The organism is Cryobacterium sp. 10I5, assembly GCF_035019865.1.
Lineage (GTDB): Bacteria > Actinomycetota > Actinomycetes > Actinomycetales > Microbacteriaceae > Cryobacterium > Cryobacterium breve_A.
Genome location: NZ_JASJVI010000009.1, coordinates 1 through 56491, shown reverse-complemented (window position 1 = coordinate 56491; position 56491 = coordinate 1). Strand labels below are relative to the sequence as shown.

Here is a 56491-nt window from a genome sequence, read left to right as displayed (position 1 = left end):
TGTTCCGTGACGTGAACCGGGTCCCATCGTTCGATTCCCGGGACTCGTGAACGCAGCACGAAGCCAGCTGCGTTCGATCTGCCGTAGCAGCGCCGCGGCAGCCCGCTGCGCGTCCGGCGTCGACCGTTCCAGACACCAGCACGTACTCCCCCCAGCAAAGTAGTTCGTCAGCCAGAAAGGCTCCTCACATGACTTCCGTCGCAACCACAACGGCCACCCCCGGCAAGATCCTCGGCATCGTCGGGTTCATCCTCGCCTTCATCCCCTACCTCCAGCTTCCCGGCCTCATCGTGAGCATTATCGGCTTCAACCAGGCCAAGAAGGCCGACGCGCCCAGGGGCCTCGCCAAGGCCGGCATCATCCTGAGCGCTGTCTTCCTCGTGCTCTTCGTGGTCATCCTTGTCGTCATCTTCTCGGTGGCGGCCGCCAACCCGACGCCCAGCGCCTAGGCACACGGCTCAACGCGTCCCGCTCCCCCTCAGGCCCCGGCCTCCAGGGGGAGCGGGACGTTTTCCATGTCCGGCGCCCGGGCCCCCGACGAGCGTCAGAAATCCTCCTTGCACTCTGAGCGTCCGCTGTGCAATGCTCAACCCAAGCCAGACAAGAACTACAGTTCCCGACGGCTGACCCAGCGAACCCTCCGGTGCATGAGTGCGCCAGAGCGCATTTTCTTGTCCAGCATCGACCTCTCGGCTCAGCGCGCACGACGCCTCCTGCTGCCGCTCGTTCTTCTGCTGCCGCACGTCACCCGAGCAGTGTTCAGCCGGATCGGCACCCGACCGCCGTCCGGTTCCATCAGCCGCCGGGATCTCCTCGTACCCATATGCCGCGCACCCGTCCGGGTTCCGGCGTCCTCAGAAAGGCCGTCCCATGACGACTCCCGTAGCTTCCGCAGTCAACCCAGGCAAGACCCTCGGAATTGTCGGTCTCGTGCTCTCCCTCATCTCGCTGCAGCCGTTCGGGCTCATCGTCAGCATCGTCGGACTCGTCAAATCCAAGAAGTCCGGGCTCGGCAACGGCTTCGCCCTGGCCGGAATCATCATCAGTGTCGTCGGCATCATCGTCGTCGGCATCGTGATCGCCGTCGCGGTCAGCGCGGGCGTCAACCTCGCGGCATTCTGCACCGAGCACGGCGCCGGCGTCTTCGACAACAACGGCGTCACCGTGACCTGCGGGGCGTAACACCGCCGGCAAGGCCCCGTCCCCCGAGCTCCTGCCGCGGGACGGGGCCTTTTTCCGGTCGGTGCACCGACGCATTCAGCGCACCTCCGTGAGCGTCGCGCCGATCAGGACGAGCGTGTTCGCGGCCGCGAGGAAGATGTTGAGATGGTCTCCTGGACCTTCTGGGACAGGAGATATCCCATCAGCTTGTCGGCGTTGTCCTTGTGCGGTGCTCCCGCCGCGAGACCCATCACGTACGGAACGGCGACCGTGGCCCTGGTGCCGACTGAGGCGGTCGGAGAGAAGATCTCGTAGGCGGACTTGTCGGCGCTGATCGACTGCAGGGCCATCTGCACATCACTGTTCGCCACGCTCAGTTCCCCCTTGGACACCTTCGGACCGAGCTTCCCGGTCGACGCGCTCGGTCCGACATCGTTCGCCTGCAGTGCCGTGAAGTAGTCCAGGGCACCCTGCTTGCCCAGCAGGTGCTCGAGGAGCACGAACAGTGCAGTGCCGTCACCGGCCTGGCCCGGCGTGGAGTACTGGATCTTGCCGGCATACTCGGCAGCCAGCAGGTCGGTCCAGGAATCGGGGCGGCCATGGAGAGGACCGGAGTCCTCGACGTGCGCCGCGTGCTCGCCGCAGGAGTCACGGTGGTCGACGTGGAGGCCGCCGTCAACTCCGGCGCCATCGCCGTCGGTGTGCTGACGGGCCAACTGGAGCGTGAGGGGTTCCTCGGGCACACCCACGACGACATTCTCGAGAGCGTTGTGGAGACCCTGGGGCTCGCAGAAACCCCGCCTGCCTGATCGGCGTGACCCGGCGTGCGGCCGGGACGGGTCGCGTTCTGGTGAGTGGCTAGTCTGGAACGATGGATTTCCTGCTCGTTCTGTGGGCCCGCCTGACCGAACGCCAGGACCCGCTGCCCCTGCCGATTGCGTGGCTGACGATCGCGGCCGCCGCGGCGATCGTCCTCGTCCCCGTGCTCTGGCATCCGTCCCGGAATGTCGTCACGATCGCGCACGAGGGCGGCCACGCTCTCGTCGCAACGCTCGGTGGCCGGCAGCTCGGCGGCATCCGCCTGCACTCCGACACCTCTGGCCTGACGGTCAGTCGCGGCAAACCGCGCGGCATCGGAATGGTCCTGACCCTCCTGGCCGGATACACGGCGCCGGCCGTACTCGGCCTCTGCGCCGCCTGGCTGCTGAGTCTCGGCTATTCCGCCGGGCTGCTCTGGCTGTTGCTCGCCGCACTCGCCCTTCTCCTTGTCCAGGTGCGGAACTGGTTCGGCCTGTGGTCAGTGCTCCTGACATCCGCTGTGATCTTCGTGATCACCTGGTACGGCTCTGCCCTCGTGCAGAGCGTCTTCGCCCTGCTCGTCACTGCTTTCCTCCTGCTCGGGGCCGTTCGCACGGTACTCGAGCTCCAGCAAAGCCGGGCCCGCCGCGCCGGCGCCGCTTCCGACGCCGACCAGCTCGCCCGACTCACCCACGTTCCCGGCCTGCTCTGGGTCGGTGTGTTCCTTGTCGTCACGGTCGGGTGCGCCGTCGTTGCGTTCGGGCTGCTCGGCCTGGCCGGCTGATCCTCCGCGACAGGCCGGTCGGTGGCGGCTCGTCGCCCCTGCCGCCACGCGAGCGGGGGCGCGCGGACGCGGCCGTCACGCCCCGGTGCCGAACCTCGTGGTGACTCCCGGTGAGAAGAGAACCGAATCCGGCGCGCGATCGGCGAGTCCGGGAAATCCACCCGCTTCGAGAAGCGTGTCGTCGAGACGAACGAGTTCGGCATCGAACAGGTCCCACGGCTCATGGTGGTTGCGGAGGTAGACGGTGCGTCCCCTGACCCTGGTGAAGAGCGCCCACCGCGCGGTGAGGAAATCGGCCAGTGGGTCGTCGAGCACCCGTCGGTCGACCGGGCGCACCACGATCTCAGAGCGCGCAGCCCGGTTGACATGGCGAACGGATGAGTAGCGGTACTCCCCCGCCGCGACGGTGAGGCGGGTCCTGGACCAGATGTACGGGAGGGCGAACAGGCCCCTGGCGACGAGCACGGCCGCGAGCCGCGACGCCTCGAGGGACACGAAGACCACACCGCGTCTGCCGAGCGCATCGACGGCGTACAGCCGCACGTTGACTTCGACGAAGTCTCCGAAATAGGGAATGGGCGGACTGCCCAGCACGGTGGCGCGGTCGAGGACGAACGGGATCAGCCCGACCCAGCTGCTCCCCTCGTATTCGTCGGGGACGAGTCCGGCAGGCAGGAGCGGCGCCACGACGGCCGCGTCCACGCGCCAGTGCAGGAAACACAATCCAGACCAGCGCTGGCTCGCCACCGAACGGCCGGTCAGCGCCGGCGCCACGCCTGAGATCGGGTCGAGCCGGGCATCCGTCATCGTTCGATTTCCTTCTCGGTGCTGGACTCGGTCATCAACGCCAGCCGTAACGCCCGCGGAGTGCGGATGCGATGCGTGCGTAACGCGCCGAATCGACCAGCGCGGCTTCCCGGCGCATGCCACTCGGTTGGACGGCGAAGATCCTGTCGATGTTGACCCAGCTTGATCGACCGGTCCTGTCCCAGTCGCCGACGCCGAGAGCGACGTAGTCGGGGTGACCTGTGCGGTCCTTGCTGGTCAGCTGGACGGCGAGGACTGCGCCCGCGCCGAGTGCGGCGACGACGACGACCGGGCGGTCCTTGCCTCGCCCGTCACGTTCCTCGAAAGGCACCCAGGTCCAGACGATTTCCCCGGGGTCCGGGCTGGCGTTTCGCGTCGGCCGGTAGTCGAGGCGCACATCCCGCAGGTTCCTCGGATCGACTTCGACGGTAGCCGAACGGCCGCTGCGGCCGGGGCTGGGTGTGGTCGACCGGTCAGGGGGCCGGCGTGCGGGCGCGAAGAGGCTGCGCAGGGCGTTGAAGAAACGACGGAAGCCGGACACAGGCACACTGTATCCCACCGAGATGCGCGGCCAGAGGACACGAGGACGCGTGCACAGGACTGGGCCGACACTACTCGGCAGACACGAAAGATGGGCGCATCCGCGGGAAGCGGATACGCCCATCATCACGCGACGCTGGGCCGCAGGGTAGAACGGGAATCGGGTGAAGCGTGTGCGACGTGCGTGTGCGACTTCTTAGACGGCGTCGAGCGCGTAGCCCTCTTCGCCGTGCACGATGGTGTCGACGCCGGCTACTTCGTCTTCGTTCGTGATGCGGAAGCCGATCGTCTTCTGGATGATCCAGCCGATGGCGTATGCCATCACGAAGGAGTAGATGCCGATGCCGAAGGCCGCGAGGGCCTGCACGCCGAGCTGGTTGAAGCTGCCCGTCTGGAGGAGGCCGATGTTGTTGCCGACGAGGCCGACGTAGAGCGTTCCGATGATGCCGCCGACGAGGTGGATGCCCACGACGTCGAGGGAGTCGTCGAAGCCGAGCTTGAACTTCAGGTCGATCGCGACGGCACAGACGGCGCCGACGATGAGCCCGAGGAGCATGCCCCACATCGGGGTGAGGATGTTACATGCGGGAGTGATCGCGACGAGGCCGGCGACGGCGCCCGATGCTGCACCGATCATGGTCGGCTTGCCGTCCTTGATCTTCTCGACGATCAGCCAGCCGAGGATACCGGCGGCAGGTGCGGCGAGGGTGTTGATCCAGGCGATGGCGGCGATACCGTCAACGGCGGCTTCGGAGCCGGCGTTGAAGCCGAACCAGCCGAACCACAGCAGTGCGGCGCCGAGGAGGGTCAGCGGCACGTTGTGCGGCTTGGAGATGCCCTTCTTGAAGCCGACGCGCTTGCCGAGGACGAGGGCGAGGGCGAGGCCCGCCGCACCGGCGTTGATGTGCACCGCGGTGCCGCCGGCGAAGTCGTTGACCTTGAGGAGGAAGGGAGCCCAGCCGTCGGTGAGGTTGAACACCCAGTACGCGACCGGGAAGTAGACCAGGGTGGCCCAGACGCCGGCGAAGATCATCCACGCGCCGAACTTGGCGCGGTCGGCGATCGCGCCGGAGATGAGGGCGACGGTGATGATCGCGAAGGTGGCCTGGAAGCCGGCGAACGCGAGGGCGTTCAGGTTTGGTCCGCCGTCGGCGCCGCTCGTGAGCAGCCCGTTCAGGCCGATCAGCTCGGACGGGTTTCCGAGCCAGCCGCCGATGAGGGGCGGGCCGAAGGACAGTCCGTAACCATAGAGGACCCACAGCACACCGATCAGGCCCATGGCGCCGAAGCTCATCATCATCATGGAGATGACGCTCTTCGCCTTGACCATGCCGCCGTAGAAGAAGGCCACGCCCGGAGTCATCAGGAGGACGAGGGCTGCCGCGACGAGGAGCCACAGGGAATTGATGTTTGTGGTAAGTGCATCAGTCGTATCGTCCAGCAGGACCGACAGTTCAACCATGGATATGGTTACCTCTCTCTAACTAACAGGGATGACCGCCGACGTGCACAGGGTGAGCGTGAAGCGTGTATCGGCAGGTACAGACACAGTGTGGAGTGCACACGTTTCCGCACACGCTCAGGGATGTTTCGACTGGGTTACGCGATTGTTGGAGGTGTTAACATCGTGTTTCCTAACGCCCGGTATCCCCCGACCGCGCGTTTCGGGGCTTGACCCTGACGCCGATTCACCCGGTCCGCGCCCGCGAACAGGCCCGTCAGAGGGGTATTCGGCCGCGAAAGATCCCGGATTCAGTCGTGCGGGGGGAGCTCACCCGTCGTCAGTGCGACCAACCGCGACTGGGAGCGCTGGTACTTCTTCCGGTAGCCGCCCGCGAGCATCTCCTCGTCGAAGACCTCGGCGAGGGGCAGCCCGCTCGCGACGATCGGGATTTCTGCGTCGTAGACGCGATCGATGAAGGCAACCAGGCGCAGGGCATCCGTCTGATCGGTCAGCAGGTAGCTGTCGGTCAGGGCGATGACCTCGATGCCGGCGATCAGCTTGATGTACTTCGACGGATGCACCGTGCTGAGGTGACGGATCAGGGAACCGAAGTCGTCTTCCGTCACGTTCGCTCCTCTCGCGACGAGGGCCGCGACGAGGCGGTCGAGTTCCGGCCCATCGACGGCGACGGAGTGGCCCTCGATGTCGCGCCGACGATAGTCGAGCCCGTCGATGCGGAGGATGTCGAAGTTCGCGGACATGGCGCGGATCTCACGGAGGAAATCGATGGCCGCGAACCGGCCCTCGCCGAGCGAATTCGGTGGCGTGTTGGAGGTCGCGGCGACGCGGGTGCCCGAGGCGACGAGTTCGCCGAGCAGACGGGTCATCAGCATGGTGTCGCCCGGGTCGTCGAGTTCGAACTCGTCGATGCAGATGAGCTTCGCCCCGGAGAGCTGCCTGACCGCAGCAGCATAGCCGAGCGCCCCGACGAGTGCGGTGTATTCGATGAAGGTACCGAAGTACTTGGGCCCTGGCGCGGAGTGCCACAGTGCGGCCAGGAGGTGGGTCTTCCCGACGCCGAACCCGCCGTCGAGGTAGATCCCCGGGAGTTGCGCAGGAGCCTTACGGGTACGCGAGAAGAATCCGCCTGGCCGCTGCGGCCGCCAGGCCTCGGCGAAGGCCGTGAGCCGGTCGACGGCCTCGAGCTGGGAGGGGAAGTTCACATCGGGCCGGTACGACTCGAATGAGGCGTGCTCGAACTGGGGAGGCGGCACGAGCTCGGCGACGATTTCGGCCCCCGTAATCTCGGGAGAACGTTCCGCCAGTCGGTGCAGCCGACTGGGAGCCCGGGGCGCCTCTGGAACCATCGTGGAATACCCGTGTTTCTGTCTCGGTTGGCCATGGGGACTGCTTTTCGGACATTCGTGTTGAAGTATTTCACCACGAATGCGCGACCCGGCCGGACCGCGTACATTCGAAGCGCGGGCCGGAAGACCAGCCTAAACCGCGCTCAAATGATCCCGGGGCACAGCCCGGCCCCACTGGAGGTTCCCATGCCCGTCGATCTCGATCCGGACGCCAAGTTCGCCGCATACGCCCATCCCGAACGGCTCGTCAGCACGGCCTGGCTGCACGAACACCAGCACGATGCCGGGCTCATTGTCCTCGAGTCCGACGAGGACGTGCTTCTCTACGAGAGCGGCCACATCCCCGGCGCCGTCAAGATCGACTGGCACACAGAACTCAACGACCAGGTGCAGCGCGACTTCGTCGACAGCGCGGCCTTCGCGGCCGTCCTGGGTTCGAAGGGCATCACGCGCGATTCCACCGTCGTGATCTATGGCGACAAGAACAACTGGTGGGCCGCGTACGCGCTCTGGGTGTTCAGCCTCTACGGGCACCCCGACGTGCGCCTGCTCGACGGCGGCAGGGACAAGTGGATCGCGGAGGGCGGAGCCCTCACCCGCGAGGCCACGGACGTCGCTGCCGCGGAGTACCCCATCGTCCCCCGCAACGACGCGCCGATCCGCGCCTTCAAGGAGGATGTGCTCGCACACTTCGGCCGCCCGCTCATCGACGTACGCTCCCCGGAGGAGTACACCGGGGAACGGACCACGATGCCCGCATACCCCGAGGAGGGCGCCCTGCGCGGCGGGCACATCCCCTCGGCGGCGTCCGTGCCCTGGGCACGCGCCGCGGCGGCGGATGCGACGTTCAAGACCCGTGAGGAGCTCGAGGCGATCTACCGGGGCGAGGCCGGACTTCGCGAGAACGACGCCGTGATCGCATACTGCCGGATCGGAGAGCGCTCGAGCCACACCTGGTTCGTGCTCACGCACCTGCTGGGCTTCGAGGATGTGCGCAACTACGACGGCTCGTGGACGGAATGGGGCAACGCCGTGCGGGTCCCGATCGTCACGGGCCCCGCTGCCGGCGAGGCCCCCGAACCGCGCTGAACCAGGACAGGAACCTGTTGATGACTACCACCGCACTGCCCGCGAAACTGGCCGAGATCCAGGAAGACTTCCTCGAACTCGAGCAGAAGGACCGTTTGCTCCTGCTGCTCGAGTTCGCCGATGAGCTCCCAGAGCTTCCGAGCCGGTACCGTGACCACCCTGACCTGCTCGAACGCGTCGTCGAGTGCCAGTCCCCCGTTTTCATCTTCGTCGACGTCGACGACCAGGACGCCGTGCACCTGCACGCGACGGCGCCCCGGGAGTCCCCGACGACGCGGGGATTCGCCTCGATCCTCGCGCAGGGGCTTGACGGCCTGTCGGTCGCCGAGGTGCTCGACGTTCCGGATGACTACCCGCAGACCATCGGCCTCACCCAGGCGGTGTCGCCGCTGCGTATCCGTGGCATGTCCGCGATGCTCGCCCGCACCAAGCGCAGGCTGCGCGAGCGTCCCTGAGCCCCGCTATCCGGCCGGATGGGCCGGATCATCAGGCTCGGCCGGCTCCGCCCCGGCTCGGAGCTCGCCGAGCCACGTCTCGATCGCCGCGTTCCAGCCTTCCCTGTCGTAGTTCCAGAGCTTGGTGTGCCGGGCGACGGTGAACGGGAGAAAGGTCACGATGTCTGGGCGGCGCACGGCGAGGGCACGCGACGGGCTCGACGGCACGTAACCGTCGTCGTCGCTGTGCATCAGGAGCACGGGGAGTTCGAGGTCGTCCGCGCGGGTCACGAAGTCGAGCCTGCGGAAGTCGATCGGACTCGACTGGCCGGTGAGACGACCGCCCCACCGCCGACCGAGGACCTGCATGGCCCCCGTGGCCACGAGGCCAGGCAGGCGAAGCGTGCTGCCCTGGTACGCGACGACATCCGCCCAGTCGATCACGGGCGAATCGAGCACGATGCCGGACACGAGCTGCGGGAATGCCGTGCGGGTCGCGGTCTGCAGCACGATCGCGCCGCCCATCGACCATCCCATCAGCACGACGCTCGTCGCGCCCCGCTCGGCGGCGAAACCGATCGCCGCATCGATATCGTGCCATTCGGTGTCCCCGAGCCCGTATCGTCCGTCGCCGCTTTCCGGTGCATCGCCGTCGTTGCGGTACGAGACGAGGAGGCAGGTGTATCCGCTGTTGTGGAACACCGGGACTGCCCGCAGGGTCTCCTGCCGCCGCACCCCGCGCCCGTGCACCTGGATCACCCAGCGACCGTCCGGCCGCTCGGCGGGGAGCATCCAGGCCGGAGCCGGACCGAGCTCCGTCTGCACCTGGACCTGCTCGAACGGAAGACCGAGATCCCAGGGACCCAGGTAGGAATACCCGCCGAGGCGGCCCCGGCGGGCCTCGCTGAGGTCCCCGTAGTCGACGCGGTCGATCCGGCGGGTGACGGCCGTCTTCGTCACGCGGAGGATCTCACCGAGCCGGGCGTGCCCGGACTCGCGCTCGAACCAGAAACTGTAGTCACCGGGCAGGACCGAGTCCGGAGTCACCGCGAGGGTGATCGTCGAGGCCTCGAGGTCGACGCCGAGAACATCGGTGTCGTCCGAGCGTGTCACGGCAGGGGTCACGATGCGGCGCGCCATCACGGCGGCCAGCACACTCACTCCCGCGACCACGACCGTGGCCGCACCGGCAACCAGGAGAGCGGTGACTGCGACCACCAGTCCGCCCGGTGTCCCTGACCTCGATTTTTCCCGCACGCGTACCTCCGGCTGCCCGGCGTGCCTCACCGACCCGCCCGGAAAAAACTCTAGTCTGCAGACGTGCCCGAAACACAAGAACCACTCCCCCCGGAGTTCGCCGCTGCGCTCGCGGCCATCCGCAGAGCGCACACCCGCACCGACCTCGTCCTCAGTGAAATCCCGGCTCCCGGGAAGCTCGCCCCGCACGCCGTCGCCCTCTCCGCGGATGTGGCCCCCTCACGCCACGGAGGTAACTCCGAACTGGGCACCGGACGTTTCATCCTGCTGTACGACCCCGATGAACCGGAGGCCTGGGGCGGGGCATTCCGGGTAGTCTGCTTCGCGCAGGCTCCCCTCGAAACGGAGATCGGTGTCGACCCGTTCCTCGCCGAGGTCGCCTGGGCCTGGCTGATCGATGCCCTCGACTCTCACGGAGCCCGATACACCGCGGCATCCGGAACCGCGACTAAGATTATTTCGTCGGGCTTCGGCGAACTCGCGAAGCAAGGCGACGGTGCGCAGATAGAGTTGCGTGCTTCGTGGACACCTGTGGACCACAATCTCACCGCTCACGTCGAAGGCTGGGGCGAATTGATCTGCATGCTCGCAGGTCTTCCCCCCATTGGCGAAGGAGTCAGCATGTTGTCCGCACGCCGAACCGGTCGTGGTTGATCACCACGTGATCGATACGCGGGACGCCTATCTGGCGGCTACCGCGGCCATCAGCGCGGGAACGGGACCGATCGGCATCGACGCCGAACGTGCATCCGGTTTCACATACTCGCAGCGCGCGTACCTGATCCAGATGTACCGGCGCGGAGCGGGCACCTTCCTGTTCGATCCGCCGGCGATCGGGGACTTCTCCGAACTCAACGCGGCGATCGCCGGGGACGAATGGATCTTCCACGCCGCGAGCCAGGATCTCGCCTGCCTCAGGGAGGTCGGCCTCGACCCGCACCTCATCTTCGACACCGAACTTGCCGCACGCCTCCTCGGGCTGCCGAGGGTCGGCCTCGGCACGGTCGTCGAGGAACTCCTCGGCATCCATCTCGCGAAGGAGCATTCCGCGGCGAACTGGTCGACCAGGCCTCTCCCCGAGAGCTGGCTCGTCTACGGCGCCCTTGATGTCGAACTCCTCCCCGACCTGCGCGACCGCATGGTCGAGATGCTCGCCGCCGATGAGAAGACCCAGATCGCCGCCCAGGAATTCCAGGCGACGCTCGACCACGAACCCAAGCCGGTCAGTGCAGAGCCGTGGCGAAGGCTGTCTGGGGTGCATTCGATCCGTTCCCAGCGCAACCTCGCCGTGGCGAGGGCCCTCTGGCTCGCTCGCGACGACCTCGCCAGGCACCTCGACGTGTCGCCGGGGCGCCTCGTCCCCGACGCATCCCTCGTCGCGGCCGCACGGGTATTGCCGGCCAGCAGGCAGGCGCTTGCCGACCTTCGCGAGTTCAGTGGACGGGCGAGCCGCAGCGAACTCGACCGCTGGTGGACCGCGATCCAGGACGGCGTCCAAGCGACGGACCTTCCTTCGCTGCGCGGGACCGGCGATGCACTCCCTCCTCCCCGGGCGTGGTCCGACCGGAACCCCGAGGCCGACCTGCGGTACAAGGCCGCGAGGCTCGCTCTCGGCCGGATCTCCGAGGCCTTCGCGATCCCGATCGAGAACCTCGTCACGCCGGACTTCGTGCGCCGGATCGCCTGGACTCCACCGGAGCCGATCGACGTGGAGTCCGTGAGCGAAGCCCTCGTCGCACTCGGCGCCCGCGACTGGCAGATTGACCTGACTGCACAACAGATCACGGATGCCTTTGTGGAAGCCAACCAAAACATCGCCGTGTCCGTCGAGGTCGATTCGTAGGATCCGTCCAAGGATTCGACCCGACAATCGTGCCACCCTAGGATCAACCGACACCTGATCTGATTGATGGAGGCACCGTGGCCGAAAGAGCAGAAGTCGTGTTTGTGGATGGGGTTCGCACCCCGTTCGGACGCGCCGGCGAAAAGGGCATGTACTGGAACACCCGGGCGGATGATCTCGTGGTGAAAGCCATGATCGGCCTGCTGGAACGGAACCCGGAGGTTCCCGGAGAACGCATCGACGAGGTCGCGATCGCCGCGACGACGCAGTCGGGAGACCAGGGGCTGACCCTCGGTCGCACCGCGGCCCTCCTGGCCGGGCTGCCGAAATCGGTGCCCGGATACGCGATCGACCGGATGTGCGCCGGAGCGATGACCGCCGTGACCACGGTCGGCGCCGCGATCGGCTTCGGTGCCTATGACCTCGCCATCGCCGGCGGCGTCGAGCACATGGGGCGGCACCCGATGGGCTCCGGCGTCGACCCGAACCCGAGGTTCCTCTCCGAGCGGCACGTGAGTGAGGACGCCCTCAACATGGGGTCGACCGCAGAGCGAATCCACGACCGCTTCCCCGAATACACCAAGGACAGGTCGGACCGGTACGCGCTGCGCAGCCAGCAGAAGGTCGCCGCTGCGTACGCGGCAGGCAAGATCCAGCCGGACCTGGTCTCCGTGGCCATCCGCAGCGACCAGGGCTGGGGACTCGCGACCCGCGACGAGGCGCCGCGACCCGAGACGACCCTCGAAGGCCTCGCGACGCTGAAGACCCCGTTCCGTCCCTTCGGCCGGATCACGGCCGGAAACGCATCCGGGCTCAACGACGGGGCGAGCGCGTGCCTGCTCGCGAGCGGCGCAGCCGCCAAGGAACTCGGTCTCGGCGTCAAGATGAAGCTCGTGAGCTTCGCCTTCGCCGGCGTCGAACCAGAGGTCATGGGGCTCGGACCGGTGCCTTCCACCGAGAAGGCGCTCCGCAAGGCGGGCCTCAGCATCACCGACATCGGGCTCTTCGAGCTCAATGAGGCGTTCGCGGTCCAGGTCATCTCGTTCCTCGACCACTTCGGCATCGACGACGACGACCCCCGGGTGAACGAGTACGGCGGCGCCATCGCGATCGGGCATCCCCTCGCTTCCTCTGGCGTACGCCTGATGAACCAACTCGCCCGCCAGTTCGTGGAGCACCCTGAGGTGCGCTACGGTCTCACCGCCATGTGCATCGGCCTCGGCCAGGGCGGCACCGTCATCTGGGAAAACCCGCACTTCAATCGGAAGGCAAAGTAAGCGATGACCGACTACTCCGCACTCGACTTCTCCGAACTCGTCGCTCTCTCCGGAGACGAGGTCGTCACGCATTCCTTCGTGCGCGACGTTCCCCTGTCCGGGGCGCGCACCCTCGCCCTGGTCACCCTCGACAATGGCAGGGACCACACCCGGCCGAACACCCTCGGTCCGGTCACCCTTCTCGAGTTCGCGGCGACCCTCGACGGCCTCGCCGAGCGCGCTTCGCGCGGGGAGATCCACGGCGTCGCGGTGACCGGCAAGCCATTCATCCTGGCCGCAGGCGCCGACCTCGGCAAGGTCAGCGAGATTCCGTCGCTCGCGACGGGCAAGCTGCTCGGCCAGCTCGGCCACCACGCCCTCGGGAAGCTCTCCACCCTCGGTGTGCCCTCCTTCGTCTTCATCAACGGGCTCGCGCTCGGCGGCGGTCTGGAGATCGCCCTGAACGCCGATTACCGCACCGTCGACGCATCCGTCGCCGCCGTCGCCCTGCCAGAGGTCTCCCTCGGGCTCATCCCGGGCTGGGGCGGCTCCTACCTGCTGCCGAACCTGATCGGCATCGAGAACGCCCTCACGGTGATCATCTCGAACCCGCTCAAGAACCGCGTGCTCAAGGCACCGGACACCGTCGAACTCGGCATCGCCGACGTGCTCTTCGGGTCTGCCGCGTTCCTCGAGCACTCCATCGCCTGGGCCGACGGCGTCATCGCCGGCAAGACGACGGTCGCACGACCGAACAAGCCGGGCAAGATCGAGCGTCTGGTGAAGTGGGACGCCGCAATCGGCATCGCCAGGCGGATGCTCGAGACCAGGATCGGCTCTGTCGCGCTCTCGCCGTACATCGCACTCGACCTGCTCAAGGCCGCGAAGAGCGGGACACGCGAGGAGGGCTTCGAACGGGAGGACGACTCCCTCGCGGCTCTCATCGCCGGCGACCAGCTCCAGGCCAGCATCTATGCGTTCAACCTCGTGCAGAAGCGGGCCAAGCGCCCGGCCGGTTCTCCGGACAAGAAGCTCGCCCGCCCGATCACGAAGGTCGGCGTCATCGGTGCCGGCCTGATGGCGAGCCAGTTCGCGCTCCTGTTCGTTCGCCGCCTGCAGGTGCCCGTCGTCATCACGGACCTCGACCAGGCCCGGGTCGACAAGGGTGTCGCATACATCCACGGCGAGATCGCGACCCTGCAGTCCAAGGGCCGCATCACCGCAGACGAGGGCAACCGGCTCAGGGCGCTCGTGACGGGCACGACGGACAAGTCACAGTTCTCCGACGCCGACTGGGTCATCGAGGCCGTGTTCGAAGAACTCGGAGTCAAGCAGGATGTCTTCGCCGAGATCGAGAAGTACGTGTCGCCTGAGGCGATCCTCGCGACGAACACCTCGTCGCTCTCCGTTGAGAAGATCGGCGCGAAGCTCGCCCACCCCGAGCGTCTCGTCGGCTTCCACTTCTTCAACCCGGTCGCCGTGATGCCGCTCATCGAGGTCGTCAACACGCCGCAGACGAACGAGACGACGCTCTCGACCGCGATGGTGATCGCGGGCAAGCTGCGGAAGAACGCCGTGATCACGCGCGACACCCCCGGTTTCGTGGTCAACCGGATCCTCGCGAAGCTCCTCGGTGAGGCCATGCACGCTGTCGACACCGGCACCCCCTTCGAGGTCGTCGACGGTGCCATCGCACCGTTCGGTCTCCCGATGACGCCGTTCGAGCTCCTCGAACTCGTCGGGCTCAAGGTCGGAGCCCACGTGCTCGACACGCACCACGCCGCGTTCCCGGACCGGTTCTTCGAAAGCGACAACCTGCACAGGCTCGCGGAGCACGGCAAAATCCTCGAGCGCGACGGCAAGGGCAAGGTCACGGGCTTCGACAAGACCGCGAAGAAGATCGTCGCCGGCGGCACGACGCCGATGACGGGCGAGGAGATCCTGCGGCGCATCGAGGACGGCCTCGCCGACGAGATCAAGCGGATGCTCGACGACGACGTCGTTCACGCTGCGGAGGACATCGACCTGTGCGTGATCCTCGGCGCGGGCTGGCCGTTCCAGATGGGCGGGGCAACCCCCTACCTCGACAGGGTCGGTGCGAGCGAGCGCGTCTTCGGCGGCACGTTCCACACGCCGATGATCCGCGGCGTCGCCTCGGAGGTCCCGGTCACGCTCTAGCGCCCCCTGCCAGCGGTGGGTTACGCAAAAAACACCCTCGTCGAGTCGGCGAGGGTGTTTTTTGCGTAACTCAGGCGGAGACGCGCCTGAGTTACCGGTTGACAGGGGACATGTCGGCGTAACGGTCGCCGACGGGGGCGTCGAGCGCGCCGAGGGTGGCGAGCTGCGCCTCCGTGAGGGTGAGGTCACCCGCTGCGACGTTCTCCTCGACCCTGGAGACCCGTTTGGTGCCGGGGATCGGCGCGATGTCGTCACCCTGGGCCAGCAGCCAGGCGAGCGCCACCTGGGCCGGGGTCGCGTCGAGTTCGGCGGCGACGGCATCCACCTGTTCGACGATGCGGATGTTGGCGGCCAGGTTCTCGCCCTCGAATCGGGGGTTCGACCGGCGGAAATCGCTCGCGTCGAGCTCATCGAGCGAGCGGATGGTCCCGGTCAGGAAGCCGCGGCCGAGCGGCGAGTACGGCACGAAGCCGATGCCGAGCTCGCGCAGGAGCGGGAGCAGCTCCTTCTCCGGGTCGCGGCTCCACAGCGAGTACTCGGTCTGCAGTGCCGTCACGGGGTGCACGGCGTGTGCGCGGCGGATGGTGTCCGGTGCGGCCTCCGAGAGCCCGTAGTGGCCGATGACGCCCTCTTCGATGAGTTCGGCGAGGGCGCCGACGGTCTCCTCGACCGGGACGCCCGGGTCCATCCGGTGCTGGTAGTAGAGGTCGATCCGGTCGGTGCCGAGCCGGGCGAGCGAGCCATGCACCGAAAGGCGCACGTTCTCCGGGCTGCCGTCGAGGCCGCGCCCGCCGTCGCCGCGGTGCAGGATGGTGCCGAACTTAGTCGCGACAACGACCTGGTCGCGCCGGTCGGCCAGTGCTTTTCCGAGCAGTTCCTCGTTGAGGTACGGGCCGTAGATCTCCGCGGTGTCGAAGAGCGTGACGCCGAGGTCGATCGCCCGGTGGATGGTGCGGATGGACTCCGCCTCATCCATTCCGGCTCCGGAATAGAACGCGGACATGCCCATGCAGCCGAGTCCGAGCCGGGAGACGATGAGGCCGGTGCTGCCGAGAGTGATGTTCTTCATGCTGGGGAGAGCCTTTCCGATTCTGAGTAGAGGGAGATCTTGTAGTCGATGGCGTCGAGGCTCGTGCGCATGGACTCGAGCTGGGCGGCGACCGTGATCCGGTGCCGCTGCAGGAGTTCGAGGCGGTCGGCGCGGGACGAATCGCCCTGCCTGGCGAGCTCCGCGTAGTCGCGGACCCGGGCGATCGGCAGTGCCGTCGACCGGAGCTTCGTGAGGAAGACGATCCACGCCACGTCCTCGGCAGAGTATTCGCGGTGCGTCGAGCTGCCCCGGTGGATCGGGGCGAGCATGAGCCCGGCCCGTTCGTAGTAGCGCAGGGTCGCGACGGTGAGGCCGGTGCGGTCCGCAACCTCTGAGATCGAGAGCGGGGTTGTCGGTGTGGGCATGGTGCAACCCTAAAACCTCGAGCGCGGTTCAGGTCAAGCCGGGACGGTCCTCGCACAGCAGGCACGCAGTTTCGGGCACCCGCGGCGGGGAGGCCACGGCGGGGACGTTCCCCGGTTCAGGGGTGACGGATGCCGACGCCGGCCAACAGGGACCGGTACCCCTCTCGATAGCTCGGGTAGGCGAAGCGGAACCCGCTCGCGAGAAGGAGGGCGTTGCGACAGCGCTTGTCGCCTCCGCGAGGTCCGGTCGAGGCCCCGCCCATCGGCCGTGCCGGATCGTCCGCGGACTCCCCCGCAACTGTCGACCGGCGGCTCGCGACCGGATCGGGCACGCCGAGTTCCGCGGCGAGGAAGGCGAGCACGTCCCCACGTCGCGCGGGGACGCTGTCCGCGCCGAGGTAGAGCGGCGCGGGCGGGGCGTCGCCGGTCACGAGGTGGACGATGGCCGCTGCCGCGTCGTCCCGATGGATGCGGTTGGTGTGGCTGGACAAGCCGACAGCGGAGGCCGTCCCCGAGCGGACCTGGCCGATCAGGCGCTCGCGTCCCGGACCATAGATCCCGGCGAGTCGGAGCACAGTGGCACCGGGGGCCCGGCGGCGCAGCAGGTCCTCGGCTTCGAGGAGCACCGCTCCGGTCGCGGACGAGGGCAGCGCGGGAGTTCCCTCGTCGATCCAGCTCCCGTCGTCGACGCCGTACACGGCGGTCGAGGACACGAGCAGGAAGCGGCTCGGTGAGACGCCTGCCGCATCGAGGGCGTCGAGGAGATTCCGCAGGCCGTCGACGTACGAGGCGCGGTAGGCATCCGCTGTCGGGCCTGCCGCGGCGATGGCGACGATCACGATGTCCGTGTCGGCAGGGACAGCGGGCCGTTCACGGGTGAGATCGACGGCCTGGCCCTCGATCGCGGCGGGGAGGACCCCCGGCGACCTGCGCAGCCCGACCACGCGGTGACCGAGGGACACGAGGCGTAGCCCGACCTCGGTGCCGAGGTCGCCGCAGCCGGCGATCAGGACTGTCACTCCGCGCGGCCGCCGCGCATCGTGATCGATCCCGTGTCCGTCCGATCGGCAGGCAGCGGCCGCGCGTGCGGGAGCTTGCTTCCGAGCACCATCGCCACGACGTCGCGCGCGATGTGCTGCGGCGTGAGGCCGACCCGTTCGAGGATCTCGGCGCGGGTGCCGTGGGCGAGGAATTCGTCGGGCAGCCCGAGTTCGGTGACGGCCGTGTCGACGCCGGCCTCGCGCAGGTCCTGGCGGATGCGCGTGCCGATTCCCCCGACCCGGATTCCGTCCTCGATGCTCACGACGAGGCGGTGTTCCGCGGCGAGCCCGATCAGGCTTCGGGGAACGGGCACGACCCAGCGCGGGTCGATGACGGTCGCGCCGATCCCCTGGGCAGACAGGCGCCTGGCGACGTCGAGGCCCATGGCCGCCATCGGGCCGACCGTGACGATGAGCACGTCCTTCTGGGCCGATTCGAGCAGAACGTCGACGCCGTCGTCGAGGCGCGCCACGGCGTCGAACTCGACCCCGGTGCTGCCCTTCGGGAAACGCAGCACGGTCGGTGCGTCCTCGACGGCGATGGCCTCGCCGAGCTCCTCGCGGAGCCTGGTCGAGTCGCGCGGGGCGGCGAGGCGGATGCCGGGAACGACCTGCAGGATCGCGAGGTCCCAGATGCCGTGGTGGCTCGGCCCGTCCGGGCCCGTCACACCTGCCCGGTCGAGGACGAAGGTCACCCCGGCCTTGTGCAGTGCGACGTCCATCAGGACCTGGTCGAAGGCACGGTTGATGAAGGTCGCGTACAGGGCGACGACGGGGTGCAGCCCGCCGAACGCGAGGCCCGCCGCGCTCGCCACGGCGTGCTGTTCGGCGATGCCGACGTCGTGCACCCGGTTCGGGAAGCGTTCCGCCATCCGGTGCAGCCCGGTCGGGCGCAGCATGGCCGCGGTGATCCCGACGATCCGCGGATTCTCGGTCGCGAGGTTCAGGAGCTCGTCGGAGAACACCGACGTCCACGACGGCGCGCCGGGGGTCTCCGTCGACTCCCCGGTCTCCGGGTCGATCTGCCCGACCGCGTGGAACTGGTCGGCTGTGTCCTGCATGGCGGGGTCGTAGCCCTTGCCCTTCTGGGTGATCGTGTGGACGATCACCGGCGCGCCGTAGTTCTTGGCCTGTTGGAGGGCTTCGAGCATCGCTTCCATGTCGTGCCCGTCGACCGGGCCGATGTACTTGATGTCGAGGTTCGAGTAGAGCGCCTCGTTGTTGGAGAACCGCGCGAGGAAGCCGTGCAGGCCGCCGCGTACGCCGCGGAAGAACGCCCGGGCCGGTGCTCCCATGTTGTCGAAGGCGCGACGGCTGCTCAGGTACGCCGCGTGGTAGCTGCTGCGGGTGCGCACCGTGTTGAGGAACCGGGCCATGCCGCCGATCGTCGGCGCATAGGAGCGGCCGTTGTCGTTCACCACGATGATCAGGCGGCGCGTGTTGTCGTCGCTGATGTTGTTGAGTGCTTCCCAGGTCATGCCGCCGGTGAGCGCGCCGTCTCCGACCACCGCGATCACGTGCCTGTCGCTCTGCCCGGTCATCTCGAACGCCCGGGAGATCCCGTCCGCCCAGGACAGCGAGCTCGAGGCGTGCGAGCTCTCGACGATGTCGTGCACCGACTCGGAGCGCTGGGGGTACCCGGCGAGGCCGTCCTGCTGGCGGAGTCCGCTGAAGTCCTGACGACCGGTCAGGAGCTTGTGCACGTACGACTGGTGCCCGGTGTCGAAGACGATCGCGTCGCGCGGGGACTCGAAGATCCGGTGGATGGCGATGGTCATCTCGACGACGCCGAGGTTGGGCCCGAGGTGCCCGCCGGTCTTGGAGACTTCGCTGACCAGGAAGCCGCGGATCTCCGCTGCGAGCAGGACGAGTTCGCCCGGCGAGAGGCGGTCGAGGTCACGCGGACCCGTGATGGTCTCCAGCAGGCTCATCGGTAACACCTTTCGAGTACGACGTCGCGGGTAGAAAGGAACCGGCGCGTAGCGTCAACAGGAGTTGAGTCTACGCGCCGGTCCCGAACGATAACCGTGACGGTTACGCGACCAGTGATCGAAGAACGTACTGCAGGATGCCGCCATTCCGGTAGTAGTCGGCCTCGCCGGGCGTGTCGATCCGGACAACGGCGTCGAATTCGATGGTCGCCTTGCCCGCTGCCGAGTTCTCACTCGGGGACGCGGTCACGTGCACCGTCTTCGGGGTGACGCCGGCGTTGAGTTCCGTCAGTCCGGCGATCGAGACGATCTCCGTGCCGTCCAGTCCCAGGGACGCCCAGCTCTCGCCGGCAGGGAACTGCAGGGGCACGACGCCCATTCCGATCAGGTTCGAGCGGTGGATCCGCTCGAAGCTCTCGGTGATGACCGCCTTGACGCCGAGGAGGCTGGTTCCCTTGGCCGCCCAGTCGCGTGAGGACCCGGAGCCGTACTCCTTGCCTCCGAAGATCACGAGCGGGATGCCGGCGGCCTGGTAGTTCTGGCTCGCGTCGTAGATGAACGACTGCGGGGCGCCCTCGATCGTGAAGTCGCGGGTGTAGCCGCCCTCGACGTCGTCCAGGAGCTGGTTGCGCAGCCGGATGTTGGCGAAGGTGCCGCGGATCATGACCTCGTGGTTTCCCCGGCGCGATCCGTAGGAGTTGAAGTCGCCGCGGGCGACGCCGTGCTCGACGAGGTAGGCGCCTGCGGGGCTGTCCGCCTTGATGTTGCCTGCCGGGCTGATGTGGTCGGTCGTGACGGAGTCCCCGAGCTTTGCGAGGACCCGGGCGGCGACGATGTCGCTCACCGGTGTGGTCTCGAGCGTCATTCCGTCGAAGTACGGGGGCTTCCGCACGTAGGTGGACTCGCTGTCCCACTCGAAGACCTCGCTGTCGGGTGTCGGCAGGGAGCGCCAGCGCTCGTCGCCCTCGAAGACGGCGCCGTATTCCTTCGTGAACATCCCGGTGTCGATCGAGCTGTCGATCGTCGACTGCACCTCCGCGGAGTCCGGCCAGATGTCCCTGAGGTACACCGGGTTGCCCTCGGTGTCGTCACCGAGAGCATCCGTCTCGAAGTCGAAGTTCATCGACCCGGCGAGGGCGTATGCGATCACGAGCGGGGGGCTCGCGAGGTAGTTCATCTTGACGTCGGGGCTGATCCGGCCCTCGAAGTTGCGGTTGCCCGAGAGCACGGCCGTGACGGCGAGGTCGTTCTCGTTGATCGCAGCGGACACCTCGTCGATGAGCGGGCCGGTGTTGCCGATGCACACGGTGCAGCCGTAGCCGACGGTGTAGAACCCGAGGGCTTCGAGGTCACCGGTGAGGCCGGCCTTCTCGTAGTAGTCCGTGACGACCTTGGAGCCCGGTGCGAGGGTGGTCTTGACCCACGGCTTGCTCGTGAGGCCCTTCTTGACGGCGTTGCGGGCGAGGAGCCCGGCCGCGAGCATGACGCTCGGGTTGGACGTGTTCGTGCACGAGGTGATCGCGGCGACGGCGACGGCGCCGTGGTCGAGGGTGTAGCTCGCCCCCGCAGCTGTCTCGATCGCGACCGGCGAGGAGATGGTCCGGGGCGGGTGGCTCACGTGGGTGTGCGAGATCGCGTGGGCGCTGCTCTCGTCCTGGGCGGTGAACCCGATCGGGTCTGAGGCGGGGAAGGTCGCCTCGACGGCGGCATCGACCTGGGACAGGTCATGCGTCGCGTAGCTCTGGAGGTCGGTCTCGAACTGGTCCTTGGCGCGGCTGAGCTCGACCCGGTCCTGCGGACGCTTGGGGCCGGCGATCGAGGGCACGACGGTGCCGAGGTCGATCTCGAGGTACTCGCTGAAGACGGGCTCGCGGGCCGGGTCGTGCCAGAGGCCCTGCAGCTTCGCGTATGCCTCGACGAGGGCGACCTGTTCCTCGCTGCGGCCGGTGAGGCGCAGGTAGCCGAGGGTGACGTCATCGATCGGGAACATGGCGGCGGTCGACCCGAACTCGGGGCTCATGTTGCCGATGGTCGCCCGGTTGGCGAGGGGAACCTCCGCGACGCCCTCCCCGTAGAATTCGACGAACTTGCCGACCACGCCGTGCTTGCGGAGCATCTGCGTGATGGTGAGGACGACATCCGTAGCGGTGACGCCGGTCGGGATGGAGCCGGTGAGCTTGAAGCCGACGACCTTGGGGATGAGCATGGAGACGGGCTGGCCGAGCATGGCCGCCTCGGCCTCGATGCCGCCGACGCCCCAGCCGAGCACGCCGAGGCCGTTGACCATGGTCGTGTGCGAGTCGGTGCCCACGCAGGTGTCCGGGTAGGCCTGCAGCACGCCGTCGACGACACGGGTCATCGTGACGCGGGCGAGGTATTCGATGTTGACCTGGTGCACGATGCCGGTTCCCGGCGGGACGACCTTGAAGTCGTCGAAGGCGGTCTGGCCCCAGCGGAGGAACTGGTACCGCTCGCCGTTGCGCTCGTATTCGATCTCGACGTTGCGCTCGAGGGCGTTCTCGCTGCCGAAGAGGTCGGCGATGACCGAGTGGTCGATGACGAGTTCGGCGGGGGCGAGCGGGTTGATCTTGTTCGGGTCGCCGCCGAGCTCCGCGACGGCCTCGCGCATCGTGGCGAGGTCGACGATGCAGGGCACGCCCGTGAAGTCCTGCATGATCACGCGGGCGGGCGTGAACTGGATCTCGGTGTCCGGTTCGCTCGTGGGAACCCAGGCGCCGAGGGCGCGGATGTGATCGGCCGTGATGTTTGCGCCGTCTTCGGTGCGGAGGAGGTTCTCCAGCAGCACCTTGAGACTGAACGGCAGCAATTCGTAACCCTGCACCGAGTCCAGGCGAAAGACCTCATAGTCTGTCGCTCCGACGCGGAGGGTGTCCTTGGCTCCAAAACTGTTTAACGCAGACACGATGCCCTCTCCTTTGTGGAAACTGACGGGAATCCGTCCGCAGTCCCCAATCCTGACGAACGGACCAGCGCAAGGCCAGCAAGGGTTACCTAACTGGCGGCGCTACCGAACGATGTCATCGTCAAACTATCTTGACGTAGAGATAACTCTAGCAGGGCGCGCCAGCCAGGTCCTCTCCGGTCCTGCCCTATTCGCGGTCGAAAACGAGGCCGGTGCGCCGCGCGTACCGGTACATGAGCTCGATTCCCGCTGCTCCGAGCGCCCCGACGCCGATCCCGACGAGCAACGGGAGATCGAGGCGCACGTCGATGACGAAGAACGCCCGGGAGAACGGGATCGTGCACGCGAGAAGCATGGCGGTCGCCATCCCCGCGACGAGCGCCAGGCGGGGCCCGGTGAGCGGCCGGGCGAGCACACACAGGATCCACAGCGACACGACGAAGAGGGAGACGGTGGTGACGCTCCTGGCCTCCGCGAGTGGGATCCTGTCGTGCAGGGCGACGAAGGTCACGAGGGCCGTCGCCGCGGCGATGGCCCCGGTCGGCACGGCATAGCGGACGATGCGGCGCAGGACCCCCGGGGTGTAGATCCGCCGGTTCGGGGCGAGCGCGAGGACGAACGCGGGGATGCCGATCGCGAGGCCGGAGACGAGGGTCAGCTGCCGCGGCAGGAAAGGGAACGGCAGGGCGAGCAGCGACGTCGTGAGCGCGATCAGGATGCCGTAGACGGTCTTGGAGAGAAACAGGTTGGCCACACGTTCGACGTTGGCGATGACCCGGCGACCGAGGCCGAGCACCTCGGGCAGGCGGTCGAAGCGATTGTCGAGCAGGACGAGGCGCGACGCGGCCTTCGTCGCCGGCGTCGCGGAGCCCATCGCGATGCCGAGATCGGCATCCTTGATCGCCATCGCGTCGTTGACGCCGTCTCCGGTCATGGCGACCGTACGCCCCTCTCCCTGCAACAGGGCGACGGCCGTCCGTTTCTGTTCCGGGCTCACGCGTCCGAACAGGCTCGCGGTCGTCAGCGCCGCCGCGAGGGCCTCATCGTCGGCGAGTTCCGCCGCGTTGACGGTCGCACCGCCGACACCGAGCTGGCGTGCGATCGCCGCGACCGTCACGGGGTTGTCCCCGCTCATCACGATCACGCGCACCCCCTGCGCCGCGAAGTACCGCAGGGTCTCCGCCGCGTGCGGTCGCACGGATTCCCGGAACACGACGAGGCAGACCGGGTCGAGGGCGCATTCCTCGGGGTCCACCGCGCCGTCCAGGGCCGCCGTGCCGGCCAGGCGCACGAGTGCGAGGGTACGGTGCCCCTCTGCGGCGATGACGGATGCCGCGGCGAGCGATTCGGGATGCGCCGCGAGCAGCCGCTCGGGAGCGCCGAGCAGCCAGGATGCGGCGGCACCGGGGCCGGCGAGGGTCAGGCCGCTGAACTTGCGGGCCGAGCTGAACGGAAGCCGGGCGCTCACGATGGCCGGGCCCGGGTCGAAGTGCGAGCCGAGCGCCCGCGCGGTGAGGTTGGCGGCGTCATCCGTGCCGAAGACGCCGAGCACGAGCCGCGCATCCGCTTCGTGGACAGCGGACTGCACGACGAGCCGGTCGAACTCGAGCCTGCCGCTCGTCAGGGTGCCGGTCTTGTCGAGGCAGAGCACGTCCACCCGCGCGAGCACCTCGACGGCGGCGAGCTCCTCGATGAGGACCTTGTGCCGGGCCAGCTGGACCGCTGCGAGGCCGAAGGCCAGGCTGATCAGCAGGACGAGCCCTTCGGGGATCATGCCGACGACGCCGGCGACCGAGTCCCGCAGGGCACTCCGCCACGGCCCGTCCATCCCGGTGAAGAGGGAGTCCAGACCGCCGTATGCCGCGATCCGGCCGATCAGTGTGAGCAGGATCACGGGGCCGAGCAGCCAGGACAGTACGACGAGGATGCGGTTGGTCGCCGCCCGCAGCTCGGAGTGCACGAGGGAGTGCCGCCGGATCTCGGCGGTGAGCCGGTTCGCGTACGACGCGGCGCCGACGTGCGTCAGCCGTGCGTACCCGGAGCCGCCCGAGACGTACGAGCCGGACAGGAGCTCGTCCCCGACGACCTTGACGACGGGATCCGACTCCCCGGTCAGCAGGGATTCGTCAGCGACGAGGTCGTCGCCCTGGAGCACCACGGCGTCCGCGGGGACCTGGTCGCCCGGCCGAAGGATGATCACGTCGTCCTGGACGACGAGTCCGAGCGGGACGATGTGCGCCAGGCCGTCACGCCTGACCGCGACTTCGGGGATCGCCAGGAGCGCGAGGCGGTCGAGCACGATCTTGGCCCGCACTTCCTGCACGATCCCGATCAGCGCGTTGGCGACGACGATGATGTAGAACAGGCCGTCCCGGTAGTCGCCGAGCACGGCGACCGCGATGAAGCAGACCGTGAGGATCGCGTTGAACAGGGTGAAGACGTTCTCGCGCAGGATGTCGGCGACGGTGCGCGAGGTGGGCTGGCCGGCATCGTTGCCCCTGCCGTCGGCAAGGCGCTCGGCGACCTCTGCGCTGCTCAGCCCGTCGTGCGGCAGTGTTTCGCTCATTGCTCGGAGCCGGTCACGACGCTGCGGCAGACACGGGTCAGAGCTCGGCTTCACCGACGGACGGCGTGCTCGGCCGGTAGACCGAACGCACCATGAGCCACGACACGATGAGGAGCGGCGCGTACAACGGGATACCCATCAGGAGCTTGGTCGCGCCGAGCCAGGCGACGTTGCCCGCGTAATAGAGCGGGAGTTCCACGGCGAGGCGCAGGAGGAACAGCCCGGCCCACAGGCCGGTCAGCAGGGAGAGCACCCGGCGCTTGGACGGGTCGGACCGCCAGTTCACGCCGTCGCCGACCAGGAAGCCGACGGCGAGGCCGATGAGCGGCCACCCCACGATGATCGAGATCACGAGGGCTCCCCCGTACACGCCGTTGATCCAGAACCCGGAGAGGTAGAAGTCCTCTGCCTTTCCGGAGAGCAGGGCGAGCACGGCGCTGATGCCGATGCCGACGAGGCCGCCGACGGCTTGGGTCACCGTCTGCCTGGCCGCGACGCGCAGCCCGGCCATCACGACGCCGATCACGATCGGGGCGACGAGGGAGGGAACAAGGTCGCGGGTCAGGGTGTACGTCACGAGGAAGACGAGTCCGGGCAACACGGCCTCGACCAGGCCGCGGATGCCGCCCATCGCTGCGAGCAGCGCGTGGCCGCTGATCGGCTCACCCTCCGCCGCCGGCGAGAAGCCGGCACGTCGGGCCGCAGCGGCCATGCTGTCGGCGAACACGCCCTTCGGGGTCGGCTCCGCCAGGTCGGGGGTCTCGGGCTCGTCGCGGGAGGCTGGGGTGTCCGTCATGTCGGGGCGATCTTCCTGGCGGTCGGGTCAGGCGTCGGAGGGTTCTGCGGGGCCGGCGGGCGTGACCGGCATCCGCAGCGGAATCAGGTCGCGCGGCGGCATCGGTGCAGACCCGCGCACGACGACGATACTGCGGAAGAGGTCCTCGATCTGGGCGGCGGCGTCCGGGTTGATGGCGCCTTCGCCCGCGATCACGCCGCGGAGGAACCAGCGGGGCCCGTCGACACCGATGAAGCGGGCCAGCCTGCTGGTTTCGGAGGCCTCCTGGCCGGTCGCGACGGGGATCTCCGCGACGAGCTCCGGGCCGAACGGGCCTTCGCGCAGGGTCGTCGTACCGCCCTGCTTGCTGATCTGGTCCGCGATCTGGTCGCGGATCTCGTGCCACAGACCACTGGACCGGGGCGCGGCGAACGGCTGGACCTGCAGCGTGGAGCCGGCGTAGTCCAGGCCGATGGCTACGACCCGCTTGCTGCCTTCTTCGATCTCGAGGCGCAGGTGCAGGCCCTCACGCGGCAGCACCTTGACGCCGCCGAGGTCGACGTACGGTCGTACCGGGTTCGCCTCGCTCTCGTCGAGGGGTCCCTCGGTCTCCCGATCCTCTGGCGCCGACTTGGGCAGTGGTTCCGGGAATTGGTCCGCATTCGCGACGTCGGTCACGGGGTGTCTCCTGACATTGGTGAGCCGGCGGTCTGCCGGCCGGTTCCCGTTTCACGCACGCCCGTCGAGCCGAAACCGCCCTCGCCGCGCTGGCTGTCCGGCAGCCGGTCGACGGGGATGAAGGCGGCCCGGGAAACCGGGGTGACGATGATCTGGGCAATGCGATCGCCCACGGCGATCGCGAAAGATTCGGTCTGGTCGGTGTTGAGCAGCGAGACCTTGATTTCGCCGCGGTAGCCGGCGTCCACGGTGCCCGGCGAGTTCACGATCGTGATGCCGTGCTTGGCAGCCAGGCCGCTGCGCGGCACGACGAACGCCGCATACCCGTCGGGAAGGGCGATCGACACACCGGTCCCGACCAGGGCGCGCTCACCGGGAGCAAGAACAAGCTCTTCGGCCGAGTGCAGATCTGCTCCGGCGTCGCCCGGATGCGCGTACCGCGGAACGATGGATGCGGTTATCAACACTTCGACGCTTTCTGCCACGTGTCGAGGGTAGTGCAGAAGTCTGATCGAATAGAGCCATGCCTGAATATCGTGAAAAACTCTGGGCCTCACCAGCCCCATTCCTCGCGAGCGCACTGCTGATGCCTGCGAGCATCCTCGTTTTCGCGCCGATCTCGATGCTCTGGGGAATCATCATCGCCGTCGTGCTCTACGGTGCCGCCGTGCTCACCCTGCTGCTGACAGCCCCGGTCGTCTCCGTCAAGGACGGCGTGTTCACCGCGGGTCGCGCGCGGATAGGTACGGAGTTGATCGGGGAGGCCGTTCCCTTCGAGGCCGCAGAAGCGACCCTCGAGCGCGGGCGCAGGCTCGATGCGCGGGCCTGGCTGTTGATCAGGGGCTGGATCCGTCCCGTCGTGCGGGTACCGATCGAGGATCCCCAGGATCCGGCGCCGTACTGGCTCGTTTCGACACGCCACCCAACGACGTTGGCCGCCGCGATCAATGGATCACGACGGCCGGCATCAAGTAACTAAAACGCGCTTTTAGGAGTCGCACTCCAGGCAGACCGGACCGAGCTTGGTCTCGTGCGACATCTGCGAGCGGTGTTTCACGAGGAAGCACTCTACGCAGGTGAATTCATCGGCCTGCGGGGGCAGGACGACGACATCGAGGTCGAGGTCGGACAGATCGGCACCGGGTAAATCGAACCCACCGGGGTTGTCTGAGTCGTCTACATCCACGACGCCAGACATCTTGTCCGGTACGCGCTCCTTGAGGGCCTCAATCGACTCAGAGTCGTCTTCGGACTTTCGGGGTGCGTCGTAATCGGTTGCCATGCCCATCCATTCATTTAATGCCGATTAACGAAATCAGCGGGCACAGTTTGCAACAATCCCGAAGGAATAGCAAACTCTCGCCGCTGAATACTTCGGCTGAGTGGTCAACTTACGGCACGCCCGGCGTATTCCCCGGAATGAGGGGCGTTTCATGACAGTGTTGGCGAATCAGTGATCGCGAGAGGGCTTTCGCCATGCAGGATTTGAAGGTAATCGGAGTAGAGAACGGCGCGCTGCTGGCAGCGAGCGAGGATGGTGACCGTTTTCGGATCCCCATCGACGAGGTTCTCCAGTCCCGGCTTCGCCAAACCCAGATAGAACACACCCCGAAAACGAAGCTGTCCCCGCGGGACGTGCAGGCGCACATCCGTGCGGGCATGTCTGCGGAAGATGTCGCAGCGGTGACGGGTGCCCCGATCGACTTCGTGCGCCGTTTCGAGGGGCCCGTCGTGGCCGAACGCGAGTACATCGTTTCGTGCGCCCTCGGCGTGCCCGTGCACACCGCGATCGAACCCGATCCAGGTGAGGGTTCCGCGACCTTCGGCGGCGTGATCCGCGAGCGTCTCGCGTCCCTCGGCGCGACGGATGAGCGTTGGGCCAGCTGGAAGGAACCCGGCGCCGGCTGGATCGTCAAGCTCGCGTTCACGGCCGACGACATCGACCACGACGCGCGTTGGTCCTTCGAACCGAAGAAGAACGCTCTCTCCCCGCTCGGCAACGAGGCCATCGCGCTGTCCCAGCAGGGCGAGCTCAAGGGCGCCCTCATCCCTCGCCTCCGGGCGGTCGGCGCGGAGACGAGCCCCGCCGACGTGTCCCGCTTCGACAGCGGCGCGTTCACGTTCAAGGAATCGCTTCCGGACGAGCTCATGAACGACACCGCGCCGCAGCTGGATCCGATTCCGTATTCCCGGTCCGCAGGGACGACGGAAGCGGTCTCCAAGGCCGCGATCAAGCGCGCCGCAGAACCGCCCAAGAGCCTCAGCGAGACCGCCGACCTGCTCGAGTCCCTGCGTCGCCGTCGCGGCGAACGTGAAGCCGCCATCCTCGGCTCGAGTGCGCAGACCCCGGATCCCCGTACCGAAACGCCGGCACCCGGCGGCCCGCGGCTCATCGACGACCCTGCCCAGGCATCCGTCGCCGACACCCCGGTCGAGGCCCCGCGTACGGACCCGACCCGCAACGCCTGGGCCTCCCAGGCGGCCACCGGGCAGCCGCGCAACACCGGCAACCTGGGCAAGCGCGGGCGCGCCTCGATGCCGAGCTGGGACGAGATCGTCTTCGGCGCCCGCACCGACGACGACCTCGCCTGAGCGGAACGCGCCCGTTTCGCCGTTTCGCGCCAGGCATGCCTGGCGCGAAACGGCGAAAGTGGTGCGCGCGGTCTGTGGGACTCCGCCGGGGAGCCCGCCGTGGAGCCCGTCTAGTATTCTGCCGACCCGCTTGTTATAGTTTTCTCGAACATACGTTCGAGAAAACTAGGCGAGGTGAGGTATGGTGCCGATCGACGGGCAACGCCCTGAGCCTGTCACGGTCCTGACGGACAGCACGGGAGAGCCCAGCCGGATCGTGTGGCGCTCGCGACGGTTCCGGGTGACGGACACGCCGACCGCCCTCGTCGGCACGGCGGACTGGTGGCGCCCCTTCGCTCCGCACACCTTCGGTGTCGGGCATCCGCCACTCTGCATCGCCGGCTGGCGGTTCCAGGCGACAGCGGAGGACGGCGAGACGCACGTCTTCGACGTGCAGCACGCGGCTGAGGACGACGACTGGGTGTTGCTCCGCACCTTCGACTGACCAGCGGCTTCGAGAGTGTCCCCGCTCCGCGTCATACTGGCCGCATGCCCCCGCACGCCTCCCGCTCCGACGTCCTCCGCCTCCGCCTGGTGAGCCACGGACTCTCCGCGCCCGCCGCAGAAAGCACTGCGCTCACCGGCCCACTCGCCGTGGTCGAGCGGATGCTCGCGGTCCAGGCCCAGGATCTCCCCGCGGCCACCTGGGCGCTCGGGGTGCGCTCCCCCGGTACCGTCGCCGCAGACGTCACAGCCGCCCTCGACGCCGGGTCGATCGTGCGCTCGTATCCGATGCGTGGCACCCTGCACCTGGTCCCCGCGACCGACGTTCGGTGGATGCTGGACCTCACCGCCACGAGGGCGGTCGCCTCGATGGCCACGCGGCAACGACAGCTCGGGCTCGACGACACCATCATCGCCGCCGCCGCGGAGACGGCCGCCGGCCTCCTCTCCGGCGGCAGGCACCTCAGCCGCACCCCGTTCCTCGCCGGGCTGCGGTCGGCCGGAATCGACCCGGACGGACAGCGCGGCTATCACCTGATCGTGTCCCTCGCGCTCGCGGGGCTCGTGGTGTGGGGTCCCAACCAGGACGGCCAGCCTGCCCTTGCCCTGCTCGACGAGTGGGCACCCGAGCAGCGCCGCCTGGACCGTGCAGAGGGCCTCGCGGAATTCCTGGTGCGCTACCTCGACGGCCACGGGCCCGCCTCCCTGCGTGACTTCGCCTCGTGGTCGCAGCTCCCGGTCACGGACGCCCGCGTTGCCCTCGCGGAGGCCGGCGACCGGCTGGAGGAACTCGAGGTGGACGGCGAGACCCTGCTCCTGCCCGCGGCGCTGGAACGAGGCACCCTCGGCTCACGGCCGGCACAGCGCACCCCCGTGCTGGCGCTGCCCGGGTTCGACGAGTACCTGCTCGGCTACCGCGACCGGTCGTACGTCGTGGACGACGCCGATTTCCCGCGGGTCGTCCCCGGTCTCAACGGGATCTTCCTGCCGCTCATCGTCGCGGACGGGCGCGTGATCGGGACCTGGCGGAAGGAAACGACGCACACGAGGGCGAATGGAACGACCGTGGCGGTCGAAGCCGCGCCGTTCGGGACCCTCACCGCACGGCGATCGACCGGCTTCGGCCGGGCGATCCGGGACTATTCCCGCTTCACCGGGATTCCCGCGACGATAAGAACCTCCCTTGCTCCGTCCGTCGAAGCGGGCACGATATCCTGAACGGGTGAGAATATCGGCCCGCGTTCGATCCTCGAGCCGGATTCCGTTGCTCCAGGCTGTGAAGACCTCACTCGCCGTCATGCTCGGCTGGGTGCTGTCCCAGGGCCTCCTGCACACGGAGCTCCCGATCTTCGCGGCGATCGCAGCGCTTCTCGTTGTGCAGCCGAACATCAACCAGACCCTCGGCCGGGCGATCGAGCGCAGCCTCGGCGTCGTCGGCGGGGTGCTCGTCGCCTACGGAGTCGGCGTCGCGTTCGGCAAGTCGAGTTGGATCGTGCTGCTCGCGATCGTGTTCTGCATCCTGCTCGCCTGGGCGCTCCGCCTGGCCCCGAGCTCGGCGAGCCAGATTCCGATCAGCGCCATGATGGTGCTCTCCATTGGGGCGACGACACCGGAATACGCCAGGGACCGCATCATCGAGACGATGATCGGCGCTGCGGCAGCGCTGTTCGTCAACGCGCTCATCGTGCCGCCGGTGTTGCTCGCGCCCGCGCACGACACGGTCATCCGCCTCGCCCGGGAGGTCGCAGACACCCTGGACCGCATCGTCGACGCGCTGCGCTTCCCGCAGACGCAGACCCAGATCGAGGAAATGATGATCAAGGCACGGCTGCTGCGGCCGATGCTGAACAAGGCGGAGAAGGCGCTCAAGTCCGCAGAGGAGAGCCTGACTCTGAATCCGCGCCATACGACGAACCGACGCCTGCTCGACGTCGACGAGGAGTTCTACAACCGGCTGACCTCTCTCGTGACCCGTACGATCGGCATGACCAGGTCGCTCAGGGACCACTACGACCATTCCCTGCACCTCGAGCCGACCGTGCTGGCGATCACCGTCGAGCTCAGCCGATCAGCACACGACCTCCGGCTCCTCGCCGCAGAGGCCGACTATCCCGACCGGGATCATCTGCCCGTCGCGGTGGAACCGCCGGCCCTCACCGAACCGCTCCTGATCATGACGCCGCATCCGCAGCACTGGATCCTGATCGGTTCGCTCATGGAGGACCTGCGCAGGGTTCGCGAAGAGATCAAGGGCGAGTAGCGGCTCAAAAAAAGGGGCCCCACCGAAGTGGGACCCCTTTTCACGAACCGGGAAGACTACGCCTGGTTGAGGACGGCCTGCAGTTCGATCGTGATGGTGACCTTGTCACCGAGGAGGAAGCCGCCGGTCTCAAGTGCCGCGTTGTAGTTGAGGCCGAAGTCGGCGCGGGTGATCTCGGCCTTGGCCGTTGCACCGGCCTTGTAGTTGCCGTACGGGTCGGTGCCGAAGCCGCCGAACTCGAAGTCGAAGGTGACGGGCTTGGTGACGCCCTTGATCGTGAGGTTGCCGTCGACGAGGAACTCGCCCTTGACTTCACGGACACCGGTGGAGACGAAGTCGATCGTCGGGTAGGTCTCGGCCTCGAAGAAGTCGCCGGTACGGAGGTGGCCGTCGCGGTTGGCTTCGTTGGTGTTGATCGAAGCGACGTCTGCCGAGGCGGTGACGACGGAGTCGAGGGGGTTCTCGCCGGTGACGAAGGTCGCTGCGAAGCTGTCGAACGTGCCCTTGACCTTGCTGATCATGATGTGGCGGATGCTGAAGCCGACCTCGGAGTGGGTCGGGTCGATGGTCCAGGTTCCGGCCTTGTAGCCCGGGATGGTCGTCGCGGTGGTTTCGGTCATGATGCTCCTCAAGTCTGCGTGACGGATGGATCGCCGCCCTCGGATACATGCAAGCGCATAGAGAGCGGGTTTATTCCGGATCGGGGAGAAACTTCCGAAATACTTTCGCCGGACTACACTCGGCCTTCACAGGGGAGGCCGGTCATGCTGCAGCTTCGGGACATCGCGGGCGAGGCCGTCATGCTGCTCGCGGGCGGCCGCTCCATCCTGCTCCAGCTCGCGGATCCGGCGATCGGGCACGGCGTCGCCCACCACAGCGATTTCGAGAACCGGCCCCTCGACCGGCTGGCCGGAACCCTGAGCTACGCCTATGCCGTGACCTGCGGCACTCCCGACCAGGCCAGGGCGGCCGTTCGGCGAGTGAACCGGGCCCACGTTCCCGTCGTCGGCGCGGCGGCGGGCGGAGCGCCCGCATACAACGCCTTCACGCCCGAGCTGCAGCTCTGGGTCGCTGCGACGCTCTACGACTCGGCGATCGGCATGTACGAGCGGGTGTTCGGAGCCCTCGACGAGACCACCGCCGAGTCCCTGTACCGGGAGTACGCGGTGCTCGGCACGGCGCTCCAGGTCCCCGAAGCGCTCTGGCCACACGATCGGGCGGCCTTCGCGGTGTACTGGCAGCAGAGGATCGAGGGACTCCGGACGGACGAGACCACGCGAGAGGTCGCGAGGCGGCTCCTGTACCCCAGCGGTGGGCCGCTCCTGCTGCGCCTGGTGATGCCCCTGGCCCGGCTGGTCACTGTGGGACTGCTGCCTCCCTCCGTGCGCGACCTGTTCGGGCTGTCCTGGTCCCCCCGCAGGCAGCGTCGCTTCGACCGGATGCTGCGCCTCACGACCCGGCTCTACCCGCTGCTCCCCCGGCGCGTCCGGCACTGGCCGCGCGACCACTACCTCGGCTCCCCCGGCGCGTCGTCCGTCCCGGTTCGCGTTCGCTGAACCGGACCCCGCGTCCCCCGTGCCGAGCGATACACTCTCGCCATGGACAGCATGACGGACACCGTTCGCCCCACCACAGTGCAGCACGAAGAGCTCGGCCGTGCCGCGCGGCGGCGGCTGCCGCGGTCGTCGCTCGCCGCCTGGGAGGCCCCGGCCGATCGCGCGGATCCGGTCGGCCTGCTGCTGGGCCAGGCTGAGACGAGGGACCCGTCCCTGATCCCGCTGCGCCACGCGCGGATGGGCGTTTCGCCGTTCACGTTCTTTCGGGGAACCGCCCTCGTGATGGCGCGGGACCTCGCCGCACTGCCAGACACCGGCCTCGAAACCCAGCTGTGCGGCGACGCGCACCTGTCCAACTTCGGTCTGTTCGCGAGCGAGGACCGCCGTGTCGTCTTCGACGTCAACGATTTCGACGAGACCTGGCGCGGACCCTTCGAGTGGGACGTGAAGCGCCTGGCAACCTCGTTCGTACTCGCGGCGGCGGATGCCGGACTACCGGCCGACGTCGGCAGGGCGGCTGCCCTCGAGGCCGCGCGCAGCTATCGCAGCACGATCGAGGACTATGCAAGCATGCCCATCATGCGGGTCTGGTACGACCGGATGGAGTCGAGCCACGTCGAGGCCATCATCTCCGCGTCGACGGGCAAGACCGGTCGCCGAGCGGTCAGGGACAGCGTCGCCAAGGCGGAGACCCGCGACACGTGGTCCGTCGTCCGCAAGCTCACCCGCGTGGTGGACGGGCACCGGCAGTTCCTCGACCAGCCACCCCTGCTGACGAGGATCCCGCTCGCCGGCTCGACGGCCGAAATCGTCGAGACGACCTTCGCCGCCTATCGCGAGTCGCTCAACGACAGCCGCAGGCGCCTGCTCGACCGATTCCACATCATCGACTTCGCCCACAAGGTCGTCGGGGTCGGCAGCGTCGGCCTGTATTCCTGGGTCGCCCTCCTCGAAGGGATCGGACCTGACGATGTGCTCGTGCTCCAGCTCAAGGAAGCCCAGCGGTCCGTGATCGATCGGAGCGACACCGAGCCAGGGTCACCCGGTGGGCCCTCCCACGCCGGCCAGCGCGTCGTCGAGGGCCAGCGGCTGATGCAGGCCTCCGGAGACGTGTTCCTCGGCTGGGCGACGACCCCGCTCGGCGGGCAGTACTACGGGCGTCAGCTGCGGGACATGAAGTGGTCGCCGGACCCTGCGACGTTCACCGCGGCCGGGCTCCTCGCCTATGCCCGGCTGACCGGAACGACGCTCGCCCGGGCCCACGCACGCTCGGGCGACCCGGTGCCCATCGCCGCATACCTGGGCCTGAGCGGCAAAGCCGACCGGGCGTTGGCCGACTTCGCGGTCGCATACGCCGAGCAGGCGACGAGGGACTATTCCGGTTTTGTCGCAGCGATCAGGTCTGGGCGCCTCGTCAGCGCCTAGTAGACCGTGCAGCTTGCAAGACCGTGCAGCCTGGAATACAGTGCAGCCTGGAAGACAGTGCAGCCTAGAAGAAGCCGTCCGGCGTGCCCGCTGCCTTGGTGACCTCGTCGGTGCCGATGTGTGCGGCGGTGAGCTTGGCCATCGCCACGCGGAGTCCCGATTCCATCTGGGCCGCCCAGACCTCGGTCTCCCGGCTTGAAGCATCCGCGACGTCGGCCCGCTTGATCGCGGTTTCCTTCTCGGCGCGCTCGTTCTTGACCTGCTGGATGCTCAGGGTGATTCCGTAGTACGCCGCGACCATCGACGCGATCGGGGTCGCGAAGACGGCGAGGGCGTTGATGCTCTCGCTCGAGACGCCGACGAGGATCATCACGACGAACGCGAGTCCGAGCATCCCGATGGCGGCCAGCACGACGAGCGCCGTGCGGGACGCGCCGCTGCCGCTTGCCGAGACGGCGGGGGCCGGCCGCGGCTGCTTCTCCGGCGGGGCCGAGATGGCCCGGGACCCGGTCTCCGTCCCGACGACCGGCGTCACGGCCGTGTTGTCCCCCGTGTTGTACGGTGTGGTGCGGTTGAAGTTCTCTGTCGGAAAGTCAGTCATGGTGGTACTCCGTCATCCCTGTGGTTTCGGCACGTGTGTGGTTTCGGCGCGTCTGTGTTTTTCTGAAGCGCCGTGTGGGTCTGAAGCTGCGGGCAGCCGCCCGATCCGGCTCAGTCGGCCTGGCCGGACGCGTCCTGCGGGCCAGGCACCTCGTCCGCTGCATCGAGGAAGACCCTTTTGTACGAGCGGCCGTCAGGCAGCTCGATGGTCTGGCTGGCCAGTTTACCCCGGCTCACCCGGAGGTAGACGGCCTGGACGGTGAGACCGAGTCTCGTCGCCGCCTCGGCGACCGAGTATCCGGGCAGTTCGGTCGGCACGGAACTCGGACGGGCCGATCGCTTCCGGCCGGCCTCGAGGCGGGCTGCGATCTCGGAGTCCGACCCGCTCCAGCGCCACCTGGCCGCCGGTGGCTTCAGCCCGGCAGCCTCCGCGATGGCCTCCCAGCCCGTACCGGCGGCGAGGGCGTCCCGCACCGCTGCGAGGGTCGCCGGGTCGGCGTCGAGAGCGAGCAGCAGCCGCCGGATGCCGCGCACGCGGTCGAGCGGGTCCGCTGCGGAGTCAAGGGCCGCGAGTGCGTCCACGGCCGTTCCGGTCTCCTCGGACAGGAAGCGGTCAGCACCGCTCACGAGGACGCCTCGGCGAGGACGAGGACGGAGTGCGGCGCCAGCATGACGGACCCGTCGTCCTCGCGGGAGAGGAGCGCAGGCCCGTCGGTCCCGAAGTCGAGCAGCACGGCGCCGGTCCCGGCCGGCATGCGCCGGGCATCCGCTGCGAGGTTCACGAGGATCTCCGTGGAACCACGGACGAGGCGCAGCCAGGACCCTGCCGCGTCGAAGTCGACGCCGACCCGGTCGAGGCGCGGTTCGGTGAAGGACGGCACGTCGCGGCGCAGTTCTGCGAGCCGTCGATAGAGGCCGAGCATTCGCGCGGGCCCAGGCCGCTCCGCCTCGTCCCAGTCGAGCCGGGACCTCGTGAACGTCTCCGGGTCCTGCGGGTCGGGCACGAGTGCGGGATCCCAGCCCATCCGGGCGAATTCGCTGATCCGCCCGGTCGCGGTCGCCGCTCCGAGTTCCGGTTCCGGGTGCGAGGTGAAGAACTGCCAGGGCGTGGTCGCGCCCCATTCCTCTCCCATGAACAACATCGGGGTGAAGGGCCCGAGGAGGGTCAGGGTCGCGGCGATGGCGAGCTGGCCCGCGTCGAGCGTGCCGGTCAGGCGGTCGCCGATGGCGCGGTTTCCGATCTGATCGTGGTTCTGGCTGCCGACGACGAGACGCCAGGCCGGCATCCGCTGCCTGTCGATCGGACGGCCGTGGCTGCGGCCTCGGAAGCTCGAGAACGTGCCGTCGTGGAAGTAGCCGTGCGTGAGCACCTTGGCGAGGGCCCCGAGCGGGGCGAAGTCGGCGTAGTAGCCGGTCGTCTCCCCGGTCAGGGCGACGTGCACTGCATGGTGGAAGTCGTCGCTCCACTGCGCGTCGAGGCCGTAGCCGCCCGCCTCCGCCGGCGTGATCAGGCGAGGATCGTTGAGGTCGGACTCGGCGATCAGGGTCAGCGGACGACCGGAGAATGCGCTGAGCGCGGCGACCTCCCCGGCCATTTCCTCGAGCAGGTGGGTGGCCCGGTCGTCGCGGAGGGCGTGCACGGCGTCGAGGCGCAGCCCGTCGACGTGGTACTCGTCGAGCCACATCAGGGCGTTGTCGATGATGTGTCGCCTGACCGGATCGGAGTCCGGTCCGTCGAGGTTCAGCGAGGAACCCCAGGTGTTCCCGGCCGCCTCACTGAGGTACGGTCCGAACTCGGGCAGGTAGTTTCCGCTCGGTCCGAGATGGTTGTAGACGACGTCCTGGATCACTCCGATGCCGGCCTGGTGGCAGGCATCGACGAAGCGCTGGTAGGCGGCGGGTCCGCCATAGCCCTCGTGCACGGCGTACCAGAGCACGCCGTCGTAGCCCCAGTTGTGGGTTCCGTTGAAGGCGTTGACCGGCAGGAGCTCGACGAAGTCGACCCCGAGGGACACCAGATGGCCGAGGCGGGCCGCCGCGGCGTCGAGGGTGCCCTCCGGGGTGAAGGTTCCGAGATGCAGCTCGTAGATCGTGCCGCCCGCGAGCTGGCGACCGGTCCACCGCGAGTCCTGCCAGGCGTGCGCGCCAGGGTCGAAGCTGCGGGACAGGGCGTGCACGCCGTCGGGCTGGCGGCGGGAGCGCGGATCGGGGAACGGGCCGGCGCCGTCGATCACGAATCCGTAGTCGCGAGGCTCCGCCCCGGCGTCGGGCGCGCGCAGGCGCCACCAGCCACCGTCCGCCCGGTCCATGGGCCGGATGACCGGTTCCCCGGTGGAGCCGGGGACGGTGGAGCGCAGGAACAGGTCGACCGCCTGGGCGTGCGGCGCCCAGACCTCGACGTCCCCGGCGTCGTGAGTGGGCTCTGCTGAGCTCATCGGTCGGCCTTCCCCGTGACGATCGGTGATTCGATTCCCTGGGCCTGATCCGGGACGAGGAGGGCCACCGGGTAGCGGCGCAGCAGGTCGCTCACGAGGAGGGTGCCGCCGGAGAACCGCTGCCCGGTGAGGACATCGGTCACCGGGATGGCGGCGAGAACGATCGTGGTGTCCCGCCAGCCTCCCGCCGCTGCGAGGCCGAGAGGAAGCCGGGTGGCGACCGTGACGGCGTCGCCGCGGTCGAAGGCGAGCAGGTGTTCTGCGGCGGCGCCGAATGTCGGAACGGGCGCATGGCGGAAGAACCGTTCGGGGGCGTCCCGGCGCTGGCGCAGGGCCCGACTCGTGACGAGCAACTTCGCGGCGCCGCTCTCGTCGACGGGCGGCAGCCATCCGTCGTCGATGCGGGCGAGGATGCCGCGACGCACGGCATAGTCGACGGGGCGCCGGTTGTCCGGGTCGACCAGGGACGTCTCCCAGAGTTCGCTGCCCTGGTAGACGTCCGGTGCGCCCGGCATGGTGAGCTGCACGAGTTTGGCCGAGAGGGAGTTGCTCCAGCCGGCCTCCCGCACCCGTTCGACGAAATCCGTGAGGGCGGCCGTGACAGCGGGGTCGTCGAAGGCCGCCGCGACGAGGTCGTCGAGCTTCGACTCGAAGACGGCGTCTGGGGCGTTCCAGGTCGTGGACGTTCCGGATTCGCGGGCGGCCTTGAGTGCGTATGCGCCGAGGCGTTCGCGGCTGGCGGGCCAGGAGCCGACGACCGCCTGCCAGAGCAGGTTCTCGAGCGGGCCATCGCCGAGTGGCACGTTCGCGCGCAGTGTGTCCAGTGTCGCCTCCCACTCCGCGGGGATCTCGGCGATGACGGTGATGCGGGCGCGGACGTCCTCTCCCCGTTTCGTGTCGTGGGTGGAGAGCGTCGTCATCGAGTCCGGGTAGGTCGCCGCCCTGGCCTGCTGGCGCGTGTGGAAGGTCTCCGCATCGATCGAGAACTCCGAGGGGTCTGCTCCGACCTCGTTGAGCGAGGTGAGCCGGCTGTAGCGGTAGTACGCGGTGTCCTCGACGCCCTTGGCCATCACCATGCCGGAGGTCTGCTGGAAGCGGACGGCGGCGGGGTTCCGCGGATCGGCCAGAACGGCCAGCAGCCTGCCGATCGTTCCGGCGAGGTCGGGCCTGCGGGCGGAGGCGCGCCGGGCGGCCTCGTCGAGCAGCTCGAAGCCGAGCGGAAGGTACGAGCGGTACACCGGCATGGCGGTCAGCAGCTCTGCAAGGCCGTCGATGGCCTCCGGCCCGGGGATCTCGGGGATGAGGCGGGCGATCCGGCGCACCTCCGAGTTCAGGATGCCGTCGGCGATGCCGCGCTTCCGCTCGGAGACGAGCTCGGCCCAGGTGGAGGGACGTCCGTCCTCCCCCGGAGCCGGGGAGTCGTCCTGCAGGCGTTTCTCGAGCGCGTCGAGGGCAGTCCGGCCGGCCGGGTCGACGAAGATCCGGTCGACGTCTGCGAGGGCGTCGTAGCCCGTCGTGCCCCGTGTCGACCAGCTCGTGGGGATGGTCTCGTCGCCCTCGAGGATCTTCTCGACGAGCACGTAGGTTCCGTCTGTCGCCAGGCGCAGCCGGTCGAGGTATCCGCCCGGGTCGGCGAGGCCGTCGGGGTGGTCGACGCGGATGCCCTGGACGAGGCCGTCCCGCACCCAGCGCACGATCTCGCGGTGCGACTCCTCGAAGACCCAGGGGACCTCGACGCGGATGCCGGCGAGGCTGTTCACGGCGAAGAAGCGTCGGTAGTTGAGGTCCCGGTCTGCGCGGCGCCAGTTGACCAGCGTGTAGTGCTGCCTCGAGTGCACCGTCCGGGCGTCGGCGCCGTCGTCTGCCGTGCCGGGGAGGATCGGGAACCGGTGGTCGTAGTAGTGCAGCTCGTCGCCGACGACCTCGAGCCGGTCGAGTTCGCTGCCCTCTCCCGGGGCGTCGTCGCCGAGGGCGGGCAACAGGATCTTCCCGTCGCCCGCTGCCCAGTCGACGTCGAACGCGTCCGCGTAGCGGGAGTCCTGCCCGAAGCGGAGCAGGTCCCACCACCAGGCATTGCGGTGCGGGTCGTCGACGCCCATGTGGTTGGGCACGATGTCGACGAGGATGCCGCGCCCGGCATTCGCCACCGCTGCCGCGAGCCGGCGGAGCCCTTCGGGCCCGCCCCTGGCGGGGTCGATGGCGGCGTGGTCGACGACGTCGTAACCGTGGTCTGACCCGTCGGCGGACGTGAGAAGCGGCGAGAGGTAGATCCAGTCCGCGCCGAGGCCCACGACGTAGTCGAGGATCGCCTCTGCTGCGGCCAGGTCGAAGGCCGCCGTGATCTGCAGCCGGTAGGTCGAGTGCGGGATCCTCATGGTTCGACCGGGTGGTCCGGGTTGAGCGCGAGTGCCGTGGGCGTTCCGGCGAGCCCGGCGAGGGAGGCCGCGACGGAATGGTCGGGGACGACCTCTGGGGCCTCGTATGCACGCAGCACGACCACGGACCGGGACTTGACGGTCTGGATCGCGCCCGCCGGGCGCGGGATCGCATCGGCGCCTTCTCCGGCGGTGTCGACCACGATTTCCCACTGCGGGGCGTAGATCGCCGGGGGCAGCCGGAATTCGACGTCCTCGGCATCCGTGTTGAAGCACACGAGGAAGTTGACGTCGATGACGGGCTGGCCGCGGGAGTCGCGTTCGCGGATGCCGTCGCCGTTGAGGTACATGGCGACCGTGCCCGCCCGGCCCTCGTCCCAGTCCTCCGTGCGCATCTCCGCGCCGTCGCTGTTCAGCCAGACGATGTCGCTCAGTGTGTCGCCATCGGCGGCGAGGGCATTGGGGTGCCCGTCGAAGAATCGGCTGCGGCGGAAGGTCGGGTGGTCCTTGCGCAGCCGGGAGATCGCCGCGGTGAATTCGATGAGCGGCTGGTCTGCCGTGTCCCAGTGGATCCAGCTGAGTTCGGAGTCCTGGGCGTATGTGTTGTTGTTGCCCTGCTGGGTGCGGCCGAGTTCGTCGCCGTGCAGGAGCATCGGCACGCCCTGGGACAGGAGCAGGGTGGTCAGGAAGTTGCGGTGCTGCCTGGCGCGCAGGGCGAGGACGGCAGCGTCGTCCGTCGGCCCCTCCGCACCGGAGTTCCAGGACCGGTTGTGGGACTCGCCGTCGTTGTTGCCCTCGCCGTTCGCGTCGTTGTGTTTCTCGTTGTAGGAGACGAGGTCGGAGAGCGTGAAGCCGTCGTGGGCCGTGACGAAGTTGATCGAGGCCACCGGGCGTCGGCCGGAGTGCTCGTAGAGATCGGCGGAGCCGGTGATCCGCGAGGCGAACTCGCCGAGCGTCGATGGCTCGCCGCGCCAGAAGTCGCGGACGGTGTCCCGGTACTTCCCGTTCCACTCCGTCCATTGGGCGGGGAAGTTCCCGACCTGGTAGCCGCCAGGGCCGACGTCCCACGGCTCGGCGATGAGCTTCACCTGGGACACGATCGGATCCTGCTGGACGAGTTCGAAGAAGGTCGAGAGCTTGTCGACGTCGTAGAGGTCCCGGGCGAGGGCCGAGGCGAGGTCGAACCGGAAACCGTCAACGTGCATCTCGATGGCCCAGTACCGCAGCGAGTCCATGATCAGCTGGAGGACGTGGGGGTGGCGCACGTTGAGGGTGTTCCCTGTCCCCGTGTAATCCATGTAGTACCGCTTGTCGTCGTCCATCAACCGGTAATAGGCCTCGTTGTCGATGCCCTTGAACGAGATGGTCGGGCCGAGGTGGTTGCCCTCTGCGGTGTGGTTGTAGACGACGTCGAGGATGACCTCGATGCCGGCGTCGTGCAGGCTGCGCACCATGCCTTTGAACTCCTGCACCTGCTGGCCGCGATCGCCCGTCGAGGAGTACGCGTTGTGCGGGGCGAAGAAGCCGATGGTGTTGTAACCCCAGTAGTTGCGGAGGCCCTTCTCCTCGAGCGTGCCGTCGTTGACGAACTGGTGAACCGGCATCAGCTCGATGGCGGTGACTCCGAGTTTCTGCAGGTGGTCGATGACCGCCGGGTGCGCAACCCCGGCGTACGTGCCGCGCTGGGACTCGGGGACGAGCTCCATGAGCTCGGTCAGGCCCTTCACGTGGGCCTCATAGATGAAGGATTCGCTGTACGGAGTGCGGGGCGGTCGGTCGCCGAGCCAGTCGAAGAACGGGTTGACCACGACGCCGAGCATCATGTGCGGTGCCGAGTCGTCGTCGTTCCGGGAATCGGGATCGCCGAAGTTGTAGGAGAACAGGGACGGGTCCCAGTCGATCGTCCCGGAGGTGGCCTTGGCGTACGGATCGAGCAGGAGCTTGTTCTCGTTCAGCCGGTGGCCTTCTGCGGGGTTGGAGTCCCCGTGCACCCGGTAGCCGTAGCGTTGCCCCGGCTGGACGAGCGGCAGGTAGCAGTGCCAGATGAACGCACTCGACTCGATGACCTCCACCCGGGTCTCGGTGCCGTCATCGTCGAAGAGACACAGTTCGACGCGTTCAGCCGCTTCGCTGTAGATCGCGAAATTCGTTCCGGTTCCGTCGAACGTCGCTCCGAGGGGGTACGCGGTGCCTGGCCAGGTTTCCAAGGGACTCCTTATGCTGTATTCCGGTGGATGCGCTCACCCCATCGGGCGGGCGACACCCCTTGTACGCTACCGCGTCACGAACCGCCCTGGCTGGAAGATCAGCGCAGCGCGTCCCGAACCAGCGGTGCGACCCGGGTGCCGTACAGCTCGATGCTCGTCATGAGTTTCTCGTGGCTGAGGGTGCCGAGGCTGTACTTCAGGTCGAAACGGGAGAGGCCGAGTCCCTGTGCGGTGACGACGATCTTCGCCGCGACGGTTTCCGGTGAGCCGACGAACAGGGCGCCGTCCGGTCCGGCGTCGTGTTCGAACTGCTCGCGGCTCACGGGACCCCAGCCCCGTTCGCGCCCGATACGTTCCTGCATCGCGGCATAGTGCGGCCACATCTCTTCGCGCGCCTGGGCATCCGTTGCGGCGATGTACCCCGGGGAGTGCTCGCCGATGGGCTGGGTCGGGCGCTTGAATTCACCGAGCGCGCGATGGTAGAGCTCGACGAGGGGCGCGAAGGCGAGCGGCGAGCCGCCGATGATCGCGAGCATGAGCGGGAGGCCGTAGTGGGCGGCCCGGACAACGGACTGCGGGCTGCCGCCGACGCCGATCCAGGTGCGGATGGACCCGGACTCGGTCGGCGGGTACACAGTCTGGTCGCTGAGCGGCGCGCGGGTCTCCCCCGCCCAGGTCACCGGTTCTTCCTTGAGGAGCTCGGCGAAAAGGTGGAGTTTCTCCTCGAAGAGCCGTTCGTAGTCGCCGAGGTCGAGGCCGAAGAGCGGGAAGGATTCGGTGAAGGAGCCGCGGCCGAGAATGACCTCGGCGCGGCCGTTCGACACACCGTCGAGGGTCGCGAACCGCTGGTACACCCGGACCGGGTCGTCGGAGCTGAGCACGGTCACGGCCGAACCGAGGCGGATGCGACTGGTCTGGCCCGCGATCGCCGCAAGCACGACCTCGGGTGCCGACACCGCGAAGTCCGTGCGGTGATGCTCTCCCACGCCGAAGAAGTCGAGGCCGACCTGCTCGGCGAGGACGCCTTCCGCCACGACGTTCCGGAGCACCTCTGCATGGTGCAGGGGTGCGCCGTCGGCGTCCCAGGTCACGTCTCCGAAGGTGTCGAGTCCGAGTTGAATCTCCTGTGCCATGCCATGCTCCTCTGTTGCCGGTCCTGGGGGTGCCGGGTCTGGTCCTGCCGCGCATTCCTGCACGCGCCAACCGGGTACGTATCTATCCTGCACGTGTCTATGCAAATGCATTCACTACCGGAACCCGGCGCACCACGCTGGTATTCCGCCCGGATCGGATTATCGTGTCAGCATCCGTCGTTCACCGCCACGTCGCGACTGATCGCTCCAGGAGCTTCCGCCGCGCAACTCCTGACGAATCGCCCCCGCCCGGCAGAGACCGGGACGGGCTGGTCACCCCTCGGCGTCGAGGTAGTACCACCGCCGGGCGACGCGGGTGAAGCGGCTCGCCTCGTGCTGGGTGCTCCGCACCCCGCCCTGGCGGCAGTGTGCGGTGAATTCGACCACTCCGGCCGAATCGAATGGTCCGCCCTTGTCCGTTCGCTCAATGTCGAGGCGAATCCAGCGCAGGGTCTCGTCCAGTTCGAAGTGCGCGGGCCGGGTACTCGGATGCCAGGTGTCGAGCAGGTAGTCAACGTCGCCGATCGCGAAGGCGGAATACCGCGATCGCATCAGGCGTTCCGCCGTCGGCGCCGGGGTGACGCCGGCGTGCAGCGGACCGCAGCACGCGGAATAGCGTTCGCCGCTCAGGCAGGGGCAGCGTTCAGGGCGTTGCGCGGCCGGATCGGCGCTGAGGTCACGGGGATTCGGCACAGCACCATTATCGCCGCTCCCCGATGACGAGAATCCCGGCAGCTCGATCAGGGCCGCCGGTCAGTGCTGGACGTCCGACTCCGGTTGGGCGCGCAGTTCGGTGGCGTCGTCTCCCCCGGCGACGCCGACCAGCCCAGCGGACTCTCCGGTCTCACTGGAATCCGGCGCGGCCAGCAGGTAGGACACGAACCAGTCGCTCGCGAGGTTCGCCGCTGTGGCCAGGGCCCCCGGTTCCTCGAAGAGATGGGTCGCCCCCTCGATGACGGCGAGCCGGTTGCGGCACCGCATCCGGGTCCTGGCCCGGCGATTGAGGTCGAGCACTCCCGGGTCGGCTCCGCCGACGATCAGGAGCGTCGGGGCCGTGACCTCCGGGAGCCGGTCTCCGGCGAGGTCGGGGCGGCCGCCGCGACTCACGATGGCCGCGAGGCGGTCGTCGGCGTCGGCCGCGGCCCAGAGCGCCGCACCCGCACCGGTGCTCGCCCCGAAATAGCCGATCCGGCATGACCGGGTGTCCGGCCGGTCGAGGAGCCACTCGGTGGCCGCCGCCAGTCTCCCGGCGAGGAGCCCGACGTCGAAGACGTTGGCCCGGTCCGATTCCTCCCCGGGCGTGAGCAGGTCGAGGAGGAGGGTGCCGAGGCCGGCGCGATGCAGCACGTCGGCGACGAACTGGTTGCGGGGGCTGTGCCGGCTGCTGCCGCTTCCGTGGGCGAACACCACGACCGCGGGGGCATTCTCCGGGAGGTACAGGTGTCCCTCGAGGACGACGCTGCCGACCGGGATCTCGACGTCCCGGTCCAGGCCCGACCCACCGGCGTGGCGACCGGTACGGATCCGCCGTGCGGCGGCATCCAGCAGGGCGGTAACTTCGTCGTCGGTCGTGGCCGCGAAGTCGATGTAGTGGTTGCCGACGGCCACGAGCCGCCGCGGGACATGGACGCAGACGAGTTCGTCGAAGCCGCTGAGGTCGAACAGCGATTCCGCCGAGGCCACGGGGACGGCGAGGATCACCCGCTCGGCGCCGTGCAGCCGGGCGACGTCTCCGGCCGCCCTGGCCGTCGCTCCGGTCGCGATGCCGTCGTCGACGATGACAACGGTGCGACCGCGCACGTCGATCCGTTCCCTGCCCTTGCGCAGCTCGGCAACGCGGGCGTCGAGAATGCCCCGTTCGCGGCGTTCGACGGTCGCGAGTTCGTCTTCGCTGATGCTGGCCATCGTGAGGATGTCCGGGTTGAGTTCCCGGACGCCGCCCTCGCCGATCGCCCCCATCGCGAGCTCCGGCTGGAACGGGACCCCGAGCTTGCGGACCACGATCACGTCGAGCGGCGCGCCCAGCACCCGCGCGACCTCTGCGGCGACGGGCACCCCGCCCCTCGGCAGTCCGAGAACGATCGTGTCGGTACCCCGAAGATACTCGAGCCGCTCGGCCAGCTGCCGGCCGGCATCCACCCGATCACTGAACAGGACCATCGCCCCCACCTCCTCTGGACTGCAGAATCGTTCACCATCATGGTCCGGTGCGGCGGATCGCAACAGGGCCGATCCGGGCCGGGCCCGGCCGGACGCCGACTCATACCGCAGCGGGAATGGACCGGGCGAACGGGCAGCCCCGGAGGAACACGGGTGCGACGGCGGAGAATGCCTGTTCAGACCGCGACGAGTGCGCGCAAACCCGGGTGCAGGTCACGCAGGGCGCGCTCGACGCGAGCGTGCAGGGTGAACCCGACGGCGGGGCATCCACTGCAGGAACCGGTGAGACGCACCGTGACGACATCGTCATGCGCCGAGACGAACTCGACGACGCCGCCGTGGGAGCGAATGAAGTCGCCGACCCGCCCGGTGAGCACGGTCAGGGCGGCGGCGGCGAGGTCGGCGTCACGCGTGCCGGGCGTTGTTGGACGGACGGGAACCCACCCCGCGGGATTCGCGAGGGCGGCGTGAAGGGCGCTTCTCACGAAAGCTCCCTGGGACGCCCAGCTGCCGGTCGCGGAGAGGCACGTCGTGACGGCCGCGACCTCGACAGTGAGTGCGGTGAGCACCCCGGTCTCGACCAGGCGACCGAGCTCACCCGGTGCCGACCGGACCTTCCCGGTGAACGCGAGCGTACCGGCCGGCATCACCCAGCGGAGCGCCTCGGGGCGGGAGTCAACGGCTTCCGGGTGCAGCGGGATCATGTCAGGCCGTCCCGGTCGCGAGTGCGACGACGCCGTGGACGACCCACGCCGAGCCCCAGGCCAGCACGAACATGTATCCGAAGGCGATGGCCGGCCACTTCCAGGTGCCCGTTTCCCGCTTCATCACGCTCACCGTGGACATACACTGCAGCGCATAGACGAAGAACACCAGCAGCGCGGCGATCGTCGGGGCGGTGAAGACCCGTTGCCCCGCATGAGCGCCGTCCGTGTACGTCATGGCGGCGAGATCCCCGGAGGGGTTGTCCGGGTCGTCCGCTGCCGCGATCTGGCCGAGCGTGGCCACGAACGTCTCCCGCGCCGAGAGAGAGGCGACAACGCCGATGTTGACGCGCCAGTCGAAGCCGAGCGGCGCGAAGACCGGCTCGACGGCCCGGCCGATCGACGCCGCGGCGCTGTGGTCCATCACGAAGGACGTCACCGCGCCCTCGTCCGTGACATCGACACCGGATGCCGTCAGCTCAGCGGTCGAGTGCAGCGGGAAGTTCAGGAGGAGCCAGAGCACGATCGTCGTCAGCATCACGATCGTTCCGCACTTGCGGAGGAACGCCCGGGAAGAGTCCCACATGGTGAGGCAGATGGACCGCAGCGTCGGGACCCGGTACGGCGGCATCTCCATGTAGAACGGCATCAGGAGGCCGTTCCTGTCCTGCACGGTCTTCACGATCCAGGCAGCGAGCATGGCCGAAACGGCCCCGAGGAAGTACAGGCAGAACATGATGACGCCCTGGGTCTGCAGCGGGCCGATGCGGGACTCCGGGCTCACGAGCATCCCGATCAGGAGGATGTAGACCGGCAGCCGTGCCGAGCACGTCATCAGGGGCGCGCCCATCATCGTCGCGATGCGGTCCTTGGCGGAGGGCAGCGTGCGGGTCGCCGTAATGCCGGGGACCGCGCACGCGAAGGAACTCATCAGCGCCACGAACGCCCGGCCCTCGAGCCCGGCCCTCGACATGATCCGGTCCATCAGGAACGCGGCCCTGCACATGTAGCCGACGCCCTCGAGCAGGGAGATCAGCAGGAACATCAGCATGATCTGCGGGATGAAGACGACGACGGCGCCGACCCCGCCGATGATCGCGTCGCCGAGCAGGCCCGCGAGCCAGGGCACCGGCACGAAGACGTCGACCAGGTCGGCGAGCCAGCCGAAGAAGGTCTCCACGAGTCCCTGCAGGGGCGCCGCGAAGGAGAAGATGATCTGGAAGAAGGCGACCATGACCGCGACGAAGATCGCGGTGCCCCACACGGGGTGCAGCAGCACCGCGTCGATCCGCTGGGTGGTCTTGTCCGGCTGCGCCGGGCGGTACTCGCTCGCCAGGAGGATGGATTCGGTCCAGGCTTCGAGCTCGGCAGGGTCCGTCGGTGGATCGAGCACGGGCCGGGACCAGCTCCGCCAGCCCGCGATCTTCGTGCGGAGTTCGGGGATGCCCACGCGCCGGTTGCCGATGACCCGGACGACCGGCACACCGAGAGCGCGTTCGAGACCGGGAATGTCGAGGCGACCGCCGCGGGTGATGAGTTCGTCGGTGAGGGTCACGGCGATGCACACCGGCCGGCGCAGGCGCAGCACCTGCGACACGAGCCGCAGCGATCGCCAGAGGGTCGTCGCGTCGATCACGACGACCAGGGCGTCGGGCGATTCGACGCCGGTGAGCCTGCCCTGGAGCAGGTCGGTGACGATCTGCTCGTCCGGGCTCACCGGTTCGAGGCCATAGGTACCCGGGAGGTCCTCGACGACGAAGTCCTGGCCGGCAGCGCGGAAGACGCCGACGGACCGGCCCACGGTCACGCCGGGATAGTTGCCGGTCTTCGCCCGGAGACCCGTCAGTGCGTTGAAGATGCTCGTCTTTCCTGCGTTCGGGCTGCCGACGAGTGCCGTGCGGGGAGCGTCGGTGACGACGGTGCCCCCGGTCGGACCGCCGTGGCAGTCCGCCCCGCTCGATGTGTCCGTCACAGTGTCGTGGTCACACGGATACCGCGAGCCTGGGCCAGGCGGAGGCAGATGTCATAGCCACGCACCCGGTACACGGCCGGGTCGCCGAGCGGCGCCCGACGGAGGAGTTCGATCCTGGCGCCGGTGACGAAGCCGAGGTCGCCGAGGCGGCCGGAATACGGGGCTGTCCCCCTGTCCCCCACGTCGACGATGCGGGCAGGCACTCCGATCGGGAGTGCCTCCAGCCCGCAGGGATCCGGCAACGGGAGTGTCGCAGCTGCACGCGATCCATCAACCCGGCTGGTCACTCTCACCGCAGGTACTCCTCAGCGTCGTCCGGCCTCCCCGCAGGGTGCGGAGCGCTTACCCTCAGCCTAGCCGAAGTTAGGAAAGCCTAACCTATGGCTATCGTGCGGCCGGGTGAGGTCGCCTGCTCCCGGAATGCCGGATACTGGGTGCAGAAAGCAGGAGCGAAAATGACAGGGATCACACCCGGGCACTACCGGCACTACAAGGGCAATCTGTACGACGTGATCGGCGTCGCCCGCCACTCGGAGACCGAGGAGGAGCTTGTCGTCTACACGACCCTCTACGGTGATCACGGACTGTGGGTGCGCCCCCTGGCGATGTTCCTGGAATCCGTCACCGTCGACGGCCAGACGGTGCCCCGGTTCGCCCCGATCGACGCCGTCGACAGACCGGAGTGATGTGCGGGGCACCGGCGGCCGAAAGTCAGCGACTCACGTCGCGCGAATAACGGAACTGAGACAGGAAAAGCCCCGACCGAAGTCGGGGCTTTTCCTGTTTTGGTGGATCCGAGGGGATTCGAACCCCTGACCCCCTGCATGCCATGCAGGTGCGCTACCAGCTGCGCCACGGACCCAGATTGTGTTTCAGGTTTTCCCCCGAAACAACTTCTCTAGGCTACTACACGCGGAAGCCTGTTGTGACCACTGTCAGTCCTGGACCTTGTGGACGGGCAGTTCGATCGGGATGACGGGGCAGTCTTTCCAGAGCCGCTCGAGGGAATAGTACACGCGCTCCTCTTCGTGGAAGACGTGCACGACGAGGTCGCCGAAGTCGACGAGAACCCAGCGGCCCTCGGCACGGCCTTCGCGGCGCAGCGGCTTGTGGCCTGCTGCGGTGAGCTGGTCCTCGATCTCGCCTGCGATGGCGACGACGTTGCGTTCGGAGCGGCCGGTGACGATGAGGAAGATGTCGGTCAGTGGGAGAGGGCTGGAAACGTCGATCGCGACGAGGTCCTCCCCCGCTTTCGAGTCTGCGGCGGCGGCGGCCAGCTTGAGGAGCTCGAGAGCGTGGGCAGAAGCGGTCATCGAATGAATCCCTGTGTTAGTGAAAGCGAGTGAAATGGCATTAGAAGAGGTGGAGGAAGTAGCCGACCGCGAACAGGGCCAGCACGCCGACGGCGAGTACGCCGACGGTCACGGTGAGAACGGTGGGCAGGGAGAGTCCGCGCTGTTTCGGCGGGGCCATGACGCCACGGGTCGAGGCGTGGGTGCTCACGGCGCGGCTCGCGCTGACCGGGGCGATCCCGCTGCGGTGACCGCCCTCGTCGAGCTGGTCGAGCATGCGGTCCATCTCGGACGAGTCGTACACGTCGGGGTGCACCCCGGTTTCGCCGAGGCTGCGCGGCAGGTCGATCGAGCCCGTGATCATGATTTCGCCGGTGCTCGTGAGCGGCCCTGAGGTGGTGCCCTGGTGCGGGATCGACGGGAGGATCAGCGCGTTCGTCGTGGTCGGGATGCCGCCGGCGCTCACGCCCTGGTTCATCAATTGATCGAACGGGGCAAGCGCCTCGAACCCGGGCAGCAGGTCGTTCTCTTCACCGCGGTCGAGCGACCAATGACCGACGGGAGGGTGCAGGACGCCGGGACGGGTCTCGCCGAGCGGGCTCGGCACGGCGTCGACCATGAAGGCGATGGGCTTCGGCTCGGCGGGGCGTTCCGGCTGGCGGATGCCGTCAGGAACCTCGGTGCGGACGGCCGGTGCAACGACGGGGCGGGAAGCGGTGAGCGTCGCGACGGCCGCAAGCAGGGAATCCTCTGCCGGAGGCGCACCGGCGGCCTGCAGGGCGCGGAGTTCGCGACGGGTCAGGGTGTGCTCGCGGACCGGAACGTCGCCGGGAGTCTCGGTGCGGGTTTCTCCGGGAGTCTCGACGGCATCTGTCGTAGCGCCGGATTCCGGCGCGGCCGGGGATGCGGTTGCGGTCTCGGCTTCGGCTTCCGCTTCCGCTTCGACTTCCGCTTCCGGGAGGAGCTCAGCGACAATGACGGGTCCGGATTCGGCCGCGGGTCCACCGGTTGACGGCAGGACCAGAAGGGACTCCGGCTCGACGGTGGAGGCATCCGCCGACGGGGCCGCCGGGGCGCCCGATTGCACGGGCTGCGGGTGGTTCGGGGAGTGTTTCTGCGCAGCGGAGGGCGCGTCGGGCTGGTGCCCGTTTGCCAACTCGCGCGCTTGACGACGCGTCAGTGGCGGTGGGTTGGTACCCAACGTCATGCCACACTCCGATACAGATGATGCTTTGAGATGTACTGGACGACCCCGTCGGGAACCAGATACCAGACCGGGAAACCCCGGTTCACGCGTGCACGGCAGTCGGTGGACGATATCGACAATGCCGGAACTTCCAGCAAGCTTACGTCCTGGTTCGGCAATCCCGAAATGGTGAGCTCATGTCCCGGTCGACTCACAGCGACGAAATGGGCGAGATCCCAGAGTTCCTGGACGTCTTTCCAGCTCAGAATCTGGCGGATGGCGTCGGCGCCGGTGATGAAGAACAGTTCGGCATCCGGACGCTGCGCGTGCAGGTCGCGCAGGGTGTCGATCGTGTAAGTCGGACCCACCCTGTCGATGTCGACCCGGCTCACCGTGAAGCGGGGGTTCGACGCCGTCGCGATCACGGTCATCAGGTACCGGTGTTCGGTTTCCGTCACGTCGTTCTTCTGCCATGGCTGCCCGGTCGGCACGAAGACGACCTCGTCGAGGTGGAAGCTCTGAGCCACCTCACTCGCGGCGACGAGGTGGCCGTGGTGGATGGGATCGAAGGTGCCGCCCATGACGCCGATGCGGGGGCGGCGCGCAGTCACGGAGACGGTGTCCCTAGTGCTGGTCGACGCGGCCGTGGGCTGCGGCGTACGCGCGCGCCTTTTCGGCGTGGCGGTTGGCGACATCGCGGTAGGACCAGACGACCCCGCCCAGGGCGCCGAAGGTGGCCAGGGCAATCAGGCCATAGACGAACGTCGGCATATACACTCCATTTCTGCGGGACGGCACGCGTGACGTGCAGTACCGCACCATTCTAGTGGGGCCGTTCGGACTAGGCCCGCACCTGCCCGCTGCCGCGCACGATCCACTTCGTGCTCGTGAGTTCCTGGAGACCCATCGGGCCCCGCGCGTGCAGCTTCTGGGTGGAGATGCCCACCTCGGCGCCGAAGCCGAATTCGCCGCCGTCGGTGAACCGGGTCGACGCGTTCACCATCACGGCCGCCGAATCCACCTCGTTCAGGAATCGTTCGGAGTTGACGATGTCGTTGGTGATGATCGACTCGGTGTGTCCGGTCGAATACCGGCGGATGTGCGCGAGCGCGTCGTCGAGCCCTCCAACGACGGCGACGGCGAGGTCGAGGCTCATGTATTCCGTTTCCCAGTCGAATTCGGTCGCGGGGACGGCGTCGGGGAAGAGCGCCTGCACGCGCGCGTCTCCGTGGATGGTGACTCCTGAGGCGGCGAGGCGGCCGAGGACGGCAGGCAGGAGGCGATCGGCGGCGCCCTCGTGCACGAGCACGGTCTCGACGGCGTTGCAGACGCTCGGGCGTTGCACCTTGGAGTTGTGCACGATCTCGACGGCCCAGTCCCGGTCGGCGCTCTCGTCAAGGAAGATGTGCACGACACCGGCGCCGGTCTCGATGACGGGGACCGTGGACTGGGTGACGACGGCAGCGATCAGGCCGGCGCTTCCGCGCGGGATGAGCACGTCCACCTGGCCGCGGGCCTGCATGAGTTCGGTGGCTCCCTCTCGCCCGAAGGGATCGATGGTCTGCACCAGTTCCCCCGGCAGGCCGACGGATTCGATGGCCGTCTGGAGGAGGGCGACGAGGACCCGGTTCGTGTTCTCGGCAGCGGATCCCCCGCGGAGGACGACGGCGTTGCCGCTCTTGAGCGCCAGGGCGGCGATGTCGACGGTCACGTTGGGCCTCGCCTCATAGATGACACCGACGACGCCGAAAGGCACCCGAATCTGGCTGATCTTCACGCCGTTGGGCAGGCTGCTGCCGCGGACGACCTCGCCGACGGGGTCGGTCAGGAGAGCGATCTGGAGCACGGCGTCCGCGAGGGCGGCCACGCGGTCCTCGTCGAGGGTGAGCCGGTCGAGGAGGCCCGCGCTGAGCCCGTTGGCGGCGCCGGCCGAGAGATCGTCGCGGTTCGCCGCCAGAATGTCGGCCGTATTGCGGCGCAGGGAGTCCGCGATCGCGGTGAGCGCCCTGTTCTTCTGCAGCGTCGGAGTGGACGCGAGGACGATCGACGCGCGCCGTGCCGAATCGAGGGTCAGGGTGAGCCGGAGGGAGTCGACGGGTGACTGCAACATGCCGGTAGTTTACGGCACCGTGCGGGTCCCCGCAGGGCAGGGACCGGACGGATTACGGCTGGGGCGTCGGTTCGAACCAGGTGCCGACGTGGTCGCCGCGCAGGGCCTGGGCGACGAGCCCGGTCGAGGTGACCAGCACGGCCGTTCCGGCCTCCGCGGCGATACGGGCCGCTGACACCTTGGTCCCCGCTCCACCGGTGCCGACGCCGGAGGCGCTCGCGCCGAATTCCACGCCGGGGAGCCTGTCCCCCGCCGCGATGTGCGGGATGCGTTCCGCCCCCGGCAGGTGCGGCGGGCGGGTGTACAGCGCGTCCACGTCGCTCAGCAGGACGAGGAGGTCGGCTCCGATCAGGGTCGCGACGAGTGCGGCGAGCCGGTCGTTGTCGCCGAAGCGGATCTCGTGGGTCGCGACGGTGTCGTTCTCGTTCACGATCGGGAGGATCCGCAGCCCGAGCAGCCGGTTCATCGCGCGGCGCGCGTTGGACCGGTGTGACGGATTCTCAAGGTCGCCTGCGGTGAGCAGCACCTGTCCGGCGATGATCGAGTAGCGACGGAGGCTGTCCTGGTAGCGGAAGATGAGCAGGTTCTGCCCGACAGAGGCGGCGGCCTGCTGGGTCGCGAGGTCGGTGGGCCGTTCCTCGAGGTTGAGGTACGGCATCCCGGTTGCGATCGCACCGGAGGAGACCAGCACGATCTCCGCGCCGCGGGCGTGCGCCTCGGCGAGGGCATCGACGAGCGGGGTGATCTGCGACACGTTCGCACCGCTGATCGAGGAGGACCCGACCTTCACGACGATGCGTGCGGCCGTCTTGATGTCATCCCGCTCGAGCACGCTCACTCGGAGTCTTTCTCGCTGCCTTCGGAGCCGGCCGGTGCGCTCTCGCCGTTGTACTCGACCTCGCCGGACGTCCACATTCCGGCGTCGCGTTCGCGGATGAGCTCGGCGCGGGCGGCCGCCTTGGCGTCCATCCGGCCGAAGTATTCTTCGCGGCGTTCGCTGCTGGTGCGGCGCTTCGAGTCGTCGAGGCGGGTGTCCGTGCCCCGGGGGGCTGTGATGAGTTCCGCCGTCGAGGTGAGCGTGGGCTCCCAGTCGAAGACGACACCGTTTCCGGCGCCGATGATGACGGTCGAGCCGGCGACGGCTCCGGCCTTGAACAGTTCGTTCTCGATGCCCAGCTTGGCCAGGCGGTCCGCGAGGAAGCCGACGGCCTCGTCGTTGGTGAAGTCGGTCTGCTGCACCCAGCGCTCGGGCTTGGTGCCGATGATGCGGTAGATGTTGCCGAATGAGCCGCCCTCGACCTTGACGATGAAACCGCTGTCGTCGACGGCCTTCGGGCGGATGATGATGCGCGGCTTGGCGGCAAGGGCTGCGGCGGACTCGACGCGGCCGGCTTCGACGAGTTCGGCGAGGGCATAGTTCAGCTGGCGGAGGCCCTCGTGGCTGACGGTCGAGATCTCGAACACGCGGTAGCCGCGGCCTTCGAGGTCCGCCTTGACGAAGTCTGCGAGTTCGCGGGCTTCCGGAACGTCGATCTTGTTGAGCGCGACGAGCTGGGGACGGTCGAGGAGAGGTTTCTGGCCTTCCGGAACCGGGTAGGCGCCGAGTTCTCCGAGGATCACGTCGAGGTCGCTGATCGGGTCGCGGTCGGGGTCGAGGGTCGCGCAGTCGAGGATGTGCAGCAGAGCGGTGCAGCGTTCGACGTGGCGCAGGAATTCGAGGCCGAGGCCCTTGCCCTCGCTCGCGCCCTCGATGAGGCCGGGAACGTCGGCGACGGTGTAGCGCACCTCGCCGGCGTCGACGACGCCGAGGTTCGGGAACAGGGTCGTGAAGGGGTAGTCGGCGATCTTGGGCCGGGCGGCGGACATGGCCGCGATCAGGCTGGACTTGCCTGCGGAGGGATAGCCGACGAAGGCGACATCGGCAACGGTCTTGAGTTCGAGCTGGACGTCGCCTTCCCAGCCGTAGGTGCCGAGGAGCGCGAAGCCGGGGGCCTTGCGCTTCGAGGAGGCGAGTGCGGCGTTGCCGAGACCGCCCTGGCCGCCGGGGGCGACGACGATCCGGAAGCCCGGTTCGGTCATGTCGGCGAGCTCGTTGCCGTCGACGTCCTTGACGACGGTGCCGAGAGGCACGGAGAGTTCCATGATTTCGCTGCTGAAGCCGGCACGGTGGTCGCCCATGCCGGGGCCGCCGTTGACGGAGCTGCGGTGCGGGGACCGGTGGAAGCCGAGGAGCGTGGTCACCTGGGGATCGGCGACGAGGACGATGTCGCCGCCGTTTCCGCCGTTTCCGCCATCGGGGCCTGCGAGAGGCTTGAACTTCTCCCGCTTGACGGACACACAGCCGTTGCCGCCGTTGCCCGCGCGCAGGTGCAGCGTGACCTGGTCAACGAATGTGGCCATGGGGTGCCCCTTTCAGGTGGCGTAAAACAAGCAGAGGGCGAGCCGAAGCCCGCCCTCACGCTTACAGATTGTGGATGCCTAGGCGGCAGCCACCACGATGTTGACGACCTTGCGGCCACCCTTCGCGCCGAACTCGACCGAGCCGGCCTCGAGGGCGAACAGCGTGTCGTCGCCACCGCGGCCGACGTTCACGCCGGGGTGGAAGTGGGTGCCGCGCTGGCGGACGATGATCTCGCCCGCTCCGACAACCTGACCACCGAAGCGCTTCACGCCGAGGCGCTGGGCGTTGGAGTCGCGACCGTTGCGAGTGGAACTCGCACCTTTTTTGTGTGCCATTTGTTCTGCTCCTCGGGCCTAGGCGATGCCGGTGACCTGAACGCGAGTGAGCTCCTGACGGTGCCCCTGACGCTTCTTGTAACCGGTCTTGTTCTTGAACTTCTGGATGACGATCTTCGGGCCGCGGAGGTCGTTGAGGACCTCGGCGGTCACGGTGACTTTGGCCAAAGACTGCGAGTCAGAGGTGATCTTGTCGCCATCGACGAGGAGCACTGCGGCCAGCTCGACGTTGCCGTCCTTGTCAGCCTTGATTCGGTCCATCGTTACGATGGTCCCGACCTCTACCTTCTCCTGCCGCCCACCGGCGCGCACAACTGCGTAAACCACGTTACGTACCTATCTCTGGGGAGCCGCGAGGCCCCGATTCCTATGATGGAAAGTTACTGCGTCAACGGGCCAAGTCGGCCCGTCTCTGTCAGAAAACCTTAGGTGTCAGCGCGGACTCAGGCCCAACGCACACCAACAGTCGACTCTAGCTGATCGACCGGCCCCCGGTCAAACTGGGGCTGGGACCAACCGGGTGATCGTCTGCTCCCCCGGCACAAGGCCGCCGGAACATACAATCATGGGATGACCGTGTTGATAGATCAGCCTACATGGCCCGCGCACGATACGGTCTGGTCGCACCTCGTCAGCGACGTGTCGCTCGAAGAATTGCACGATTTCGCCGCCGCGAACGGCATTCCACGGCGCGGTTTCGACCTGGACCACTACGACGTGCCCGCGCACCGCTACGAGGCCCTCGTGGCGGCTGGGGCACTTCCCGTGGGCAACAGGGAGCTCGTGCTGCGCTTGCGCGCGAGCGGGCTCCGCGTGTCCGGACGGGAACGTTCGGGCCGCTGAGCAGCAGCGGTCCGGCTGCGTGTGAGCATCAGCGGTCCGGCGTGTCCCGGCGTGTCGCGGACCGGAAAACGGCGGCCGGCCGCAGTCGCCCGCCCG

General features: G+C 68.2%; 55 protein-coding genes and 1 tRNA gene. 18 read left to right on the top strand and 38 right to left on the bottom strand.

Going from position 1 to position 56491, the window contains the following annotated elements; all coding sequences use genetic code 11:
• Window positions 1-188 precede the first annotated feature (188 nt).
• The gene (locus QN350_RS04995) at window positions 189-449 is read left to right on the top strand and encodes a hypothetical protein (protein WP_322140023.1); all 261 of its coding nucleotides are present in this window, start codon (window positions 189-191) and stop codon (window positions 447-449) included.
• Window positions 450-870: 421 nt separating this feature from the next.
• Window positions 871-1182, top strand: coding sequence for a hypothetical protein (locus QN350_RS04990; protein ID WP_281535121.1), 312 nt, complete (start codon window positions 871-873; stop codon window positions 1180-1182).
• A 104-nt stretch (window positions 1183-1286) separates the two neighbouring features.
• Here QN350_RS04990 and QN350_RS04985 read toward each other — a convergent pair whose 3' ends face one another.
• On the bottom strand, window positions 1287-1910 hold the full coding sequence (locus QN350_RS04985) for an extracellular solute-binding protein (protein ID WP_322140024.1): 624 nt from the start codon (window positions 1908-1910) through the stop codon (window positions 1287-1289).
• Window positions 1911-2032: 122 nt separating this feature from the next.
• Here QN350_RS04985 and QN350_RS04980 point away from each other — a divergent pair, with 122 nt between their 5' ends.
• A complete protein-coding gene (locus QN350_RS04980; protein WP_322140025.1) occupies window positions 2033-2743 on the top strand; it encodes a M50 family metallopeptidase in 711 nt (236 codons plus the stop codon).
• Between the two features lie 75 nt (window positions 2744-2818).
• Here the strand turns inward: QN350_RS04980 and QN350_RS04975 are convergent, their stop codons facing one another.
• The 4 genes from QN350_RS04975 to zapE all read right to left on the bottom strand — a co-directional run bounded on the left by QN350_RS04975 (window position 2819) and on the right by zapE (window position 6901).
• Window positions 2819-3550 (bottom strand): DUF2071 domain-containing protein, encoded by a 732-nt coding sequence (locus QN350_RS04975; protein WP_322140026.1) that lies wholly within the window; start codon window positions 3548-3550, stop codon window positions 2819-2821.
• 34 nt (window positions 3551-3584) lie between these two features.
• Window positions 3585-4091 (bottom strand): type II toxin-antitoxin system PemK/MazF family toxin, encoded by a 507-nt coding sequence (locus QN350_RS04970; protein WP_322140027.1) that lies wholly within the window; start codon window positions 4089-4091, stop codon window positions 3585-3587.
• Window positions 4092-4286: 195 nt separating this feature from the next.
• Entirely contained in the window at window positions 4287-5552 is a 1266-nt protein-coding gene (locus QN350_RS04965) for an ammonium transporter (RefSeq protein WP_134532035.1), read from the bottom strand.
• Window positions 5553-5842: 290 nt separating this feature from the next.
• Window positions 5843-6901, bottom strand: a complete 1059-nt coding sequence (zapE, locus tag QN350_RS04960; RefSeq protein WP_281535127.1) for a cell division protein ZapE — start codon at window positions 6899-6901, stop codon at window positions 5843-5845.
• A gap of 186 nt (window positions 6902-7087) precedes the next feature.
• Here zapE and QN350_RS04955 point away from each other — a divergent pair, with 186 nt between their 5' ends.
• Together QN350_RS04955 and QN350_RS04950 are read left to right on the top strand one after the other, a co-directional pair.
• Complete coding sequence (locus tag QN350_RS04955) at window positions 7088-7990, top strand: sulfurtransferase (RefSeq protein ID WP_323515925.1); 903 nt, start codon at window positions 7088-7090, stop codon at window positions 7988-7990.
• Window positions 7991-8010: 20 nt separating this feature from the next.
• Complete coding sequence (locus QN350_RS04950; RefSeq protein ID WP_281535129.1) at window positions 8011-8445, top strand: SufE family protein; 435 nt, start codon at window positions 8011-8013, stop codon at window positions 8443-8445.
• A gap of 6 nt (window positions 8446-8451) precedes the next feature.
• Here the strand turns inward: QN350_RS04950 and QN350_RS04945 are convergent, their stop codons facing one another.
• On the bottom strand, window positions 8452-9642 hold the full coding sequence (locus QN350_RS04945) for an alpha/beta hydrolase family protein (protein ID WP_322140029.1): 1191 nt from the start codon (window positions 9640-9642) through the stop codon (window positions 8452-8454).
• 102 nt (window positions 9643-9744) lie between these two features.
• Between QN350_RS04945 and QN350_RS04940 the strand changes: the two genes are divergently transcribed.
• The 4 genes from QN350_RS04940 to QN350_RS04925 all read left to right on the top strand — a co-directional run bounded on the left by QN350_RS04940 (window position 9745) and on the right by QN350_RS04925 (window position 14958).
• Window positions 9745-10335 carry a DUF3000 domain-containing protein gene (locus QN350_RS04940; RefSeq protein ID WP_322140030.1) on the top strand — a complete coding sequence of 197 codons (591 nt, stop codon included), beginning with the start codon at window positions 9745-9747 and terminating at the stop codon, window positions 10333-10335.
• Window positions 10328-11524 (top strand): HRDC domain-containing protein, encoded by a 1197-nt coding sequence (locus QN350_RS04935; protein WP_322140031.1) that lies wholly within the window; start codon window positions 10328-10330, stop codon window positions 11522-11524. The genes QN350_RS04940 and QN350_RS04935 overlap by 8 nt, the downstream gene beginning before the upstream one ends.
• Before the next feature lie 77 nt (window positions 11525-11601).
• Window positions 11602-12801 (top strand): thiolase family protein, encoded by a 1200-nt coding sequence (locus QN350_RS04930; RefSeq protein ID WP_322140032.1) that lies wholly within the window; start codon window positions 11602-11604, stop codon window positions 12799-12801.
• Window positions 12802-12804: 3 nt separating this feature from the next.
• Window positions 12805-14958, top strand: coding sequence for a 3-hydroxyacyl-CoA dehydrogenase NAD-binding domain-containing protein (locus QN350_RS04925; RefSeq protein WP_322140033.1), 2154 nt, complete (start codon window positions 12805-12807; stop codon window positions 14956-14958).
• Between the two features lie 91 nt (window positions 14959-15049).
• Here QN350_RS04925 and QN350_RS04920 read toward each other — a convergent pair whose 3' ends face one another.
• The 9 genes from QN350_RS04920 to dut form a co-directional block, all read right to left on the bottom strand.
• A complete protein-coding gene (locus QN350_RS04920; RefSeq protein WP_322140034.1) occupies window positions 15050-16027 on the bottom strand; it encodes an aldo/keto reductase in 978 nt (325 codons plus the stop codon).
• Window positions 16024-16413: a MerR family transcriptional regulator gene (locus QN350_RS04915; RefSeq protein WP_322140035.1), complete on the bottom strand. Its 390-nt coding sequence runs from the start codon at window positions 16411-16413 to the stop codon at window positions 16024-16026. Before QN350_RS04915 ends, QN350_RS04920 begins: the two co-directional genes overlap by 4 nt.
• Before the next feature lie 116 nt (window positions 16414-16529).
• Window positions 16530-17432 carry an NAD-dependent epimerase/dehydratase family protein gene (locus tag QN350_RS04910; protein ID WP_322140036.1) on the bottom strand — a complete coding sequence of 301 codons (903 nt, stop codon included), beginning with the start codon at window positions 17430-17432 and terminating at the stop codon, window positions 16530-16532.
• On the bottom strand, window positions 17429-19384 hold the full coding sequence (dxs, locus tag QN350_RS04905; RefSeq protein ID WP_322140037.1) for a 1-deoxy-D-xylulose-5-phosphate synthase: 1956 nt from the start codon (window positions 19382-19384) through the stop codon (window positions 17429-17431). Before dxs ends, QN350_RS04910 begins: the two co-directional genes overlap by 4 nt.
• A gap of 103 nt (window positions 19385-19487) precedes the next feature.
• A complete protein-coding gene (gene acnA / locus QN350_RS04900) occupies window positions 19488-22307 on the bottom strand; it encodes an aconitate hydratase AcnA (RefSeq protein WP_322140038.1) in 2820 nt (939 codons plus the stop codon).
• 187 nt (window positions 22308-22494) lie between these two features.
• Window positions 22495-24873, bottom strand: a complete 2379-nt coding sequence (locus QN350_RS04895; protein ID WP_322140039.1) for an HAD-IC family P-type ATPase — start codon at window positions 24871-24873, stop codon at window positions 22495-22497.
• Between the two features lie 37 nt (window positions 24874-24910).
• Window positions 24911-25669, bottom strand: a complete 759-nt coding sequence (locus QN350_RS04890; RefSeq protein WP_322140040.1) for a DUF3159 domain-containing protein — start codon at window positions 25667-25669, stop codon at window positions 24911-24913.
• A gap of 27 nt (window positions 25670-25696) precedes the next feature.
• Window positions 25697-26326 (bottom strand): DUF3710 domain-containing protein, encoded by a 630-nt coding sequence (locus QN350_RS04885; protein ID WP_281535138.1) that lies wholly within the window; start codon window positions 26324-26326, stop codon window positions 25697-25699.
• On the bottom strand, window positions 26323-26811 hold the full coding sequence (gene dut, locus QN350_RS04880) for a dUTP diphosphatase (protein WP_281535139.1): 489 nt from the start codon (window positions 26809-26811) through the stop codon (window positions 26323-26325). Before dut ends, QN350_RS04885 begins: the two co-directional genes overlap by 4 nt.
• A gap of 38 nt (window positions 26812-26849) precedes the next feature.
• Between dut and QN350_RS04875 the strand changes: the two genes are divergently transcribed.
• A complete protein-coding gene (locus QN350_RS04875; protein ID WP_322140041.1) occupies window positions 26850-27305 on the top strand; it encodes a DUF3093 domain-containing protein in 456 nt (151 codons plus the stop codon).
• 9 nt (window positions 27306-27314) lie between these two features.
• On the opposite strand, the gene QN350_RS04870 is transcribed toward QN350_RS04875, so the two are convergent.
• A complete protein-coding gene (locus tag QN350_RS04870; RefSeq protein WP_134447980.1) occupies window positions 27315-27608 on the bottom strand; it encodes a DUF4193 domain-containing protein in 294 nt (97 codons plus the stop codon).
• A 194-nt stretch (window positions 27609-27802) separates the two neighbouring features.
• Here QN350_RS04870 and sepH point away from each other — a divergent pair, with 194 nt between their 5' ends.
• The 4 genes from sepH (at window position 27803) to QN350_RS04850 (ending at window position 31661) form a co-directional block, all read left to right on the top strand.
• Window positions 27803-28918, top strand: a complete 1116-nt coding sequence (sepH, locus tag QN350_RS04865; RefSeq protein ID WP_281535141.1) for a septation protein SepH — start codon at window positions 27803-27805, stop codon at window positions 28916-28918.
• A 181-nt stretch (window positions 28919-29099) separates the two neighbouring features.
• Window positions 29100-29402 carry a hypothetical protein gene (locus QN350_RS04860; protein WP_322140042.1) on the top strand — a complete coding sequence of 101 codons (303 nt, stop codon included), beginning with the start codon at window positions 29100-29102 and terminating at the stop codon, window positions 29400-29402.
• A gap of 44 nt (window positions 29403-29446) precedes the next feature.
• Window positions 29447-30619, top strand: coding sequence for a winged helix DNA-binding domain-containing protein (locus tag QN350_RS04855; RefSeq protein ID WP_322140043.1), 1173 nt, complete (start codon window positions 29447-29449; stop codon window positions 30617-30619).
• Between the two features lie 4 nt (window positions 30620-30623).
• Window positions 30624-31661: an FUSC family protein gene (locus QN350_RS04850; RefSeq protein ID WP_134532074.1), complete on the top strand. Its 1038-nt coding sequence runs from the start codon at window positions 30624-30626 to the stop codon at window positions 31659-31661.
• A 56-nt stretch (window positions 31662-31717) separates the two neighbouring features.
• On the opposite strand, the gene QN350_RS04845 is transcribed toward QN350_RS04850, so the two are convergent.
• Window positions 31718-32281, bottom strand: coding sequence for a YceI family protein (locus tag QN350_RS04845; RefSeq protein ID WP_134532076.1), 564 nt, complete (start codon window positions 32279-32281; stop codon window positions 31718-31720).
• Window positions 32282-32425: 144 nt separating this feature from the next.
• Here QN350_RS04845 and QN350_RS04840 point away from each other — a divergent pair, with 144 nt between their 5' ends.
• A complete protein-coding gene (locus tag QN350_RS04840) occupies window positions 32426-33217 on the top strand; it encodes an oxygenase MpaB family protein (RefSeq protein ID WP_322140044.1) in 792 nt (263 codons plus the stop codon).
• A 42-nt stretch (window positions 33218-33259) separates the two neighbouring features.
• On the top strand, window positions 33260-34642 hold the full coding sequence (locus tag QN350_RS04835; RefSeq protein ID WP_322140045.1) for a DUF2252 domain-containing protein: 1383 nt from the start codon (window positions 33260-33262) through the stop codon (window positions 34640-34642).
• Window positions 34643-34706: 64 nt separating this feature from the next.
• Here the strand turns inward: QN350_RS04835 and QN350_RS04830 are convergent, their stop codons facing one another.
• The 11 genes from QN350_RS04830 to QN350_RS04780 form a co-directional block, all read right to left on the bottom strand.
• Window positions 34707-35243, bottom strand: a complete 537-nt coding sequence (locus tag QN350_RS04830) for a hypothetical protein (RefSeq protein WP_322140046.1) — start codon at window positions 35241-35243, stop codon at window positions 34707-34709.
• Window positions 35244-35353: 110 nt separating this feature from the next.
• Window positions 35354-35869, bottom strand: a complete 516-nt coding sequence (locus QN350_RS04825; protein WP_322140047.1) for a hypothetical protein — start codon at window positions 35867-35869, stop codon at window positions 35354-35356.
• Complete coding sequence (treZ, locus tag QN350_RS04820; RefSeq protein ID WP_322140048.1) at window positions 35866-37677, bottom strand: malto-oligosyltrehalose trehalohydrolase; 1812 nt, start codon at window positions 37675-37677, stop codon at window positions 35866-35868. The genes QN350_RS04825 and treZ overlap by 4 nt, the downstream gene beginning before the upstream one ends.
• Window positions 37674-40052, bottom strand: a complete 2379-nt coding sequence (gene treY / locus QN350_RS04815; protein ID WP_323515923.1) for a malto-oligosyltrehalose synthase — start codon at window positions 40050-40052, stop codon at window positions 37674-37676. Before treY ends, treZ begins: the two co-directional genes overlap by 4 nt.
• Window positions 40049-42259 carry a glycogen debranching protein GlgX gene (gene glgX / locus QN350_RS04810; RefSeq protein WP_322140050.1) on the bottom strand — a complete coding sequence of 737 codons (2211 nt, stop codon included), beginning with the start codon at window positions 42257-42259 and terminating at the stop codon, window positions 40049-40051. The genes treY and glgX overlap by 4 nt, the downstream gene beginning before the upstream one ends.
• A gap of 98 nt (window positions 42260-42357) precedes the next feature.
• Entirely contained in the window at window positions 42358-43392 is a 1035-nt protein-coding gene (locus QN350_RS04805) for an LLM class flavin-dependent oxidoreductase (RefSeq protein ID WP_322140051.1), read from the bottom strand.
• 273 nt (window positions 43393-43665) lie between these two features.
• The gene (locus tag QN350_RS04800) at window positions 43666-44085 is read right to left on the bottom strand and encodes a YchJ family protein (protein WP_322140052.1); all 420 of its coding nucleotides are present in this window, start codon (window positions 44083-44085) and stop codon (window positions 43666-43668) included.
• A 60-nt stretch (window positions 44086-44145) separates the two neighbouring features.
• The gene (locus QN350_RS04795; protein WP_322140053.1) at window positions 44146-45552 is read right to left on the bottom strand and encodes a phosphoribosyltransferase family protein; all 1407 of its coding nucleotides are present in this window, start codon (window positions 45550-45552) and stop codon (window positions 44146-44148) included.
• A gap of 176 nt (window positions 45553-45728) precedes the next feature.
• Window positions 45729-46256, bottom strand: coding sequence for a NifU family protein (locus QN350_RS04790; protein ID WP_322140054.1), 528 nt, complete (start codon window positions 46254-46256; stop codon window positions 45729-45731).
• Between the two features lies 1 nt (window position 46257).
• Window positions 46258-48228, bottom strand: a complete 1971-nt coding sequence (gene feoB / locus QN350_RS04785; RefSeq protein WP_323515920.1) for a ferrous iron transporter B — start codon at window positions 48226-48228, stop codon at window positions 46258-46260.
• Window positions 48225-48515 (bottom strand): FeoA family protein, encoded by a 291-nt coding sequence (locus tag QN350_RS04780; protein WP_323507892.1) that lies wholly within the window; start codon window positions 48513-48515, stop codon window positions 48225-48227. The genes feoB and QN350_RS04780 overlap by 4 nt, the downstream gene beginning before the upstream one ends.
• A gap of 168 nt (window positions 48516-48683) precedes the next feature.
• On the opposite strand from QN350_RS04780, the gene QN350_RS04775 reads away from it, so the two are divergent.
• On the top strand, window positions 48684-48914 hold the full coding sequence (locus tag QN350_RS04775; protein WP_322140057.1) for a DUF1653 domain-containing protein: 231 nt from the start codon (window positions 48684-48686) through the stop codon (window positions 48912-48914).
• A gap of 100 nt (window positions 48915-49014) precedes the next feature.
• Here the strand turns inward: QN350_RS04775 and QN350_RS04770 are convergent.
• From QN350_RS04770 to rplU, 10 genes are all read right to left on the bottom strand, one after another.
• Window positions 49015-49090 (bottom strand) — tRNA-Ala (locus QN350_RS04770).
• 73 nt (window positions 49091-49163) lie between these two features.
• Window positions 49164-49541: a ribosome silencing factor gene (gene rsfS / locus QN350_RS04765; protein WP_134447942.1), complete on the bottom strand. Its 378-nt coding sequence runs from the start codon at window positions 49539-49541 to the stop codon at window positions 49164-49166.
• A gap of 40 nt (window positions 49542-49581) precedes the next feature.
• Window positions 49582-50607, bottom strand: coding sequence for a hypothetical protein (locus tag QN350_RS04760; RefSeq protein ID WP_323515919.1), 1026 nt, complete (start codon window positions 50605-50607; stop codon window positions 49582-49584).
• 116 nt (window positions 50608-50723) lie between these two features.
• Window positions 50724-51317 (bottom strand): nicotinate-nucleotide adenylyltransferase, encoded by a 594-nt coding sequence (gene nadD, locus QN350_RS04755; RefSeq protein ID WP_281535158.1) that lies wholly within the window; start codon window positions 51315-51317, stop codon window positions 50724-50726.
• Between the two features lie 13 nt (window positions 51318-51330).
• Window positions 51331-51477 carry a hypothetical protein gene (locus QN350_RS04750; protein ID WP_281535159.1) on the bottom strand — a complete coding sequence of 49 codons (147 nt, stop codon included), beginning with the start codon at window positions 51475-51477 and terminating at the stop codon, window positions 51331-51333.
• A 70-nt stretch (window positions 51478-51547) separates the two neighbouring features.
• Window positions 51548-52816 (bottom strand): glutamate-5-semialdehyde dehydrogenase, encoded by a 1269-nt coding sequence (locus QN350_RS04745; protein ID WP_322140060.1) that lies wholly within the window; start codon window positions 52814-52816, stop codon window positions 51548-51550.
• A gap of 52 nt (window positions 52817-52868) precedes the next feature.
• A complete protein-coding gene (gene proB / locus QN350_RS04740; protein ID WP_281535160.1) occupies window positions 52869-53654 on the bottom strand; it encodes a glutamate 5-kinase in 786 nt (261 codons plus the stop codon).
• Entirely contained in the window at window positions 53651-55216 is a 1566-nt protein-coding gene (obgE, locus tag QN350_RS04735) for a GTPase ObgE (RefSeq protein WP_322140061.1), read from the bottom strand. The genes proB and obgE overlap by 4 nt, the downstream gene beginning before the upstream one ends.
• Before the next feature lie 78 nt (window positions 55217-55294).
• A complete protein-coding gene (rpmA, locus tag QN350_RS04730; protein ID WP_066595878.1) occupies window positions 55295-55552 on the bottom strand; it encodes a 50S ribosomal protein L27 in 258 nt (85 codons plus the stop codon).
• An 18-nt stretch (window positions 55553-55570) separates the two neighbouring features.
• Window positions 55571-55879 carry a 50S ribosomal protein L21 gene (gene rplU, locus QN350_RS04725; protein ID WP_281535161.1) on the bottom strand — a complete coding sequence of 103 codons (309 nt, stop codon included), beginning with the start codon at window positions 55877-55879 and terminating at the stop codon, window positions 55571-55573.
• A gap of 243 nt (window positions 55880-56122) precedes the next feature.
• On the opposite strand from rplU, the gene QN350_RS04720 reads away from it, so the two are divergent.
• Window positions 56123-56395 (top strand): DUF4031 domain-containing protein, encoded by a 273-nt coding sequence (locus tag QN350_RS04720; protein ID WP_281535162.1) that lies wholly within the window; start codon window positions 56123-56125, stop codon window positions 56393-56395.
• Window positions 56396-56491 lie beyond the last annotated feature (96 nt).

Excerpts from the sequence above, each read along its gene's own strand:
- QN350_RS04995 (WP_322140023.1), top strand. The coding sequence starts at position 189 with ATGACTTCCGTCGCAACCACAACGGCCACCCCCGGCAAGATCCTCGGC.
- QN350_RS04990 (WP_281535121.1), top strand. The coding sequence starts at position 871 with ATGACGACTCCCGTAGCTTCCGCAGTCAACCCAGGCAAGACCCTCGGA.
- QN350_RS04980 (WP_322140025.1), top strand. The coding sequence starts at position 2,033 with ATGGATTTCCTGCTCGTTCTGTGGGCCCGCCTGACCGAACGCCAGGAC.
- QN350_RS04975 (WP_322140026.1), bottom strand. The coding sequence starts at position 3,550 with ATGACGGATGCCCGGCTCGACCCGATCTCAGGCGTGGCGCCGGCGCTG.
- QN350_RS04965 (WP_134532035.1), bottom strand. The coding sequence starts at position 5,552 with ATGGTTGAACTGTCGGTCCTGCTGGACGATACGACTGATGCACTTACC.
- zapE (WP_281535127.1), bottom strand. The coding sequence starts at position 6,901 with ATGGTTCCAGAGGCGCCCCGGGCTCCCAGTCGGCTGCACCGACTGGCG.
- QN350_RS04955 (WP_323515925.1), top strand. The coding sequence starts at position 7,088 with ATGCCCGTCGATCTCGATCCGGACGCCAAGTTCGCCGCATACGCCCAT.
- QN350_RS04950 (WP_281535129.1), top strand. The coding sequence starts at position 8,011 with ATGACTACCACCGCACTGCCCGCGAAACTGGCCGAGATCCAGGAAGAC.
- QN350_RS04925 (WP_322140033.1), top strand. The coding sequence starts at position 12,805 with ATGACCGACTACTCCGCACTCGACTTCTCCGAACTCGTCGCTCTCTCC.
- QN350_RS04920 (WP_322140034.1), bottom strand. The coding sequence starts at position 16,027 with ATGAAGAACATCACTCTCGGCAGCACCGGCCTCATCGTCTCCCGGCTC.
- QN350_RS04915 (WP_322140035.1), bottom strand. The coding sequence starts at position 16,413 with ATGCCCACACCGACAACCCCGCTCTCGATCTCAGAGGTTGCGGACCGC.
- dxs (WP_322140037.1), bottom strand. The coding sequence starts at position 19,384 with ATGAGCCTGCTGGAGACCATCACGGGTCCGCGTGACCTCGACCGCCTC.
- QN350_RS04895 (WP_322140039.1), bottom strand. The coding sequence starts at position 24,873 with ATGAGCGAAACACTGCCGCACGACGGGCTGAGCAGCGCAGAGGTCGCC.
- QN350_RS04890 (WP_322140040.1), bottom strand. The coding sequence starts at position 25,669 with ATGACGGACACCCCAGCCTCCCGCGACGAGCCCGAGACCCCCGACCTG.
- QN350_RS04875 (WP_322140041.1), top strand. The coding sequence starts at position 26,850 with ATGCCTGAATATCGTGAAAAACTCTGGGCCTCACCAGCCCCATTCCTC.
- QN350_RS04870 (WP_134447980.1), bottom strand. The coding sequence starts at position 27,608 with ATGGCAACCGATTACGACGCACCCCGAAAGTCCGAAGACGACTCTGAG.
- sepH (WP_281535141.1), top strand. The coding sequence starts at position 27,803 with ATGCAGGATTTGAAGGTAATCGGAGTAGAGAACGGCGCGCTGCTGGCA.
- QN350_RS04860 (WP_322140042.1), top strand. The coding sequence starts at position 29,100 with ATGGTGCCGATCGACGGGCAACGCCCTGAGCCTGTCACGGTCCTGACG.
- QN350_RS04855 (WP_322140043.1), top strand. The coding sequence starts at position 29,447 with ATGCCCCCGCACGCCTCCCGCTCCGACGTCCTCCGCCTCCGCCTGGTG.
- QN350_RS04845 (WP_134532076.1), bottom strand. The coding sequence starts at position 32,281 with ATGACCGAAACCACCGCGACGACCATCCCGGGCTACAAGGCCGGAACC.
- QN350_RS04840 (WP_322140044.1), top strand. The coding sequence starts at position 32,426 with ATGCTGCAGCTTCGGGACATCGCGGGCGAGGCCGTCATGCTGCTCGCG.
- QN350_RS04835 (WP_322140045.1), top strand. The coding sequence starts at position 33,260 with ATGGACAGCATGACGGACACCGTTCGCCCCACCACAGTGCAGCACGAA.
- QN350_RS04830 (WP_322140046.1), bottom strand. The coding sequence starts at position 35,243 with ATGACTGACTTTCCGACAGAGAACTTCAACCGCACCACACCGTACAAC.
- treZ (WP_322140048.1), bottom strand. The coding sequence starts at position 37,677 with ATGAGCTCAGCAGAGCCCACTCACGACGCCGGGGACGTCGAGGTCTGG.
- treY (WP_323515923.1), bottom strand. The coding sequence starts at position 40,052 with ATGAGGATCCCGCACTCGACCTACCGGCTGCAGATCACGGCGGCCTTC.
- QN350_RS04805 (WP_322140051.1), bottom strand. The coding sequence starts at position 43,392 with ATGGCACAGGAGATTCAACTCGGACTCGACACCTTCGGAGACGTGACC.
- QN350_RS04795 (WP_322140053.1), bottom strand. The coding sequence starts at position 45,552 with ATGGTCCTGTTCAGTGATCGGGTGGATGCCGGCCGGCAGCTGGCCGAG.
- QN350_RS04790 (WP_322140054.1), bottom strand. The coding sequence starts at position 46,256 with ATGATCCCGCTGCACCCGGAAGCCGTTGACTCCCGCCCCGAGGCGCTC.
- QN350_RS04775 (WP_322140057.1), top strand. The coding sequence starts at position 48,684 with ATGACAGGGATCACACCCGGGCACTACCGGCACTACAAGGGCAATCTG.
- rsfS (WP_134447942.1), bottom strand. The coding sequence starts at position 49,541 with ATGACCGCTTCTGCCCACGCTCTCGAGCTCCTCAAGCTGGCCGCCGCC.
- QN350_RS04750 (WP_281535159.1), bottom strand. The coding sequence starts at position 51,477 with ATGCCGACGTTCGTCTATGGCCTGATTGCCCTGGCCACCTTCGGCGCC.
- QN350_RS04745 (WP_322140060.1), bottom strand. The coding sequence starts at position 52,816 with ATGTTGCAGTCACCCGTCGACTCCCTCCGGCTCACCCTGACCCTCGAT.
- obgE (WP_322140061.1), bottom strand. The coding sequence starts at position 55,216 with ATGGCCACATTCGTTGACCAGGTCACGCTGCACCTGCGCGCGGGCAAC.
- rpmA (WP_066595878.1), bottom strand. The coding sequence starts at position 55,552 with ATGGCACACAAAAAAGGTGCGAGTTCCACTCGCAACGGTCGCGACTCC.
- QN350_RS04720 (WP_281535162.1), top strand. The coding sequence starts at position 56,123 with ATGACCGTGTTGATAGATCAGCCTACATGGCCCGCGCACGATACGGTC.